Here is a 53,571-nt window from a genome sequence, read left to right as displayed (position 1 = left end):
CTCGATCGACAGGGTCTTCGTCGTCTCGATGACGACGCGGCCTTCCAGCCCCACACGCGCGGCGTCGTCGCTCTCGACGACTCGCACGGGGAGCCCGTTGAGTTCGTGTCGCGGCAGCGTTTCGGGTGTCAGTGCCATTGTGTGTGGATACGTTATTCGGCGTCCGCTTCGTCCTCGAGGTCGCCTTCCTCGCGCTGGATCGTCTTGATCCGGGCGATGGTACGACCCAGCTCGCCGATGCGGCCCGGATTCTCCGGGGCGCCACCGGCGGCGAGGACGGACTTCTGGTTCAGCAGTTCCGTCTCGAGTTCCTCGAGTTCTTCCTGCCGTTCGGCAGGGGTCATGTCGCGGATCTCTTCGACGTGGAGGATCGCCATCAGGCGTCACCTCCCTCGTCCGCGTCGTCCGCGTCGTCCGCGTCGGCTTCCATCTCCTCGACGAGCTCCTCGGCTTCCGCTTCGACGTCGTCCTCGAGCTCCTCGAGTTCTTCCTCGACGTCCTCGTCGCCGCCGGGGACCTCGACTTCTTCGAACTCCTCGTCGGCGTCGGACTCGACCTCTTCCTCGATGACCTCCTCGACGACGTCCTCGTCGAGGTCGGCCTCGGCCTCGGTCTCGACGGCCTCGTCGGCCGCGGCCTCGGCACCGCTGTCGGCGGCGTCGGCCTCCTCCGGTTCACCCTCGAGGAGTTCCGCGACACCGCCTTCCTCGTTGACTTCGACGGCGTCCGGAACGACCTCCTCCGGGTCCATGTCCTCGTTGACCGCGAAGTCGTCGGGCAGCTCCGCACCCGGCGGGATGATCTTGACGTCGACACCGATGGTGCCGAGCTTCATGACCGCGACGCCTTGCCCGTGGTCGACGACCTCCTCGGCGGGCTCGCCGTTGTGCTTGATGTAGCCGCGGTTGAACTTCTCGACGCGCGAACGCGCGCCGGTGACCTTCCCCGAGAGGACGATCTCCGCACCGAGCGCGCCGGCTTCCATGATCCGGTCGATCGTCGTGTGACCGGCTTTCCGGAAGTACCAGCCGCGCTCGAGCGCGTTGGCCAGTCGGTCCGCGACGATGCGCGCGTTGAGGTCGGGTTCCTCGACCTCTTGTACGTCGATCTGAGGGTCCTCGAGGTTGAACTTCTCCTCGAGGGCCGTCGTGACCTTTCGGATGTTCTCGCCGCCTTTGCCGATGACCATCCCGGGCTTCTCGGCCTTGAGGACGATCTGGGTTCCCATCGGCGTCTTGGCGACGTCCATACCACCGTAGCCCGCGCGGCCGAGCTCTTCCTGGAAGAACTCGTCGATCTGGGACCGCTGAAGGCCGTTCTCGATGAATTGGTGTTCGTCAGCCATTAGCTATCGTCCTCCGCTGTTTCGTCGACTTCTTCGACGACGATCTCGACGTCGACCTGCGGCGTGTTCCACGAGGACGCACGTCCCATCGCGCGGGGCTTGCGACCGACGGACTCGCCGACCTTGTGGGCGGCGACGTGGACGATCTCCATCGACTCGCCGTCGAAGCCCTGGTGATCCGCGTTGGCCTCGACGTTCTCGAGCAGGTCGAGAAACTCCTTGGAGACCTTCTCCGGGTACTTGCCGGCGTCCCAGCCGTCGATGTCGGATCGATGTCCGGCACCGGTGTTGTGGGACTTGAACGGCACCGACTGTACCTCGTCGATCACGTCCTGGAGATACGCCCGGGCCTCGCCGACGGTTCGACCCTTGATCTCGCGTGCGACCTCCTTGCTGTGCTTGTTGCTCATATGACGCTCCCGAAGCATGGCTTTCGCCGTGGCGTCGGGGTCGGCGTCGACTGAGTAGTTGATTCCCATACGTGGATCACTTCAGTGGGACGAACTTCGACGATCGGGTCGCGCCGATACCGGCCTGTCCGTGCTCGACGGAGGTCCGCGTTAGCTGGAACTCGCCGAGATAGTGGCCGATCATTTCGGGTTCGACGCGGACGCGCTCGAACGACTGTCCGTTGTAGACCTCGAAGGTCAGTCCGACGAACTCGGGCAGGATCGGCATATCCCGCAGGTGCGTCCGGATCGGGTCGTTCGCCGTCTCCTCTTCGCCCTTCTCGCTGGCCTCCTCGCGAAGCTTCTCCTTCTCGACGGAGAGGCCGCGTTCGATACTTCGCCGCTGTCGAGCGGGTAGCAGTTCCACAACCTCGTCGAGCTCCATCTCCTGCAGCTCCTCGAGCGTGTAGCCGCGGTAGGTGAACTCACCTTCGCGGCCGGTTCGGTACTCCTGACTCATTTGTTGCCACCTCGACCGGTGCGTCGGGACGAGATGTCACCGACCTTCCGTCCCGGCGGGGCGTCCCGCGAGACGGACTTGGGTTTGCCGGGGTGCTGTCGGCCGCCGCCACCGAACGGGTGGTCGACGGCGTTCATCGCGACACCGCGGACGCGGGGCCACTTGGTGCCCCGAGCTTTCATCTTGTGATACTTGTTCCCGGCCTTGACCATCGGCTTCTCCGTGCGCCCGCCGCCGGCGACGACGCCGATGGTGGCGCGACACTGCGGATCGAGGCGCTTGACCTCGCCGCTGGGAAGCTGAATGACCGCCGCGTTGCGGTCGTGGGTGATCAGGTCCGCGTTGGTCCCCGAGGCGCGAGCGAATCGACCGCCGTCGCCCTGGTTCGCCTCGACGTTACAGACCGGCACCCCTTCGGGAATCTCCGCGAGGGGGAGCGTGTTACCGGGCTTGATCTCGGCACTCACGCCGACCTGCAGCTCCTCGCCGACGGAGATGCCTTCGGGCGCGAGGATCAGTCGCTGATCGCCGTCCTCGAACTCGACGGCGGCGATCGGCGCCGATCGGGCCGGGTCGTGTTCGATGTCCACGACCGTCCCGCGGACGAGATCGTCGTCTTCCTCGTTCTTGTGATCGAGCTTCGCCTTGTACCGGTGGGAGGGGGCGCGGAACGTGGAGCTCCCGCGACCGCGTCGTTGTCCCTGAATGCGTCGTCCCATTCTCAGAACACCCCGATTCGCGAAGCGACTTCCTGTGCGTCGTCCTCCTCGTCCAGGCGGACGATCGCTTTCTTTTTCCCCTTCATCGTTACCTGCGTGTTGATGTTCCGGACCGAGATCTCGAACCGCTTCTCGATCTCGTCGCGGATCTCCGGCTTGGTCGCGTCCGGGTTGACGACGAACTGGAGCTTGTTCTCGAAGTCCATGTCGTTCATCGCCTTCTCGGTTACGAGCGGGTGTTCGATGACCGAGCTCATCGGTCGGCCACCTCCTCGAGTGCGCTCTCGGTCCAGACGGTCAGCCGTCCGGGCTGTGCGCCGGGCGCGAGATCCTCCGCGTTGACCTCCGCTGCGGTGGTCACGTCGGCACCCGCGAGGTTCCGGGCCGCTCGCGACGGGCCGGTCTCGCTCGAGGTGACGAAGAGGATCGACGTCGGCGTCTTGTACTTGCGGCCGCGGGCTTTCCCCTGCCCGGAGCGGACGCTGCGACCCTCGTCGGCGCGTTCGATGTCGTCCGCGAGGCCGGCTGCCTCGAGGAAGTCGACGACCTCGGCGGTCTTCTGGAGGTCCTCGAACTCGTCGTCGACGACGACGGGGATCTCGACGTCTTCGTCGAACTCGTGGCCGCGCTCGGCGACGAGTTCGGCGTCGGTCGTCGCAGCGATGGCGCTGCGGACGGCCAGTTTCTTTGCTTTCGTGTTGATCGATTCGGACTGGTCCTTCTCGGCTTTCGGCGGGTGGGCCTTGCGTCCTTTGACGGCCTGGGGAACGCGTCGTGCGCGACCCTCCTGTCGTGGAACGTGGGCCATCCCGCGGCCGCTGCCGAACGATTCGGCCGGCGTTCGGAGGCCGGCGAACTCGTCGGAGCCGTAGTCCTGTTTTCGGTTTGCCTGTGCGGCGCGCACGGCGCGGCCGATCAAGTCCGGGCGGTACTGGGTCTCGAAGACCGCCGGGAGCTCGACCGTGCCCGCGTCCGAGCCGTCCAGGTTTCGTACTGTTGCGTCCATGTGTTATCCCTGGTTGGATGCGGTGGAGACGTAGCGAACCTCGGGATCGAGGCGCGGCTGGTCTCCGGGTCGGATCGCCGGGCGGAAGCGTACGAGACGCTGCTGCGGCCCGGGGAGCGAGCCCTTGATCAGCGCGTGCGGCCCGTCGACTTCGCCGTAGTTGACGAAGCCGCCGTCGACCGTCGCGTCAGCGCCGTCGCCGATGTCGACGAGGCGCTTGTTCAGTTCCGTCCGCTGGTGGTAGCCGGTCTGCCCCTGCTGGGGGACCGTCGAGCGGACGCGGGACGGGTTCCACGGGCCGAGGTTGCCGATGCGGCGACGCCAGCCCTGCCGGGCGTGTTTGCCCTTGCGTTTCTGGACGCCCCATCGCTTGACGGGGCCCTGCGTCCCTTTCCCTTTCGTGACGCCGCTCGCGTCGACGTACTCGCCGGCGCGGAACACGTCGTTCATGACGTGCTCGCCGCCGTCCTCGATCGCCTCGAGGGCGAAGTCGACGCGGTCGTCGACGGAGCCGCCGCCGACGCGCGTTTCCATCACGTCCGGTTTCTTCTTCGGCACCGAGGGAACGTCCCCCGGGACCGTGTGGGTGATGACGCGGACGTCGTCGACGCGTCCCTCCTCGTGGAGGGCACGGAGCTCGTCCGTGGCGGCGTCGGTGTCGTAGTCGTCACCGGGAAGGTCGAGAACGCGATCGAGTTCGGGAACGAACTCGTCGGTCCAGACCTCGGTTATCGGCTTCATACCGTACGGCGTGTCTTCGTATGCTCGCAGTGCGACGGCGCGCATCGGCGGCGTCTCCACGATCGTCACGGGGACGGTCTGTTCCATCCCCTCGGTCGGCGAGTTCGCTTGGTCGTCGACCATGACGACGTGGGTCATGCCGGCCTTGTAGCCCGCGAAGCCCTGGAGCGTCGGCTGTCCGTCGTCGTCCGGCCACGAGTTGAAGCGTGGGACCTCGCTGGTCGCACGCTTTCGTGGGCCGAACCCGAGTGAGCCTTTGCGTGGTGTATTTGCTTGTGGCATTCTATCACTCTCTCAGTGAGAGGGGCGCGAGGGTGGCGAACAGAGCCTCCTCCGTCCGCACGACCTCGCTTCCCTGATCCGGAACCGTGTTTAGCCAGAGGTCGAACCCCGGATCGGCAGTGGGTTCGACTCCGTTATCGGCCGCGTCACCCTGTCCGGACGACGCTTCGATGGCCGATTCCTCGATTCCGAGGATAGCCGGCAGCCCTCTCTCGGGCGCGCCGAAGGCGACGGTCATCCCGTCGCGCTGGACGCGTCCGGCCAGCGTCTCGAGCCGCCCGACGGTGAGTTCTTCACCGAATCGGGAGGCCGCGATACGGACGCCGGCGTCCTCACGGCCGAGCGCTGCCTGCAGGTCCGTCTGCTCGATCGAGAGCCCCGGAAGGGGAACGTTTTCGAGCTTCGCCCGGACCGGTCGTCGCGAAGAGATCCTGACGGTCACGCGCTCCCCCTCCTCGACCGCCATTTTCGGCGGTACGTTGAGGGAGATCGGGTGTTGCAGTCCGCAATTGACCCGGACGCGCCCTTCAGGTCCGACCTCGGTCACGATTCCTTGTCTTGACGACCCCGAACCGGTAGATTCGGAGCCGGTCTGTGACATGGCGCGGAGCGGCGGCAAGACGCCCGCGTACTCCAGTTCGTCCCGCATCCCCCAGACCTCGTTGCGGAGATAGGGGGGCGTTGCGGCGTACCGCAGTACGGTGCTTACGAACCCGCCGTCGAATCGCCCTGTTTCGCCCTCCCGATCGGGGTAGACGATCAGGCGATCGGCCCGGAAGATCGTCGCCGCGCGGGCGACGTATCCGAGTTTGCGAGTTGCCTCGCGTTTGTCCTCGGCTTCCCGGGTGAGCGACGACGGGACGAGTACGCTGACGGTCATGCCGAGACGCTTCGGCGCCGCGTCACTAGACTGTAGCGATGTATTGCGGAGAGGGTCTTAAAAGAATAGCGGATTCGATTCCGGCTGTCAACGCCTCACAACCCCGAATTCGTGCCGAACGGACACACACTCTCGTTCGGTAACTGGTCCCGATCGTCACGCGGCCGGATGCGGATTATGTTGCCGGTTCCGGCGCATCGTCCTCGAGAATCACCGTGCCGCAGCGTGCCGATGTCGAATCGATTCGCAACCCTTATACATCCCTCCGGCAGTAGGTATGAGTGCAGCCGGGCGCTGGTAGTGTAGTGGTATCACGTGACCTTGCCATGGTCACAACCTGGGTTCAAATCCCAGCCAGCGCACTTCTACGGCGAACAATTCCCGCGAGCACCGCGTGGCGTGTGCTCGTCATCCGTGAGCCGCCAAGTCTTGCTGGATTCGAACGAGACGAGCTCGGCCCGGGAAGTGAGCCGAGCGAACGACCCGGAACGTCTCGGCGTTGTTCGAATCCCAGCTATCGCATTTCTGCCACGAGCAACTCCGTGAGCGACGGAACTCGCTCTGAATTCGAATTAGGCGGTTCTGCGACCGATGAGAACAGGTACTCGGGCATGGTTCGACACCCAGCCGCGCACTTCTCCGGCGAGCGTCTCGTGTCGTGTGTTCACTATCCGCGAATCGCCCGTTTCCGCGGGCCGTGCGTTTGCTCGAGGTCCGCGATACCGTGAGTCGGACGGTCGCGGCAAACTGTCGGCGAGATTTTCGTTCCGAAGTTCGTCATTTATAAGTATACGTGACGATTTCGTTCAGGTGGACGCGAGGTCAACGCCGGCGTCACGGTGTCGCAAGCGCGTTGGTAGTGTAGTGGTATCACGTGACCTTGCCATGGTCACAACCTGGGTTCAAATCCCAGCCAACGCACTTCTACGGCGAACGATTCCCGCGGGCACCGCTAGCGTGTGCTCGCCATCCGTGAGCCGTGAAGTCGTCCTGGATTCGAACGAGACGAGTCGCAGCTCGGGACGTGAGCCGAGCGAACGACCCGGAACGTCCCGGCGTTGTTCGAATTCCAGCCACCGCATTTTGCCGAACACGATACCTCGAGCGTTGCGTAGCATCACGAGAACTCGTGTCCAGAGAACTCGTTCCGAATTCGAGAGAACTGCGGTGCTGCGAGCACAGCGACGGAGAACTCGAGAGCGGGTCGGTGGCAGCCGCCGTCATCTCGGACACACGGAGGCGTTGTACGTACAGTGCCGACTACTGTGAAACGGCCGTCCGAACGGTTCCGCTCACCGAAACGGATCGTAATTTCGTGGTATCGCCCAGAGACGCTCGAGATCGGAATCGATCACCGGTCCGTCGGGGCTCGTCTCGAGCGGAGCCTCCGCCGAGTCCGCCCACACGCGACACCAGTCGACGACGGTCTCCCCCGTCCGGACTCGAGGAGTGTCGACAGCGGCTGAAAACCGGATACCGTCTATGCTCGGTCACGACCTGCGTCCGACCCGTTCGTTCCGCCGACGCGATATCCCGGCAGACGCCCCCGTCACACGGCCGCTGAGGCGGACGGCTCCAACTGGTTCGGAGCGACTCGAAAACGGTGTTTCTCGCTCGTCGCAGAACGCAGTACGCAGTACGACACGGCGAGGCAGCCTAGTCGATGGCCACGACGTCCGGTCCGTCCTCGGAGTCGCCGTCCCCGTCGGCGAGGTCCTCGAGGGCGAGTTGCAGGTTCCACTTGTTGGCTTTCCAGACGGCGTCGAACGCGACTCCGAGGACGGGGATTGAGCCGATCACGGTGTCGACGCCGATGTTCGCGAGCATCCTGACCAGCGTCGACCGGGAGACGCCCATGCGAGCGGACTCGGCGACGAGGTACAGGGAGACGACCGCCGCGACGGAGTCGCCGGCTCCCGGAAGGACCCCGATGATCGGATCGACACCGATCTTGAAATCCGTTCCCGGGACACGAATCCCCTCGTCGAGGGTGCGCGCGACGAGGTGCATGCGCTCGACCGCTGCCTCGTCGGCGGCGGCGGGCAACTTTCCCTCGAGCGCCTCGAGTTCCGACGCGATATCGTCGACTGAATCAGTAACCATACAGGTCGATTCGATGCGGACGTGGATAAGCCCGCGGGCGGCCGTGGCAAGCGGTCCGACGAACCGCCGCTCGCGGTTAAGAGACCGGATTCGATCGATAGCAACAGCTCGTTACCGACGAAACAGTTCGATTGTCGTGAGTCTCCCGCGGTGTGACGCCGCAAGAATAGAAGTGAACGGCCGTAAACAATTTATTCATCACAGTTTCAACATCTCTTATTAATGCTCGATACTATTTCATACATAGAGACTATTGTCAGTGACGAGTGGCTTTTATACTGTGAGTAACTACGGTCTAATACGTGATTGAGCGATCAGATAGAGCAATGCAGACGGAACTTTCACCGGCAGACGGCACGGACAACCTCCAGTACGATCAAACGAACGACCGGTACGTGTTTCACCACGATACCGACGGGACCGCGACGATCACCACGACGATCGTCCACGCCCTCGCGTCGATCGCCGACACCGACGTTTCGCAGGGGGAGTTCTCCCTGTACGATAGCGTCGACCCCGACGCGCTCGACCGGATCTTCAGCAAGAAGGCGGACGGCTCCGATCGCACGGGCGGTCACATCGCCTTTACCGCCCTGGAACACGAGGTGTACGTCTACGCGAACGGCGACGTCATCATCTACCCGCCTGCGGAGACGCCGGGCACGCCGACGCGCTGACCCCGGTCGGATGCCGGCCTTCGCAGCCGCCACTGATCGTTTTTCACACGACGGAACCACACTACTCGGCCAGCGACGCAGCCGTTGGAACCGGCAGACTGCGGCGCGAGCGCGCCGCGTCGGCCGCGTCAGCCGTGGCGGATGCCCCTCCCCCCCGAATTTAGGGCCCCCCAGACCGTTCACGACCCCATGACGGTAGTCGCGCTACTGAGCGTCGCACCGGTGATCGAAGACAGCATGGCCAGCGAGGTCGCGAAAGCGGTCGACGCGCTCGAGGCGTACGATGTCACCTACGAGACGAACCCGATGGGGACGGTGATCGAAGCCGAGACGACGGACGAGCTGTTCGCGGCCGCGCAGGCGGCCCACGACGCCGTCGACGGCGATCGCATCAGTACGGTGCTGAAGATCGACGACAAGCGGACCCGCGACGTCGACGCGTCGGAGAAGGTCGACGCCGTCGAGGAGCACCTCGGCCGTCCCGCCACAAACCGAGCGGAGTGAGCGCCGCGAGCGGGCCGAGAATCGACGTCGAAGCGTCCGAGCGTCGCGACGAATATCGTCGCCGATCGTCAGCCGTCGGTCGGGCGCCAACGGACAAACGGTTTTACCCCAGAGGCTGAATCCCGGTGCATGGAAAGTCTCAATCGGATGGCGATCGAGCTGGTCGACGAGGCCCTCGATTACGCCGAGGAGTTGAACATCGGCGGTTACGACCTCGAGAACGAATCGACGGTACTCGACTTCGGACTCGAGTTCGAGGGAGGGATCGAAGCCGGACTGCTGCTGACCGAGATTCAGACGGCGGGGATGGCGACGCCGAGCTACGAGCTGGGCGAACTCGGCGACGCGTCGCTCCCGTACGTTGAGCTCTCGACCGACCAGCCGGCGCTCTCGCTGCTGTGCTCCCAGAAGGCCGGCTGGGAGCTAACCACCGCGGACTTCGAGGGGCTGGGCAGCGGTCCCGCTCGCGCGCTGGTAGCCGAAGAGGAGGAGTTTCGCCGCGTCGGGTACACCGACGCGTTCGATCTGACGGCGCTGGCCGTCGAGACCGCGGACGATCCGACCGTCGCCGCGGCCGACCAGGTCGCCGAACTCGCCGAAGTCGAGCCGAGTAGCGTCTTCCTGCTGGCCTATCGGACCGCCAGCATCGTCGGGAGCATTACGAACGCCGCCCGGGCCGCCGAACTCGCGACGTTCAGGCTCGCCGAACTGGGCTACGATCCCCTCGACATCGTCTCGGCGACCGGTCGCGCGCCGGTCGCACCCGTCGCGGGCGACGAGCGGACGGCCATCGCGCGGACGAACGACGCGATCGCGTACGGCGGGCGAACGCACCTCACCGTCCGCGAGGACGCCGATATTTTCGACTCCGTACCGTCGACCGCGGCGGCGGACCACGGCCGGCCGTTCGGCGCGGTCTTCGACGACCTCGACTGGGAGTTCGCGGAGGTTCCGTCCGACCTCTTCGCGCCCGCGGCGGTGACGATCGACGTCGTCGGCGGACCGACGTACGTGCACGGCGAGACGGACGAGGACCTGCTCGTCGACTCCTTCGGTCTGTAGCCGTGGTTCACGCGGGGCGTGACCGCCCGCGAACCTCACACTCGGTCCGACGGGCCGGCGGCCCCGTCCGACCCTGAGCGAGACGAATCAGAACGGTTCGACCGGCTCCGCGAGCGGATCGGCGTGTTCGAAACCGAGCGGTGAGCCGACAATACCGATCCCGCTGCTGCTACTACCGATACTAGCCGTGCGTGCGGCCCGAGAAACGGATTCCGAGAGCGTGTCGTCCGAATCGAACGGTCCGACCGCTACTCGTCGAACAGGCGGCCGGGGTTCCAGTCGCCGTCGAACGCCTCGTGCGTGAACGGCCTGGCGTCTTCGCCCGCGTAGCTGGCGACGAGCTGGCCGTCGCCCTCGAGATGGTACTTGTAGGTCGTCAGTCCCTCGAGCCCGACGGGACCGCGGGCGTGAATCTTGCCCGTGCTGATGCCGACCTCGGCACCGAGACCGAACCGGTAGCCGTCGGCGAACCGGGTCGAGGCGTTGTGGAAGACGCTCGCGGAGTCGATGCCGCGCATGAAGGCGCTCGCCCGGTCGGCGTCCTCGGTCACGATCGATTCGGTGTGCTTCGAGCCGTGGGTCGTGACGTGATCGATCGCGGTCTCGAGCGAGTCGACGATCCGGATCGAGACGATCAGATCGCCGTACTCGGTGTCCCAGTCGGCGTCGGTCACCGCGTCGACGTCGACGATCTCGCGGGTAGCCTCGTCGCCGCGGATCTCGACGCCGGCGGTCTCGTAGCGGTCCGCGATCGCCGGCAAGAACTCTTCGGCGACGTCCTCGTGGACCAGCAGCGTCTCGACGGCGTTGCAGACCGCCGGGTACTGGACCTTGGCGTCGTAGGCGATCTCCTCGGCCATCGAGAGGTCCGCTTCGTCGTCGACGTAGACGTGACAGATCCCCTCCGTATGACCGAGGACGGGGATGCTGGTGTTGTCTTGGATGTAACGCACGAACTCGGAGCTCCCCCGCGGCATCAGGAGATCGATCGCGTCGTCCATCTCGAGGAGGGCGTCGACGTCCTCACGCGCCTCGACGTGCTGAGCCCAGCCGTCGGGCATCCCGGCGTCCGCCGCGGCCTCCTCGATGATCTCGAACAGGACTCGGTTGGAGTGGAGCGCCTCGCTGCCGCCTTTGAGGATCACGGCGTTCCCCGACTTCAGGCCGAGCGCGGCGATCTGGACGAGCGCGTCGGGTCGCGATTCGAAGACCGTTCCGACGACGCCGATCGGGACGGCGACCTTGTACAGCTCGAGATCGTCGTCGAGTTCCCGTGCCGAGAGCGTCTTTCCGAGCGGGTCGTCCTGTTCGGCGACGCTGCGGACCATCTCGGCGATGTCCTCGATCTTCGACTGGGAGAGCTGCAGCCGATCGACGAGCGCCTGCGTGTACTCGCCCGCCTCGAGCAGCCGTTCGCCCTCGGTGACGTCTTTCTCGTTTTCCGCGAGGATCTCGTCGGTCCGCGCTTCGATCGCGTCGGCGATCTCGCGCAGCGCCGCGTTCCGGTCCTCGTCGGAGCGGTTCGCGAGCGCGAGGGCTGCGGTCTGTGCCTCGTCGACGTCGCGTTCGATGTCGGTTTCAGTCATCGCTCACACCGTTGATGGGGACGAATATGGTCCCCACGGGCTTGGCAGTAGCGATCTTCGCGAGCACGTCGGGCTCGGTCGACTTCGCGATGACGGCCGGAATCCCGTGTTCGCTGACGTCGCGCGCGCCCTCGACTTTCGTCTGGATCCCGCCGAACCCGTCGGTCGTGCTCTCGGAGATGATGTCCTGAACCGTATCGTAGTTGCGTCCGACGGCCTCGATGCGCTCGGCGTCGGTGTTCTCTTTCGGGTTCCCGGTGTAGACGCCGCCGACGTCGGTCAGCGTGACCAGCAGGTCCGCGTCGACGCCCATCGTCGCTGCGGCCGAGAGCATGTCGTTGTCGCCGATCCGGAGCTCCTCGGTCGCGACCGCGTCGTTCTCGTTGATGATCGGCACGACGCCCCAGTCCAGCAGCGTCTCGACCGTGTTCCGGAAGTTCGTGAACCGTTCGGGGTTCTCGAGGTCGTGCTGAGTCAGGAGGAGCTGGGCTACCGTCCGGTCGTATCGCGCGAAGCTCTCGGTGTAGCGGTGCATGAGGGTGCTCTGGCCGACGGTCGAGAGGGCTTGCGTCTCCTCGAGGGTCTCGCTGCCCTGTGCGATCCGTCCCATCCCGGCTCCGACTGCGCCCGAGGAGACGAGGATCACGTCCTTGCCCCGCGAGAGGAGGTCCTCGATGTCGTCGACGAGCTTGTCGAGTTTCCCGTCGTCCAGATTCGACTCCGCGTCGGTCAGGGAGTTCGTCCCCGCCTTGACGATCACGCGGTCCGCGTCGGCGGCGAGCTGCCTCGCCTCGGCGACGGCCGCTTCCTCGAGCCCCTTACTCATCGTTGAATTCGGCCGCGAGTTCCGCCGACCGTTCCTCGGCCGCCTTCACCGCCTCCCTGACCTCGGCGTCGGCGTCGCTCTCCCAGAGGACTTCCATCCCTTCGATCGTCGTCCCGTTGGGCGAGCAGACCGCGTCGATCAACTCGTCGACGCTCCGGTCCGATCGGAGAACGGTCTCGGCCGCCCCCTTGAACGTCTGGGCGGCCAGCGTTTCGGCGTCGCCGGGCTCGAGACCGCCCTCGACGCCCGCGTCTGCCATGGCCTGAATGAGATAGAAGACGAAGGCCGGCCCGCTTCCGTTGACCGCGGTCGCGATGTCCATCTTCTCCTCGTCGACCTCGGCGAACTCGCCGGCGTCGTCGAGCAGCGCTCGGACCTCGTCGGTGATGCCGTCGGTAGTCACGGCCGCGGCCATGTCGCCCGTCTCGGCGGCAAGGTTCGGCATGATCCGGACGACGTTCGCGTCGGTCCGCGCTTCGACGTAGTCGGTAGAGACGCCCGCAGCGATAGTGAGCAGCGTCTGCTCGGGCGAGAGATCGAGATCCTCGAGGACCGCGCCGACGATGTCCGGTTTCACCGCGACGATGACAACATCGGCGTCGGACGCGTCAGAGACGTCCGACGTCGTGCGGTCGACGTAGTCGGCGACCCCCTCGAGTGCGTCGGGATCGAGGTCGCACGCGACTATCGTATGGTTCCCGGACTGCCAGAGGCCCTTGATCAGGGCGCTCCCCATGTTTCCACAACCGATAACGCTCGTCTGTACCATCTTGTCTAGGGTGAGGAACCGAGGGAGACATACCAACTTTGGTTTCGATTCCCCAGTCACACCGGGTGGAATCCGAGAAGCACCGAGGAGATCGTCTCGACGATCTCCTCCCAGATCGAAATTCCCGTCAGGATCTCCAACACGGTATCGAGCCCGAAAAAGACGAAGAGTCCCGCGCCGGCGAGGTGGGCCAGTCTGGCGTCGAAGCGGTGAGAGAACCGGTGGAAGAAGTAGGCGTTGGCCGCGCTCACGGGAACGATCGCGAGCATCTCGCCGACCCAGATTGCGGGGTGGGCCCCGTACTGCACCGCGAGACCGATCGTGACGAGCTGTGTTTTATCACCGAACTCTCCGACGGCCATCAGGGCGAAGATCGGAACGAACCCGCGGAGGTACGGCGGTATGTCGCGGCCGAGAATCGAGACGTCGATCGCGTCGGCCGTCGTCCCACCGCCATTGGCCACCGCCGATTGCTCGCTCGTTTCGGGGGCCGACCTGACGAGCAACGCCGCAAAGAGGAGGAACAACCCCGCCGTGATCGCGTCGAGGTAGACGGGCGGTAACACGCCCTGAATCGCCGCTCCGAAGAGGATCTCGAGGGCCGTCCAGCCGGCAAAGGCACTCGCCGCGGCGGCGACCACGATCCGGGGATCGTATCGTGTCGCCAGCCCCGCGATGATGAACTGCACCTTCTCGCCGGGGAGCACCGACAGCTGCAGAACGAACGCGGTGACGAGGATCTCGAGCCAGCCGGTCATGCGTGAGAGGAGTTGCAGGGATACTGTCGCACGGCGAGATCACCGGTCACGTCGGTTTAGTCGCGTCTAATGTATATGTGTTACCGTCTAAGAGAGGCGTGTCGTGAGCCAAACCGCAGACGTGTGACGACGAGCAGGTCGAAGACGGCCGGTCAGTCAAGTCGGCTTCCGGTTCGGAATCGCGTTCCTGGCCACCAGTCACTCCATCGGGGAGACGTCGGTCACCGTCCCGACGCCCTTGCTGCGACCCTCGCGGAAGACGAACTTCTGCCCCTCCTCGACGAGGTACGGACGGAACTTGAACCGGACAGTCGTCTCGCCCGTGTCGCCCGGTAGTAGGCGGCCGTTCTCGGGGTAGAAAGCCGCAGCTTCCCCGATCGTCTCGAGGTGGACGACGGGTTCGTAGCCCTCGCCGATCCGGGTAGGGTGGTTGAGCACCATGACTTCGGCTTCGAACTCCCGGACGGGTTCGGGGTCGGAATCCCGCGGGAGCAGGACCATCCCGCGCTCGATCGCGCTCTCCTTGATGCCCTTGAGCGCGATGCCGACGATCCGGCCCGCCTGCGCCTTGTCGACCCGGTGGTAGTGCATCTCGATCGAGCGAACCTCGACCTCCTGGAAGCGGCCGTCCGACATCGGCCCGATGAGGAGTTCGTCGCCGGCCTCGACCTCGCCCGACATGACCGTTCCCGAGGCGACCGCACCGACGCCCGTGACCGAATAGCTGCGGTCGACGTACATCCGGAATTCGCCGGTGTCACGGGACGTCTTCGGGAGGCGGTCGAACAGTTCGTCCAGCGTCTCGAGGCCGTCCATCGTGATCGCGCTGGTTTCGACGATGGGGACGACCCGCTCGCTGATCTCCTCGACGGCGGCGTCGACGCCGTGGCGACTGACCCGAAGCGGCGACTTGCCGACCTCGCGGAGGAGCCGTTCGACCTCGCGCTCGACGTCCTCGATGCGGTCCTCGTCGACGGTATCGGTCTTGGTGATCGCGACGATCGTCGGGAGGTCGGTGGCGAGAAGGACACCGAGGTGTTCTCGCGTCGTCCGCGTCGGGCCGTCGTCGGCGGCGACGACCAGCAGCCCGTAGTCGAGTTTCTGCCCGACGAGGCCGCGGATCGTCGTCCGGAGCCACGGCTCGTGGCCGACGGTGTCGACGAACGAGACGAGCCGGTCGGCCTCCTGAACGACGTCCGCGCGGTCGGCCTTGCGGTTGGGGTTCCGGACCCGGACCGGTCCCGCCTCGTCGAAGCCGTAGACGGCGTAGGACAGGTCGGCGGAGAGCCCCCGTTCGACCTCGTGGGGCTGTACGTCGAGGAACGCGCGAGTCGCACCGTCCCCGTCGTCGGGTTTTCCCGTCACCAGCGAGCCGACGAGCGTGCTCTTGCCGTGGTCGACGTGACCCGCCGTCCCGACGACGACGTGTTCGTCGTCCGTCTCGAGGACGCCGCCCTCGCGAACCTGTGCGACCCCCACGAGTCCGTCGTTGATTCCCCATGTCTGGACGTCCTCGATGTGGGCGTCGGCCTCCTCGGCGAGCAAGGAGAGGACGTCCATCGTCTCGGAGAAGGTGTCGGGGTCGACGCCGGCGAGTCCGCCGTCGTCGGTGACGCCGACGACGTACGTCGCCTCGCCGTCGCCCGAGAGCAATCGATGTCGAAGTTGCGCGGCCAGGCTCTCGCGCCGTCCACCCTCGAGGTGGACGTCTCGTGACAGTCGCTCCTTGAATTCGACGTTGCCACCGTCCTGTTCGCCACGGTCCAGGGCTCGCTCGAGGAGAGCCCGGTCACGGCTCATATTCCCTGTTAGTCGAGCACATGGCAAAAGCCTTCCCGTGTATTGCCACTGTATGGCACAGTATGCCCACCGAGCGGGAGAAACCGACGCCGGTAGCCCCGACAGTCGGGTGACCGTTTCGCCGGCGCGCAGCGGACTCGGCGCGGCCGTGACGGCCGGGACGGACCGTCGAATCGAAATCGGGCGGCGCGAACGACGGCCGCGGCGGCCCCGGACGAACGTGCCGGGCTCGCTTTCAAGCCCCTCGAGCCCGTTCCTCGAGATATGAGCGTCAGTGGCCTCTGTCAGATCTGTGAGTCCCGTCCCGCCACGGAACGGTGTTCCAACTGCGGCACGCTCGCGTGCGAGGTCCACTTCGAGGACAGCATGGACTTGTGTACCGACTGCGCCTCCCAGGCCCGGCCCGGACCCGGGAACGACGACGTGGAGATCAACCGGTTTTAAAAACGAGCGGCGCTGTATCCCCTCCCTGCTCGCGCCTTCGGCGCTCGCTGAGGAAGGGGGCTTAGCGCCTCAATTCAGCTAACCGGTCGCCGAACGCCAGCGCACCGACGTTGTGACCGCCACCCGCTGCCTGCTGGCGAGTCGCTCGGCGTCGGCGAGGGTCCCGATCGGCAGGACACTACTCGCGGTACCGGTTCAACCGCTTCTTCAGTCGCTTCGCGGCCTGCCCGCTTGCGCTTGCGAACTCCTCGCCGTCGTCGTCTCGCGGCTCCGCCGCTCGACTGTCCGAGGCGCTTCGCGCCTCGCTATCTTCTCCGGCGAAAATAATGCCGCGCGAGGAGTTGACCAGCCCGACGCCGTCGGCCAGTCCGTACTCGACGGCCGCCTCCGCGTCGCCGCCCTGGGCCCCGATACCGGGGACGAGGAAGGGGAGATCCGGAACCTGCTCGCGCAGCGCCTCGAGTTCTTCGGGCTGGGTCGCGCCGACGACGAGCCCGACGTTGTCGTTCTCGTTCCAGAGATCTGCCAGCGCCGCCACGCGCTCGTAGACCGGTTCCCCGGTCTCGAGTTCGAGATCCTGGATGTCCGCCCCGCCCGGGTTCGAGGTCCGACAGAGGACGAAGACGCCGGCTTCCTCGTTCGACAGGAACGGTTGCAGCGAATCCCGACCCATGTAGGGGTTGACCGTGATCGCGTCGACGGTCTCGAGCAACTGCGCGTACTGTCGGGTCGTGTTCCCGATGTCGGCGCGTTTCGCGTCCAGCAGGACGGGGACGCCCTTGCCGTGGGCGTAGGCGATCGTCTCCTCGAGTGCGCGCCAGCCGTCGGGGTCCTCGTAGAAGGCCGCGTTGGGCTTGTAGATCGCGGCGTGTTCGTGGGTCGCGTCGATGATGCGGCGGTTGAACGCCCAGCGGGGAAGGTCGTACTCCCGAAGGTGGTCGGGAATGCGCGACGGGTCGGGGTCGAGACCGACCGAGACGACGCTGTCGACCGTTCGGATGCGGTCGTGCAAGCGGTCGAAGAAGTTCATGACGGGTGTGGCCGCGCGACGGTCGAAAAGGTTGCTATCCGTCCGGCCGAGCGGGGCGTCGGGTGGCCGACGTGTGCCACGGTACACCTATCCGTTCCAAATATTTTAGACATCAGCTACTTCGTTCATATACCAGTCGGTTACTGTATGAGAATTCGACAGACCACGGCGTCGTTCTCGCGTCGTCTCCGCGAACGGGTCCGATCGACGCTGCTGAACGAACCGGAGTCGGCGAGTTCCCGACCGACCCGCGGCGACGGTCGGGGAGACGGAGACGGCATCTCCGACTCGTTCGGGAATCTGTTCCACTGCTCGCGCTGTAGCGACGTCTACATCGCGACCGAGAAGCGCGTCTGTCCGGAGTGCGACGAGGAGGTCGAACAGGTCCGGTCGACGCTGGCGTGCAACGCGCCCTGACGTCCTCACTGCTCGCGCTGTAACGACGCCCGCGGCGACCGCCCCGCCCGTCTCAGGTCTCGATCACTTCGACGAGGTTCCCCTCGGGGTCGCGGAGAAACATGATCGTCGTCCCGCTTTCCGTCGTTCGCGGTTCGCTGATCGTCGGGACGTCGTCGGGGAGTGCCTCGGAGAACGTCTCGAGATCGTCGACCGAGAGGCCGACGTGTGACGCGCCCGACTGATTGAGCCCCGCTGCGGGGGACCCGCCCGCTTCGGGATCGTACTCGACGAGTTCGAGTCGGATGCCGTCGGCCTCGAGGTGGACGAAGTCGGCGCTCGCGTCCGCGACGCCGACGGCGTCGGCGAAGGCCTCCCCGCCGACGCTGAACCGATCCGCGACCGGGAGATCGAGGACGTCCCGGTAGAACGCGAGCGTCTCCTCGAGGTCGCTGACGGTGATGCCGACGTGGTGTGCGCTGCAGTCTGCCATGGTGTAGTTCGGACGAGCGCGGGCGCAAAACCCTTCCGCCTCCGCCGCGCACGCGGCCTCGTTTCGCACCGTCCCGGCGACGCCGGTCGAACGGCTGGACTGCCGGCGCGTCCCTCACCGACGGTCGGTCGTCACGACTCGGGCGAGTCCCGAGCGCGTGCGTCCGCGAAGCGATCGACGTTGAGGGAGTACACGTGCTGTCTGGCGTCCGAAAAGGAGATCTGCGAGTCGACGAGCGCGTGGTCCTCGAGTTGGTTGAGCGCGTAGCGGACCGTCCGAGCGGGGAGCATCGTCTCCTCGGCGAGACGGGACTGCGTGAGGGAGCCTTCGTGTGCGAGAACCGTCAGCACGAGTTTGGCGCTCGGCGGGACGTCATCGACGGCGTCCGGAGCTGTGTTCGACGTCAGAACGACCTGATCGCTCATACATCGCTCTCTCACCACCCACTGGCTTCAATGATACCCTGCAACGTCTCGGTCCCGCACGACAGCTATCCGGTACCTGCCGATCCCCCTCGAGTCGTGGGCGGTTCGCGCACACGGATACTTTGACACTGCGCGGTGTACGGGCACCGCCATGTCCGACGACTCGACCGACCAGCGCGAGTACGACGTCGTCGTGATCGGCGGCGGACCCGCGGGACTGTCGGCGGGATTGTACACCACCCGACTCGGTCACTCCACGGCCGTCGTCGAGCGCGGCGGCGGCCGCGCGGCGATGATGCGGGACGTCCACAACCTCGTCGGCGTCACCGACGCGACCAGCGGGAACGAATTCCTCGAGACCGGCCGCGAGCAGCTCGAGGCCGACGGCTGCGACGTGATCCGGGATTTCGTCACCTCGGCCGGCGAGACGGGGGACGGACGGGTTCGCGTCTGCGGCACCGACGCGGAGTACGTCGCTGACTGCGTCGTCATCGCGACGGGCTTCGACGACGTTCATCCCCGACCGCCGCTCCCGCGGACCGGACGCGGGCTCCACTACTGCCTCCACTGCGACGCGTACGTGTTCGTCGACGAGTCGGTCTACGTGATGGGCCACAGCGACAGCGCGGCCCACGTCGCCGCGATCATGCTGAACGTCACCGACGACGTCGACCTGCTGCTCCGCGGGGACGACCCGGCTTGGAACGACGAGACCGCGTCCATGCTCGAGGACCACCCGATCGACGTGATTCGCGAGGACGTTACCGGCGTCCGGAACGGCGCGGACGGCTGGCTCGAGGCGCTCGAGTTCGCCGACGGCTCGGTGCGGGAGTACAGAGGCGGGTTCGCGATGTACGGCTCGGAGTACCACAACGGGCTGGCGGCCGATCTGGGCTGCGAGATCAACGCGGACGGAACGATCGCCGTCGACGACCACGGCCGGACGAGCGTCGACGGCGTCTTCGCGGTCGGCGACGTGACGCCGGGACACAACCAGGTCTCCATCGCGCTCGGCGAAGGCGCGAAGGCCGGCATCGCGATCCACTGGGAGTTGCGGGAGTTCCCGCGAGACGTCGCCGAGACGGAGTCGGCCGGTCCCGTCCGGGACGCGGAAGTGCCCGCGATTCCGGACGAGTTGCTCGAGCAGGCCGTCGAGTTTCACACCTACGAGTAGTCGACCCGGACGCACCGCCGACGAACTCAGCCGCCCAGCAGGTCGGACGCGAGGCCGGGAAAGATCGACTGCGCGAAGTGCACCGCGAGGACGACGACGATGGGGCCGAGGAACAGCCCGTACCAGCCGAATGCGAGTGTTCCGAGGAAGTAGCCGAGCAGGACGAGGCCCATGTGAACGCCGCTCCGGGCGGACAGGAACGACCGTGCGAAGAAGTCCGGAATCGTGTCGACGACGACGAACGTGAGAGCCAAAAAGGCGATCGGATGCCAGAGCGGCGTCGGCGTCGTCAGCGCGGCCGAAAGGAGAACGAGCCCGTAGGGAACGTAGACGATCTTCATGCCGACGGCCGGGATCAGCGTTCCGATCCCGATGAGCAGGGAGAGCAACACCGGCGTTCCGACGACGGGGCCGGCCGACGCGACGACGTTGAGGCCGTAATACGTGGCTGCAGCCGTCGCAGCCGCGACGGCGATGACCGCGAGGTTGCTGAGAAAGACCGTCTCGAGGTCGTCGTCGACCGCCTCGAGGAACGAGCGGATCTCAGCGTCGTGATCGATACTGTCGTAAAACCACCGTCGTAACTTCTGATCGTCCCGCAGGAGATAGAAGAGGATCGTGAGCATGAGAAAGAACCTGGCGAGAATCGAGACGATCGATCCGGCGATCGTCTGCAGTCGGCCGAGGGCTCCCGGAAGCCCCTGCCGAAGCAGGCCCGAAATCGACCCGCCACCGAGCGCGTCCCGGAGTTCGCCGACGTTGCCCTGTCGGACCGGCTGCAGGTACGGCTCGAGGGCCGACCGAGCCGCCCCGAGATCGCTCGCGGCGAGGAACTGGTCGAGTTCTTGGAGTGCGACGACGACCGCGTACGCGACGACGGCCACCATCGGAAGGATGACGAACAGGATCGTAGCCGTCGCCGTCACGTTCGGGTGGTCGATGACGCGATCGAGTTGGCGATAGAGCGGCCGCGTTGCGTAGTAGACGAAGATCGCGAAGAGCAGCGTTCCGACGTACCTGAAGAGGGCGAGTCCGATCAGCGCCGCGACGAACAGCCCGACGCCGATCCAGACGAAGCGCTTCCCGTCCCGTCCATCGAACACGCCCATACCCCGCCACACGGGCGCAAACGGGAAAAACGCCCGTCACGAGAAGAACACGGTAATCGACGCGTGACCGTCACGTCGGACGATCGAAGTCGGTCACGGAGACCGCGTCAGTGCGAGTCACGACTCGAGCCGATCCGCGAGCTCGTGGACACTCTCGATCGTCAGATCGGGACCCGTCTCGTACGGTCCCCAGAGGGTATCCTGCCGGTTGATCCAGACGCCTTGCATTCCGGCGTTGATTCCACCCGGCACGTCCCACCACCCCGCGGCCACGAAGGCGATTTCCTCGATCGGCGTTCCGATCCGATCGGCGGCGCGGCGGTACAGCTCGGGTTCGGGTTTAAACTGTTCGACCTCGTCGGCGCTGACCGCGTCTTCGATCAGATCGCCGAGCTCGGCGTACTCGATCAACGACTCGAGCATCGCCTCGTTCCCGTTCGAGACGATGTAGCAGTCGTAGCCCGCGTCCCGCAGCCGCTCGAGACCGTCGTGAACGTCGTCGAAGACCGGCAGATCGTGGTACGTCGAGAGGATCTCCTCGCGCTCGCCCTCGTCGACGTCGACACCGCAGGTCTCGAGCGCGTATCGCAGCGCGTGGCGGTTCAGCTCGTAGAACGAGTCGTACTCGTCGACGGCGTTGCCGACCATCGCGTACGACAGCGATCGCTGTCGCCAGAGCGTCGCGACGAGTTCGGGATCGCGTTCGTCGACGTGCTCCGAGAGCGGCTCGGCGACGGCGGAGACGTCCACGAGCGTTCCGTAGGAGTCGAACGCGATCGTCTCGACGGCGTCGGGGTCGAACGGCATGGTCTCGTCTACCCGATCGTCGTCGAAATAGCTTGGCCACCACCGGGGCGGCGTACCGGTGCCCGTCGATCCGGGACCGCTCGCTGGTCAGGAACTGACAGGGTCCCCGTGGAATCCGCAGTATGGACCGAAGCGAGCAGCTAGACGAGCAGGACGCGGCCGGCGAGCGGTCGCTTTTGTGTCGCGGAGTGCTTACTCTTTCCAACGGAATCGCACAGGACCAATTCAACGTCGGCGGGATGGCAGCTCGTTCTGCGCGGAGAGCAGTGTAACGGAACGAACTACTCGCGTCGCGAGGGTCCCTCGAGGGGCGACCGCCCTCGTCACGCAGTTCCGGGGCCTTCGTACCCGACTTCCCGAATGGCCCGGTGGAGGTCATCCGTGACGCCCACGTCGTGATCGACGGACAGATCGAGACTCCGCGGGTTCGCGAGTCACAGCCCGACCGCGACGAGGACGGGTTCCTCGATCCGGACGCCGTCGCCGACTCCTACTGGCGTCTGGTGACCCAGGACCGGTCGGCGTGGACCCTCGAGCTCGACGTCCGACCCCACGTCGAGGAGTTCTGACCGCGTCCGGAGTCGTCCCCCGAGTGCCGGGAGCCGACGCGAGGGGACGACAGCGCTCGTCTCCGCGCACGAGCACTTATTTTCCGAGGGGGTGATGGGCCGGTATGACACGCGTCGCGCTGATCGCTCACGACGAGAAGAAGCCGGAACTCATCGAGTTCGCCCGGACTCACGAGGAGCAACTGCGGGCGTACGACCTGATCGCGACCGGAACGACCGGGCAGCGACTCATGGACGAAACGGATCTCGAGGTCGAGCGCAAGGAGTCGGGGCCGCTCGGCGGCGACCTGATGATCGGCGCGGAGGTCGCGGCGGGGACACTCGACGGGATCGTCTTCCTCCGGGACCCGCTCCGCGCACAGCCCCACGAACCCGACATCTCGGCGCTGCTGCGGATCTGTGACGTTCACGACACGGCGCTCGCGACGAACCTCGCATCCGCGACGTTTCTCATCGAGGGGCTAGCGGAGTGACCGCTCGGTTCCCCGCGACGGTCGCTCTCGTCCGGCCCGGTGTCCCGGCGGGAGGGGAGTCGTTTATACTGTCGGCCTCGTTCCTTCCGATATGACCGTTTACGAGAGCGACCTCCCCGGCGTCGGGAAGAAATTCGAGGTCGAACTCGACGACGACTCGAGACTCGTCATCGTGACCCACAACACGGGAAAACGGGAGGTGTACCTGAAGGCGGACCCGGACGCCGACGGCGACAAACTGTTCGAGGTCTCGGACCGCCTCGCACGGAAGATCGGCACGATTCTGGAGGGGGCCTACTTCCAGCCCGTCCAGGCCGATCAGGTCGAGACGGTGCTCGCCGACGACACGTACCTCGAGTGGTACGGCGTCGCCGAGGGTGCCGATATCGCCGGCAAGAGCCTCGCCGAGGCGAACGTCCGCAACCGGACCGGTGTCTCCATCGTCGCCATCCAGCGGGGCGACGAGTTGATCTCGCCGCCGACCCCGGAGACGGTCCTCGAGGTCGGCGATACGCTGGTCGTCGTCGGCGACCGGGACGACTGCGCGCAGTTCGAGCGGTTGCTCGGTGAGGACTTCGAAGAGTGATCGGGACGGCCACCCACTCGGAGGTGACCGCCAGTGGCGACTGAAACGGCGCTCGTCGACGTCGGGGTCCTCTTCACCGCGGTCGCGCTCGCCGGCGTCCTCTCGAGTCGGATCGACCAGTCGGTGATCCCGTTTTACATCGTCACCGGGGTAGTGCTCGGATCGAACGTGCTGGGCGAACTTCCCGCGCTCGCCGGCAGCGAGGTCGGAATCGGCGGCGTCGCCGTCACCGTTCCCGAGGTGACGATCGGCGGCGTCGACCTGCTGGCGGCCCTCGGCGGACTCGCGCTCGGCGAAACCGACTTCATCGTCGTCGGCGCGGAGATCGGGATCGTGCTCCTCCTGTTCTTCCTCGGTCTCGAGTTCAACCTCGATCGACTGCTCGCGAGCAGGGACCGTATCGGCAAGGCGGGGAGCGTCGATCTGGGCATCAACTTCGGCATCGGGCTGGTCCTTGGCTACCTGCTCTTCGGGAGCGTCCTCGCGGCGTTTCTCACCGCCGGGATCGTCTACATCTCCTCGAGTGCCATCATCACGAAGTCGCTCATCGACCTCGGCTGGATCGCCAACGCCGAGTCCGAACCGATGCTGGGGACGCTCGTCTACGAGGATCTGTTCATCGCCGTCTACCTGGCGATCGCGTCCGCGCTCGTCCTCGGCGGGGGCGACGCGGGCGAGGCGGCGGGCCAGATCGCGATCGCGATCGGCGTCATCGCCGCGTTGCTCGCGCTCGTCACCGTCGGGACCGACTTCTTCCAGCGCTTCCTCGACGTCGACACCAACGAGTTCCTCGTCGTCCGCGCGCTCGGCGTCACGATCCTCGTCGCCGGGATCGCGCTCGCGCTGGGGGTCAGCGAGGCCGTCGCCGCGTTCTTCGTCGGCATGGCGTTTTCCTCGACCGACCACGTCCACGACCTCGAACGACTGCTCGAGCCGCTCCGGGACGCCTTCGCGGCGATCTTCTTCGTCTGGATCGGGCTCGTCACCGATCCCGGGCTGTTCACGCTCTCGATTCTCGGGATGATCGTCGCCGCCGTGATCGTGACGACGCCGACGAAGATCGTCAGCGGCTACCTCGGCGGGCGAATCTACGGCCTCGACGATCGACGATCGCTCCGGGTCGGGTTCGGGATGGCCACACGCGGCGAGTTCTCGCTGATCATCGCGAGCCTCGCGCTCTCCGGTGCCGGCGGCGGCATCGCGACGGAGACGGCCCGGACGATCTACGCCTTCACCGTCGGCTACGTCCTCGTCATGAGCATCCTCGGGACCTCGCTCATGCAGTACTCCGACCGGATCGAGCCCGCGGCCGTCTCGCTGCTCGAGCGCAGACGCGCTGGGGCCGCCCGGCCGAGCGAGGACTGACCCGGTCGCTGCCGGTGTCGGGCGTCGCCCGCCGGTCGGAAGGGATAGCTTCAACCGGCTCGAGTTCCCTCACACACCTATGCCACAGGCGGTCGTCTTCGACCTCGATTACACGCTCGCCGTTCCCCGACGGGATCGAGCGACCATTCTGGACGAAGCCACGACCGCGACCGATGCGCCGTCGCTCACTCGCGACGCGTATCTCGAGGCCCATCGTCGGAATCTCACCACCGAGACGCGCGAGCCGATCTTCGCGGACCTGCTCGAGGGCACCGGAACCGACGCCGATCCGGCCGCCGTTGCGACGGCCTACCGAGAGACGATCTCCGCGTCCCTCGAGCCGCTGCCTGGCGTCGAATCCATGCTCGCGGCCCTGCGGGACGAGTACCGCGTCGGCCTGCTCACGAACGGCCCCGTCCGCGCCCAGCGCGACAAACTCGAGACGCTGGGCTGGGAGGACGCCTTCGACGCCGCGCTCGTGACGGGCGAGCTCGAGGCCGGCAAGCCCGATCCGCGAGCCTTCGAGGCGATCACCGGCGAACTGGGCGTCGACCCCGCCGACGCGGTCTACGTGGGTGACGAGATCGAGGCCGACGTTCGGGGCGCGACCAAGGCCGGGATGCGAGCGATCCAGGTGCTGCTCGCAGACGGTCCCGGTCCCGATCAGCGTGCGATCGCTCACGTCGAGCAGCGCGAGATCGCGGCAACGCTTCCGGAAATCGTCGCGACGCTCGAGTGAACCGGCTGCCCTGTGATCTCCGCTTCGACTGGCGAGTCGCTGCGCTCTCCGCAGAATCGTTCAGGACGGGGGACGGACGTCTCACTCGAAATTCGTCAACCGGCGTGCGGTGGCGCGCGCTGCGCCGCGGTTCAGTAGCATTCACAGCGGCCCAGTGCGCGCCACCGCTCGAGGAATCGTCGCTGAAGAGAGATCCGTCCTACGCGTCGGGTTCCTCGAGCCGACGACTCACGGCCTGTAACACGTCCGTCGCCCGTTTCACCTCGGCACCGCTCTCGACGAAGACGAGCGTTTTCGGTGGCCGCGTCGCCTTCGGTCGTACTCGGAGATCGACGTCCGCGGCCGCGTCGGCCGCCGCGTCCTGCCCGGCCTCGAACTCGAGGTGGGCCCTGTCGTCGTGAACGAACGCGCGGGCGATCCGCTCGTCGCGGCGGGTGACGTCGTAGGCGCGAGCGCCGTCGGCCGTCGGTTCGACGTCTCGATCGGCGTTCGTCACGCCGAAATCCGCGAGTTCGCCGTCTTCGCGGCCGTCGATCTCGCTCGAGAGAAGTTCGGCGATCCGGCGACCGTCGGTGATCCGCTCTTCGACCATACCCGTCGGTCGGGGCGGCGGACCTAACCGTCTTCGGTGTCGAGTACGGCCTCGCGGGCGATCGGAACCAGCTCGTCGACGTCGATACCCTGCCGGCGGGCGTAGACCACCGCGGCGGCTTCGATGGTCAGGCCGAGCTCCTGCTGGAGCGTGTTGATCGCGCCGACCGCCTCGTGTTTCTCCGCTCCCTCGGCGACCAGCGAGTCGAGGACGCGTTCGAACGCCGATCGCTCCCGCAGGAGGTCCTCGTCGGGGACGAACTCCTCCGGCACCGTCACCGCCGAGGGGTCGAACGTGACCGCGAGGCCGTCGTCGGTCCGCTCGAGCAGGCCGTCCCCCGTTGCGACGTCGATCAGCCGCGTCGCCTGATCGGGGGAGAACCAGTCCCGATCGAGCGAGAGGGCGACGACGAACTCGTTTTCCTTGAGACGGCGGGTCCCGTTCTGGATGAACGGGGCGGCGACCGCGACGCGAAGGCTCATCGGGGACGACTTCCTCGAGGGGTGAGAAAACGATGGCGGTTCAGCGCGAACGGCGACGGCGCTCGAGAGCAGTGCGAGGCGAACGGGCGGTGCGAGGGAGACGGCAGTGCGCGCCGATCAGTCGGAGGCGCGGCCGCCGCCGTTCCGGTCGGCGCGGGACGGCGGCGGGAACTCGGCCGCACTGGGATCGGGCGTCTCGGGGAGGACACAGCGGTCGAGTTCGCGGTTGACGTGGCGGTACTGGTCCGGCGCGTTCGCCAGCGGGTGAGCGGGGTTCTCGTCGCTGTCGATCCGGGCGGCCCGTACCTCGTCGAAGCCGCTGAGTCGGGCCCGAATCCCGCGCCAGTGGTTCCGCGTCGCGGACGGGACGGAGACGGGGCGGGGCGACTTCCCGTCGGGATGGCGCGTCGCGAGGATGGCACTGTTGACATTACTGGCGAGCGCGTCGTGGTCGATGAGGACCCCGACCGAGGCGTCCCGCGGCGCTCGAGCGGCGAGGACGTCCAGTCCGAGATGAAGGGCTCGATACTCCGCGACGTTGTTGTCCGGCGGCGCGTCCGGTGTCGCGACGCGTGCGACGCGGGTGCCGTCGCGCGTTTCGATGACGGCGCCCAGTCCGCCGCCCGGTCCCCGGAAGGACCCGTCGGTCGCGACGTAGAAGTCTCGATGATGGGTCCGCGGGGGGTGGGCGATGTGTGGCGTGGGCGACTCGTCGAACAGGTCTCGCAGTGCGGGCCGGCCGTGAGCGGCCATACACGTAGTATGCGGTGTAGGTTTCTTAAAGTTATGCCAGTATTCGGTCCCTGCGAGCGCGGGGTGGGGGTCTCGACGGCCGACGAATGGAGCGGTGGAATCAACCCGGTATTGCACAGAAAGCAACTCTGGGGAACAGTATTGATCATTTGCGGAGTCAATCACCAGTACTTATAAATAATGTCGCTGTATTCCAAGGGAGTATGCAGGGTGCTGACACGACACGGCTCGACCGACGAACCCTCCTGAAGATGACGGGTGCCGCCGGGACGACGGGTCTGGCGGCCATCGGCGGCTGCCTGAGCGATCCGAGCAGTGACGGGGAGACCGACGAAATCACGATCACGCTCTCGCAGTTTCCGGACACCATCGATCCGCTCGATCACATCACCGGGGACTACTTCGACGTGTACGATCACATCTACGAGCCGCTGTTCGACTTCGAACCCGGCGAGGGGATCTTCCCCCGCGTCGTCGAGGACTGGGAGGCCCAGGGCGACGGTACGACCGAACTCTCCCTCCGGGACGGCGTCGTCTTCCACAACGGCGACGATCTCACCGCGGAGGACGTCGCCTGGACGATCAATCGGACCGTCGACCCGGATATGGGGGTTCCCAGCCCCATCGGAACCTACGGACTGGGCTCGATCGAAGGCGCGAGCGCAGTCGACGAGACGACGGTCTCGGTCGAGTACGCCGCCGCGCCCGGGCTCGCGGAGTTCGAGTTCGGAAACTACGCCAGAGCGATCGACAAGGAGTGGGCGATCGAGAATCACGACGCCGACACCGACGCGATCTCCGGTTCCGATCCCGAGAATTTCAACGGAACGGGACCGTACGAGGTCGTCGAATTCACGTCCGGCGAGGAGATCGTCCTCGAGCGGTTCGACGACTACTGGGGCGACGAGCCGCCGTTCGAGCGCGTAACGTTCAACGCGGACGGCGAATCCAGCGGACGGGTGAACGCGCTCAAGGCGAGGGAGACAGACCTCACGATCAACATTCTCCCGGAAGACGTCGAGACGATCCAGAACGCCGACGACGTCGAGATCAGGCAGGTGACGAGCTTCCGGAACATCTTCTGCCCGATGAAGAACACGGTCGAACCGTTCGACAGTCAGGCGTTCCGGCAAGCGATGAACTACGCCGTCGACAACGCGGGGATCGTCGACACGACCCTCAACGGGTTCGGCGAACCGCGCGGCCAGCCCGTCGCGCCCGGGATCAACGGGTTCAACGACGACGTCGAACCGTACGAACAGGACGTCGGGATGGCCGAGGGACTCGTCGAAGAGAGCGGGTACGGCGGCGTGGAGATCGAACTGACCGCGCCACAGGGTCGGTACCTCAACGACGCCGACGTCGCCGAGACCGTCGCCGACCAGATCGACCAGCTCGAGAACGTCAGCTGCGAGGCGAACATCGTCGACTTCGGGATCGTCTCCGACGCGAATCAGGCGGGGGTCGATCCCGATAGCTTCGAGATTCCCTTCTACATGATCGGGTGGGGAACCATCACCGGCGACACCGACTACGGCGTCCAGGGCTTCTTTACGATCCCCGATAATCCGAACCGGACGTTCGATGACGAAGAGCTCAGCGACGCGATCCTGGAGAGTCAACAGATCGAAGACCCGGACGAACGCCGACAGCAACTCGAGGCGGTCAATCGGATGGCCCACGAGAAAGCCCCGTTCGTGTACCTCCACACCCAGCAGAGTATCTACGGGGTCAAGGAGGACATCAAGTGGGAGCCCCGTCCGGACGAGACCGTTTACATCTGGGGAATGGAGACGTAGGCGGGATCGGTGAACCACAAGAGCGCAATCAGATATTTCAGGTCCCATGAGATGGTCATATGACGCTGGGTAAGTTCCTCGTAAAGCGGGCACTCCAGGGAGTCGTCGTTATCTGGGGGGTCGTCACGATCATGTTCGGCCTTCGGGCGGTGTCGCCCGGCGACCCGGCGAGCCTGATGCTCGCGGAGGGTGCGAGCCAGGAACTCATCGAGCAGGTCAGAGAGGAGGAAGGGTTGAACGAGCCGATATACGTCCAGTACGTCGACTACGTCCAGGGAATGGTCACCGGCGATTTCGGCTACTCCTGGCAGTCGAACCGGGAGGTCGAGGCGATGGTCATCGAACGCATTCCCGCGACGGTCGAACTCGCGGTCGCCGCGACGATCGTCGCGATCGTCATCGCGATTCCGCTCGGCGTGATCTCGGCGACGCGGCGGAACCAGCCGTCCGACTACGGGGCGACGCTGTTCTCGTTGCTCGGGATCTCGACGCCGAACTTCTGGCTCGGGCTCATGCTAGTCCTGGTGTTCGGCGTATGGTTCGGGGTTCCGTACCCGACACTGGGCCTGTCCTCGTTCTCGCTGGCTGGAATCAACGTACCCTCCCCGAGCTTCGGCTTCTATGATTTCCCGACCGGTCGTCGGCCGGTCGGCTTCGGCGAGGCCGTCATGACGCTCGTCCGATACGGCTCGGTCTACGACCTGCTCGTCTGGCTGAAATACATCACGCTGCCGGCGATCACGCTCGGCACGTACTTTACGGCGCTGATCACCCGTCTCACCCGGAGCGGCATGGTCGACGAACTCGGCAAGCCCTACGTGACGGCGAGCCAGGCGAAGGGATTGCCCGCGGTGCTCGTGCGGTACAAACACGTGCTGCGGAACACGATGATCCCGATCATCACCGTCCTCGGTCTGCAGATGGGGACCCTGATGGGCGGTGCGGTCATCACGGAGACGGTGTTCAACTGGCCGGGGCTCGGCCTCCGGCTAATCGACGCGCTGGACGCGCGAGACTGGCCGCTCATGCAGGGGATCGTCGTGTTCATCGCCGTCGCGTTCGTGACGATCAACGTCGTCGTCGACGGCCTCTACGCCTATCTTGATCCACAGGTGAGAAACGAATGATCTCGGAGAGAGTGCGATCGAACCTCAAACGGACGTTCGCCGAGAGCTACCTCCCGAAGCTCGGACTCGTGCTGTTGGCGGCGATGGTGTTCATGGCGGTGTTCGCGCCGCTTCTGGCCACGCACGATCCGACGCGGACGGGATACTACGACGAGAACGGAGCCGAATATCCGCCGCTCGGTACCGAGTACACGACCAAGATGGGCGACGGCGGCGAGATTGTCGACGTGACCGTCGAGTCGACGAGCGAGCACATCCTCGGGACGAACAACGTCGGGCAGGACGTCTACTCCCGGTTCCTCTACGGAGCCCGCGTCTCGTTGCTCGTCGGGATGCTCGGAACGAGCATGGCGTTGCTGATCGGCGTCCCCATCGGACTCGTCTCCGGCTACTACGGCGGCCGAGTCGACGACGTGCTGATGCGCATCGCGGACACCATGCTCGCGTTCCCGGCGCTCGTGCTCGCGCTGGCCTTGATCGGCGTGTTCGGGGAATCTCCGATCCAGGTCCCCGATCCGATCGTGATGGCCGGGCTCGCCGACGGCATGCCCGAGACGATACCGATCCCGGGGACCGTCACCATCGTCGTCGGGCTGGTCACCTGGGTGTGGTTCGCGCGCGTCGCTCGCGGCGAAGCGCTGTCGATCCGCAACGAGGAGTACGTCAAGGCGGCGCGGAGCTTCGGCGCGAGCGACGCGACGATACTGCTCAAACACGTGCTCCCGAACAGCCTCACGCCGATCATCGTCCTCGCGACGATCCAGATCGCGGTCATCATTCTGCTCGAGGCCTCGTTGGCGTTCCTCGGGTTCTCCGGGACGACGCTCTCGTGGGGCTTCGAGATCGAGCGCGGACAGGACGTTCTCAGGAAGCGGCCGTGGATCTCGATGGCCCCGGGCGTCGGGATCGTCCTGACCGTGATCGCCGTCAACCTCTTGGGAGACTGGTTCCGCGACGCACTCGACCCGAACATCGAAGGTGAAGGCAGATGACAGACGAGATACTTCGAGTAACCGATCTTTCGACCCGGTTTTTCACGCAGGAGGGACAGGTAAACGCGGTCTCGGAACTCGACCTCCGGATCGAACGCGGCGAGGTCTTCGGGATCGTCGGCGAGAGCGGCAGCGGGAAAAGCGTCACCGCCCGTTCGATAATCGATCTGATCGAATCGCCGGGAGAGATCACCGACGGCGAGATTCGGTACCGGAATGCCGACCTCGCGGCGACGATCGCGGAGGATCACCCGACCGCGGTCGACGGGGAGTTCGTGAAGCTGCTCGAGCTCCCCGAGGGCGTCAGGGAATCGCTCCGTGGGACGTCGTTCAGCATGATCTTTCAGGACCCCGAGAGCAGCTTCAACCCGACGCTCACGGTCGGCGAACAGCTCGCCGAAGCCGTCGAGGTCCAGCGGCGTGCCAGCGCCCGCCCGCGCTCGACGCGTTCCCGGACCGAATCCGCGGAGTACTCGCTGGGATCGCTGTTGCTCTCGACGGTGCTCCCCTCCAGAACGTACGTCAGCGAGGAGAGCCGCGACCGGGCCGTCGAACTGCTCGAGCTGGTCGGTATCCCCGACCCCGTCGAGCGGGCCGACGAGTACCCCCACGAGTACTCCGGCGGCATGCTCCAGCGGGCGATGATCGCGCAGGCGCTGGCCGGCGAACCGGACGTGCTGATCGCCGACGAGCCGACGACGGCGCTGGACGTGACCATTCAGGCCCAGATCCTCGACCTGCTCGACGACCTCCAGCGGGAGACCGGGATGACGATCCTGCTGATCACGCACAACCTCGGCGTCGTCGCGCGCATGTGCGACCGCGTCGGCGTGATGTACGCCGGCGAGATCGTCGAACGGGGGACGCTCGAGGACGTGTTCGACGATCACGTCCACCCCTACACCCGCGGACTCCTGGGGTCGGTACCCGATCTCGAGGACGCGAGCGGTCGCCTCGAACCGATCCCGGGGAACGTTCCCAGCCTGCTGGACCGCGAGATGGACGACCGGTGTCAGTTCGCCGACCGGTGTCCGAAGGCTATGGACGACTGCCTCGAGCATCCCCCCGAGTATCCGGCCGACGGAACCGACCACCACCGGGCCCGCTGTGTCCTCGCCGAGACGGTGTACGACGACGCGCGGGCGCTACCGGCGGGCTATTTCGACGGGACCGAACGGCCCGCCGGGGACGAACACGTCGGGCCGGTCGATCCCGAGTCGGACCCGTCCGACGAACGGCCGCGTTCGGCCGCCGAGACAACTGGCACCGGAGGTGACCGCCGATGAGCACCGACGACCCGCTCGTCCGCGTCGACGACCTGCGGAAGTACTTCTGGGAGAACGACTCGATGCTCGACCGGCTGCTGGGCGACGAGCCGGTCCCCGTTCGCGCCGTCGACGGCGTCAGCTTCGACATCCACGCGGGGGAGACGCTCGGGCTGGTCGGCGAGTCCGGTTGCGGAAAGTCGACCGCGGGGGAGACGCTGCTGCGACTGCAGGAGCCGACGGACGGCGACGTCGAGTTCGACGGCGACGGCGTCTACGACCTCGGCGGCGACGACCTCGACGAGTTTCGCAGAACCGCACAGATCGTCTTCCAGGACCCGTTCTCGAGTCTCGATCCGCGCATGACGATCGGCGAGATCGTGCGCCAACCGCTCGACATTCACGACGTCGGGTCGCCGGCGGAGCGACGGGAGCGCGTCCGGGGGCTGCTCGAGCGCGTCGGCCTCTCGGCCGACCAGCTCGACCGCTACCCCCACGAGTTCTCGGGCGGGCAGCGCCAGCGGATCGGGATCGCGCGTTCGTTGGCCCTAGAGCCCGAATTCGTCGTCCTCGACGAGCCGACATCGGCGCTGGACGTCTCGGTGCAGGCGCAGGTGCTGAACCTCCTCGACGAACTCCAGACGGAACTCGATCTCACCTATCTGCTGATCAGCCACGACCTCTCGGTGATACGACACGTCTGTGACCGCGTCGCCGTCATGTATCTCGGCGAAATCGTCGAGATCGGCTCCGTGGAGGCGCTGTTCGACGAGCCGAAACACCCCTACACGCGGGCGCTGCTGGAGAGCGTTCCGCGCGCGTCGACCGACGAACGAGAGCGCGACCGGGAGACGCTCGCCGGGGACGTTCCGTCGCCGCGGGATCCGCCGAGCGGTTGCCGGTTTCGGACCCGGTGTCCGGTGGTGATCCCGCCCGACGACGTCGAGATCGAGCAGGATCGCTACCGCGAACTCATGACGCTTCGCGAACGGATCGAACGTCGCGACGTCTCCCTCGAGTCGGTCGGCGAAGAGGATCGGTTCGAGACCGGCGATGGCGGCGTCCCGGAGGCGGACGTTCCGGCGTTCGTCGCGGCGCTGAAAGACCGGTTACTCGACGTCGAACTGCCGGCGCGACACGACGCGGTCGTCGAGGAGGCGCTCGCCGAACTGGCCGCGGCGAACTGGGATGCGGCGGCCGAACGGTTGCGAGCGGAGTACGGGAGCGTCTGCGAGCAGGATCGACCCGGGCTCGGCAACGGCGGCCATCCGGTGGCCTGTCACCGCGACGACGAGGCAAGCGAGTCGGCGGTCGCGCCGGACCCGCGGCAGTGATCGGCACACGTCTTCGATCGGAACAGTCCATAGAGCGTGTATGAACGGCGAATTCGGCCAAATTATGCCGTTTTGGGAACGGAGGCGGCCCGTCTCGAAACGCCGCTCGAATCGACCGGAGCGAGGACCCAATCTGTATTGGCAGCAGGTGTAATATCACCGGGTGCTTGGACGATGTATGAACCAGACGAACGCCAGCCGGATGGAAGCTGCCTGTTCCCTTCTCGCTGAGTCCGAACGGCGGTTCCTGCTCTATCAGTTAGCCGGCAACCGGACCGCGAACATCGAGGACCTCGTCTCGCAGGTCGCAGTCTGGGAGCTCGACGCCCGCCCGAATGCGATCGACAAGGAGGTCAGACAGCGGGTGTACGTCTCGTTAGTCCACAACCACCTGCCGCGACTCGCGGACTACGACATCATCGAGTACGACCTGCGGAGCGGCGACATCGTACTCGCGGAGGGGTTCGAAGACATCAGACCCCTGCTCGAGCAGTTCAGACAGACCGAGGAGGAACCCGAGATTCGCGAACGACCGCCGCTCTGAGGCGTCCGGGCGGACCCCGGAACCGCGAGCCGGCCGACTGACGTTTCTGCGTCTCTTCCAGTGGCGACCGACGGGCCGGATCGCCGCCCGCCGTCGACACGGTTTTTTGCGATTCGTCGTCCCCAGTCGCTCGCCGCACCGTTTCGAATCGAAATGCATAGGAACGCCCTACCGAGAGAGCGACTGTGAGCCGGTATCGAAATCTCGCACTCTTCCTGACGCTCGCAACGCTGTGGGGATCGGCCTTCGTCGCGATCAGCGCCGGCCTCGCGTACATTCCGCCGGTCCTGTTCGCGGCGCTGCGCTACGATATCGCCGGGCTCCTGATGCTCGGGTACGCGGTGTACGCGGTCGATAACTGGCTGCCGCGCGGACGGGCCGAGTGGGCGCAGGTCGCCGTCGGTGCCGTCCTCTTAATCGCGGCCTACCACGCGTTCCTGTTCGTCGGCCAACAGAACACGACGGCGGCGGCGGCCGCGATTCTGGTGAGTCTCTCGCCGGTCCTGAGCACGGGGTTCGCGCGGCTGTTGGTCCCCTCCGACGCGCTCTCGCCGGTCGGCCTCGTCGGCGTGTTCGTCGGCCTCGTCGGCGTCGGCGTCATCGTCCAGCCCGACCCGGCGAACCTGCTGGCCACCGACGCCGTGGCGAAGGGGCTCGTCTTCTGTGCCGCGGCCGCGTTCGCGCTCGGCAGCGTCCTCACCCGCCGAATCGACGCCTCGCTCCCGATCGAGACGATGGAAGCCTGGTCGATGCTCGGCGGCGCACTCGTGATGCACCTCGTGAGCCTCGCGATCGGCGAACCGTTCGAGCCGGCCGCCTGGACCGCCCCAGAGGCCGTCGGCGCGCTCGCCTACCTCTCGCTTGGCGCGAGCGCCGTCGGCTTCCTCATCTACTTCGATCTGCTCGAGCGGCTGGGAGCGGTCGAGATCAACATGGTGTCGTACGTCGCGCCGATCGTCACCGCGATCGTCGGCTGGATCTATCTCCGCGAAGTCGTCGACGCGGCGACGCTGGCCGGGTTCGTCCTCATCGCGGTCGGGTTCCTCCTCGTGAAGCGGCGAGCGATCCGCCAGGAGTTCAGCCACGTCCGCTCGCGGGGCTCGAGCGACTGAGCCTCAGCGCCGGTGGGCGTGGCCGACGTACAGGGCGAGGAGGTTCCCGACGAGCAGGGTGAGAAACAGTGCGCCATCGAACGACGACGACAGTCCGGTCGCGAGCAGGGGGAGGTAGAGAATCGGCATCGCGATCGCCGCCCAGAACCCGACGGCGCGGATCGGGGTGGCGAGTCCCGGCGCGGCGCGCTCGAGCGCGCCGTGGTCGTCGTCGCGGCGGTCACTCGGCGGACTCGAATCGGCGGACCCGCGGTCGGGGAGGGAAGGAGGACGCGCCATGGATTCACTGGGAGTCCGTACGTCCGCCGCGGCGACGCAAATACCGGCCCGACCGTTTCGACCGATTACGGCGGATTCAGCGGAATCGAACCGACTGAACCTTCGATTTACCGGGAAAACGGCTGGTTGCGTCGCGAGCCGCGAGCGCCGCGGTCGGTAATCGAACCGACGAGAACCGACGCGGGGCGATCCCTCGAGCGCGTTTCGCGAGGCCCGTCGGTTGGTACGTGACCCGCTCGCCGTCGTCGAACGCGAGTTCGTCGTCGTCACAGCGCCACCAGCCGACGAGCGGGTCGGGTGCGTCCGGCAGTTCGATTCGCGCGTTCGAGTTCACCGGAAACGTGGTACTTATCCGGCGTTCTCCCCTACCGCGTTCCGATGACCGACGGGGACGTCGCGGCGTTTACGCACCTCGGACCGACGGTTCGCGGGGCGCTCTCGGAACGCGGGTTCTCGCAGCCGACGGCACCGCAGCGACTGGCGATCCCGCCGCTGTCGGCCGGCGAGAACACGCTCGTGATCGCGCCAACCGGGAGCGGCAAGACCGAGACGGCGATGTTGCCCGTCTTCGACCACCTGGTCGCCGACGGGGGTGAGCCGAGCACAGCGAGGCGATCCTCGTCGGAGGGGCCCTCCGACGGTGGCCCGCCGGAGGGATTCGGCGCGCTCTACGTGACCCCGCTGCGGGCGCTCAACCGCGACATGCGCGAGCGCCTCGAGTGGTGGGGCGACTATCTGGACCTCGAGGTCGACGTTCGCCACGGCGACACGACCCAGTACCAGCGGGGAAAACAGGCCGAAGATCCCCCGGACGTCCTGATCACGACGCCCGAGACCGTACAGGCGATGCTCACCGGCGAGCGGTTGCGCGAGGCGCTCGCCGACGTCTCCCACGTCGTGATCGACGAGGTCCACGAACTGGCCGCGTCGAAACGGGGTGCGCAACTGGCGATCGGCCTCGAGCGGCTCCGCGACCTGGCCGGGCCGTTCCAGCGGATCGGTCTCTCCGCGACCGTCGGCGACCCGGGGGAGGTGGGGCAGTTCCTCACGGGCGGCCGCCCCTGCGAGATCCGGGAGATCGACGTCGGGAGCAACGTCGACGTGACGGTCCGCGAGCCCGAGATTACGGCCGAGGACGAGCGGCTGGCCGGCGAACTCATGACCGAAGCCGACACGGCCAGCCACGTCCGCGTCGTTCGGGAGCTCGTCGCGGACCACGAGTCGACGCTGATCTTCGTCAACACGCGCCAGACGGCCGAGGCGCTCGGCTCGCGCTTCAAGGAGCTCGACCTGCCCATCGGCGTCCACCACGGCTCGCTCTCGAAGGAGGCGCGGATCGACGTCGAGGACCGGTTCAAGGCCGGCGAGATAGACGGGCTGCTGTGTACGTCCTCGATGGAACTCGGGATCGACGTGGGACAGGTCGACAACGTCGTCCAGTACAAGAGCCCCCGACAGGTCACCCGGCTCCTCCAGCGGATCGGACGCGCGGGCCACCGCCAGGACGAGGTCTCGAGCGGGACCATCGTGACGACCAGACCGGACGACACGTTCGAGGCGATGGCGATCGCCCGTCGGGCCCGCGACGGCGAGGTGGAGCCGGCGGCGATCCACGAGGGCAGTCTGGACGTGGTCGCGAATCAGCTGCCGGCGATCGTCCAGAGCCGGGGCGACACGCCCGTCGACGAGGCCATCGAGACGGTCACGCGGTCGTATCCGTTTCGCAACGTCCCGGCGGCGACCGTCCGCGAGATCGCCTCGGAACTCCACCGCAACCGCATCCTCTGGTTCGACGAGGCCGAGGACCGTATCGAGACCACCGGCGGCACCTGGCAGTACGTTTACGCCAACCTGTCGATGATCCCCGACGAGGAGACCTACGAGGTCCACGACATCGCCTCGGGGGGCCAGATCGGGACGCTAGACGAGCGGTTCGTCGTCAACTTCGCCCAGCCGGGCGAGGTGTTCATCCAGCGCGGCGAGATGTGGCGGATCGCCGAGATCGACGACGAGGAGGCCCGGGTCAAGGTCAGCCCGATCGAGGACCCGGCCGGCGAGGTGCCGTCGTGGATCGGGCAGGAGATCCCCGTTCCCGCCGCGGTCGCGGGGGAGGTCGGCGAGATTCGCGCCGTCGCCGAACCCCAACTCGAAACGGGGGCCGACGCGGCCGCGGTCGGCCGCGAACTCGCGGGCCGCTATCCGGCCGACGAGTACACGCTGACCGAGGCCTGTGCGCAACTCGAGGAGCAGGTCGACGCCGACGCGCCGATGCCGACGGCGGACCGGCTCGTCCTCGAGCGACAGGGGCGGACGATCGTGCTCAACGCACCCTTCGGCCACACGGCCAACGAGACGCTCGGGCGGCTCCTCTCCGCGCTGCTGGGGCAACGTGTGGGGTCGTCCGTCGGCCTCGAGACCGATCCCTATCGGATCGAACTCGAGGTTCCGAACTCGATCGCGACGAGCGACGTGATCGAGGTGCTCGAGGGGACCGATCCCGACCACGTCGAGGCGATCGTCGAACTCGGACTCAAGCGTTCGGACGCGCTGGCCTTCCGCCTCGCCCAGGTCTCGGCGAAGTTCGGCGCGCTCAAGCGCTGGCAGAACACGGGATCGGGGCGCATCTCGAACGACCGGTTGCTGTCGGCGCTCGAGGACACGCCGATGTACGAGGAGGCGATCCGGGAGGTGTTCCACGAGGACCTCGACGTCGACCGCGCGAGTGCGGTCCTCGCGGGGCTCCAGTCTGGCGAGCTCGAGCTGGTGACCCACCGCGGTCGCACGCCGGTCGGACTGGGCGGTCGCTCGTCGGGAGGCAAGGAACTGCTCGCGCCCGAAAACGCCGACGCGAGCGTCATCGAGACGGTCCGGGAGCGGATACGGGACGACCGCGTCATCCTGCTCTGTACGCACTGCGAGGAGTGGACGGTGAAGACGAAAGTCAAGCGGGTGCCCGACCGGCCCGAGTGTCCGGAGTGCGGATCGACCCGGATCGCGTCGCTGAACCCGTGGGCCGACGAGGTCGTCCAGGCCGTCCGGGCCGAGGAGAAAGACGACGAGCAACGGCGGATGACCGAACGCGCGTTCCGGGCCGCGAGTCTCGTCCAGAGCCACGGCAAACAGGCCGTGATCGCGATGGCCGCCAGAGGCGTCGGCCCGCACAACGCCGCCCAGATCATCAACAAGCTCCGCGAGGACGAAGACGAGTTCTACCGGGATATCCTCTCGAAGGAACGGGAGTACGCCCGGACGCAGTCGTTCTGGGACTGATCGAGCGGACGGGGCCGAGCGGACGAACGGGCTGTGGGCGATTTCGGTCCGGGACGACGGGATCGGCGTCGATCCCGACGACGCCAATCGGATATTCGGCGTGTTCCGCCGCCTGCACAGCCGCGAAGAGGACGACGGCACGGGGATCGGCCTCGCGCTCTGCCGCCGCATCGTCGAGCGCCACGGCGGCCGGATCTGGGTCGACCCCGCACCCGGGGAGGGGTCGACGGTCACCGTCGCGGTCCCGGCCGACGGCTCGCAGTAGCGGACCGACTGCTCGAGCGGTGGACGAGACCGTCGGTCAGTAGACGAACGATTCGTCGAGATCCGCTGGCGTGATCACCTCGAGTTCGCCGGCGGACTCGAGCTCGCCGAGGTGGCCGACCGCCTCCTCGAGGGTCCCCTCGGAGTCGTCGTCGAGTTCGCCGAAGGCGAGCGCCGTGATGCCGCCCATCTCGGCGGTGAGGTCGAGCACCGAACGCGCCTCGCCGGCGCCGGGACTGGTGACGCGCGAACAGAGGTGGGGATTCATCGCGATTCCCTGAGACGGGTAGCGGCCGGCGAACGCGAGGTCGTGGTTCGCTGCGGCCTGCTCGAGGGATGCCCCGTCGTACCGGTTGAGCGGGTAGGAGAAGTACCGGGCACCCGATTCGAACCCGTTGTCCTCGAGCCACGCTCTCGCGTCGCTGATCTCGGACTCGGGATCGCGGCCCGCCGACAGGTTGGTCAAGTCCGCCCCGTGGGCCGAGTGGCTGCCGATCGTCCAGCCGGCGTCGGCCAGTTCAGTCACCTGGTCGCGGACGAGGTGGTCGCCCTCGTCGCCGTCGTCCTCGCGAATCAGGTCCGTCGCGAGGAACGACGTCGCGGGATAGTCGTGTTCCTCGAGGATCGGCAGTGCGCGCGTGTAGTCCGTCTCGTATCCGCCGTCGAACTGGAGCAACACCTTCCCGACGTCCGGCGCGGAGGCGAATCGAAGATCGTCGACCCACACCGACCCTTTGTCGTCGTCGCCCGTCCAGCGGATGAGGTGGATTTCGTTGACCGCACTGAGGTCGGGGTCGCCGTCGAGACTGGCGACGCCAAAATTACACTGGACGAGCGGCGCTCCGGCGTGGACCCGCTGGCGAAAATCGATCCGGTCGCCGGCCTCGTCGATCAACTGAACGACGAAATCGGCCTCCTCCTCCGTCGCCACCGCGAGTCCGGGTCGCGTGCCCGAGAGATCGCGCGGCTCCGATAGCTCCCGAACGAGCCGCACCTGGTCGTCTCCCGCACCCGATTCGAGCCGGGCGGACTGGGACCCGGTATACGATCGGTCCGTCTCCGGCGAGAGAGCGCCGATCCGTGCCTCCCAGGCGTCGAGATCTTCGAAGTCGTCGAACGGTTCGAGTTCGGACGCCGCCGCTGACGGCGTCCCGTCGCCGTCCTCGTCTTCGCTGCCGTCGTTCGTCTCGTTGTCGTCTTCCGCCTCTTCGGTACTCGAGCAGCCCGCGAGGGCGACCGCCGCGGCCGCGCCGAGATACGTTCGTCGCTTCATGAGTGGCGGCCGTTTGGGATACAACGAGAGCCATTGTTATTCTCAGTTACCAATGACATCTTTCGATCTGTAGCGCCAGGAAAACTCGATACGGGCGGCCTATCCGCGGCGAAAACGATCGTCGTCGTGACGGGGACGTCGCCCCATCGAACGCCGCATTCCGTCTCCGAGCGATCGATTGCGCGACCGCTGGGACCGGAATTCGACTCCTATCCGGCTTCGTAAGTGCGGCATATTCCCCGACGCATCCGCGCTCGCCCGGGTCGCGACCGTTCGATCCGTAACGGCCATAGGATTCGGCCCCGTCGTTCTGCCCATGAACTTCGCTCCGGGGGCCTGGAAGTACGCGCTCCTTCCGCTGCTCGCCGCCCCGTTCGCACTCCTCATCAGCGTTACGGCGAGCCTCGTCGCCCTCGCGGCCGGAGCGGGAACGCTCGCGTTCTTTCGCGATCCCGATCGGACGCCGCCGCCGACCGGCGTCGTCTCCCCGGCCGACGGGAACGTCTCCGTGCTCCGCGAGGAAGGCGATCGAGTCCGGCTGGGAATCTTCATGAACGTCTGGCACGTCCACGTCGTTCGATCCCCCTTCGCCGGCCGCGTCACCGACGTCGAACACGTCTCCGGGGCGAACCGACCCGCCTTCTCCAAGGAATCCGACCGGAACGAGCGCGTCCACGTCCGCCTCGAGACCGACTCGCCGACTCTCCCGTCGGACGACGACGGGACGGCGACCGTCGCGGACGCCGGCGAGGAACCGGTCGGAACGGACGGTGACGGAAGCGACACGGCCGAGAGCCCGACCGATCGCTCCGACGAGCCGGCCGCCGACGCCGAGGTGACGCTGATCGCCGGCGCGTTCGCCCGCCGCATCCACCCCTACGCCGAACGGGGCGACGACCTCGAGCGCGGCGAGCGCATCGGCCACATCGCCTTCGGCAGCCGCGTCGATCTGCTCTTTCCGCCGGCGGTCGACCTCGAGGACGTCGCCGTCGAGCCGGGTGACTCGATGACCGCCGGCGAGACCGTCGTCCTCGAGTCGCCCGGCTCGTTCGCCGGCGAGTTCGACCTCGTGACCGACGACTAATCCGAGCCCGGTCCCGACGATCGGCTCACTCCTCGGAGTCGTCGCTCTCGCCGTCGGACGCCGCGTCGGTGTCGACGTCCGCGTCGACGAGGTCCTCGGCGACGTCTTCGTCGACGGTCATCTCACCCGGCTCCGCCGGTTCGTCCTGAACGTCGGCTTCGCTTCGCTCGACGATCTCCTCGGCGGAGCGGTCGTCGTCGGTGTAGTCGGCGTTCGCTTCCGTTTCGTCGATTACGTCGGTTCCGCCTGTGCCCGCCTCCGGCTCGTCGCCTTCGCTCTCGCTCTCGTCCGCGTCCGGCTCCGCGGACGATTCGACGTCGGTGTCCGCCTCGGACGACTCGCTTCTGGGGCCTTCGATGGAAATTGTGGTGATATCGTCGGGAACGGTGCTACCGGCCCGGTTCCGTATCGTGTCGATCGCGCCATCCTCCGGAACGGCGTCCGCGGCTCGGTTCTGAATGCCGTCGGGAACGACGTCTTCCACGTCGGCCCGTACCTCGTCGACGGACTGGACCGGCACGTCGTCCCGCGGTCCGAAGACTCGCAGTACGGCGTAGGTGAACACGAGCAGACCGACCGCAGTGAGGAGGTGTTTGGCGAAACGCCTCCCGGACGACGCGTCGGCCGGCGGTCCCGTTTCGGACGCGGCGGTCGATCGCTCGCGAGCGGGTGTTCGAAATCGCATCACGATTCGTACGGACGCGGTCGGCAAGTGGGTTCGGGGTGCGAAAGCCGGCACCGACCGCCGACCGTACCGGAGTCGGCCCCCGGCGATCAGACCTCGAGGTGTTCGATACGGGCGTAGCGGCCGGCTCGCCAGCCGGACACGAGCGCGACGAGCGTCCCGACGACGAGCGCGAGCGCGAAGCCGCCGGCGTAGATCCCGGTCGTCGTCCGGAGGAGCCGTTCGAATCCGAGCACCGACGCCGAGAACCGGTTCAGCCCCATCACGGCGAGCGGCGTCGCCGCGATGCCGACGAGTCCGCCAAGCAGCCCGATGACGAGCCCCTGTGCACCGATCGTGCCGGCGAGGAGCCGACGGGAGAGCCCGATCGCCCGGAGCGCAGCGAGCTGTTCGCGCTGCTGGTGGGCCACGAGCGCGAACAGGTTCGCCGTCAGGACGACGCCGCCGACGACGGCGAGTCCGACCAGCGTCGCACCGCTGGCCAGGACGATCGTCCGCTCTTCGATCATCGAGGAGACCTGTTCGTCGCTGGTCCGCACGTCGTACTCTGGATACTCCCGATCGAGATCGTCCGCGACGGCGGCCCGGTCGGCGTCGTCGGTCACGTCGGCGGTGACGAACGTCGCCCGGTCGGTCCCCGACGTCCCGGCGACGGCCTGCAGATCGCCGAGCGGCACCGTCATCGCCGGCGACCCCAGATACTGCGAGTAGTAGTCGGAGATCCCGACGACGGTGAACTCGTACTCCCCTGCCGTCTGCCGGCTGGTCCCGACGTGGACCGTGTCGCCGACCGAGACGTTCAGCTCGTCGGCGACGCGCGGATCGAGGACGATCTCGCCGACCTCCGGCTCCTCGGGAGGGGGGCTGGTAGCGGTCTCCTCGTCGACCTCGAACCCGCGCCCCGCGTGGAAATCGAACCCGTCGTGTGTCTCCTGGACGCCGACCGCGGGCCGGCGTTGCAGATCCGACTCGTTCGAGCCGAGATAGACGTCGTACATCGCGATCGGGGAGGCGCTCTGTACGTCGTCGCGCGCGGTCAGCTCGGCCGCCATCCCGTGAGCGCCGACGATCGGGTTTTCGGTCCCGCTCGCGGCCGGGTCGACCGGATCGCTCGAGATCCAGATGTCCCGGTTGGCGTTGTCCAGCCCCTCTTCGCCCTTCTCGACGACGCCGACGCCGAGGCTCGCGAGCACCGTCACCGAGAGCACGGCGAGCGTGACCGCGAGCACGGTGAGCGCGCTCCGGCCGGGCGACCGGCGCAGTTGGGCGGCGGCCAGTCCGAGCACGGCGCGCGTTCGGACCACCGCCTTCGCGAGCGTCATCGACCCACCTCCTCGAGGACGGACGTTCGCGCGGCGACGGCCAGCGGGTACGGCACGGCGACCAGTCCCGAGAGGAGGGCGACCGCGATCGCGTACGGAACGAACAGCGGGTGGAAGTGAGCGACCGCGCCAGGTGCGACGGTCGCCCCCGCCACGGCGTTGACGGCGACGATCCCCGCCAGCCCGAGACCGGTTCCGACGATCGATCCGACCACGGTCGTGATCCCGGTCGAGACCGCGACGACGGCGAGCCGGCTGGCGGTAGGGAAGCCGACCGACTCGAGGACGGCGAGGGTGCGACGGTCCTCGTCGACGGTCATCCCCATGGTCGTCGCGACGAACGACGCACAGATCGTCACGCCGACCAGCAGCGCGATCACGCTCGTCGCGAACGCCAGGCCGTCCTCGAACAGCACCGACGGGTCGGTGCTACCGGCGACTTCGACCGCTGCGGTCGGGTACGCGTCGGTCGCGGCCGACTGCGCCGCCGTCGAGTCGCCCCAGATCAGTATCCGATCGGCGAGTTCGCCGTCGTCGGCACCCGAGAGCGACTGCAGCTCGCTCAGGTGAACGAGTGCGACCGGCGCACCGCCGGCAGCCGCCCGCTCGTCCGCGACGGCCGCCACCGTCACCGAGGGACCGGCCCCGCTCGTCCGTTCGAGCCCCCGCATCGAGACGGTCACCTCGTCACCCGCCCCGACGTCGAGCCGATCGGCCGTCGTTCGCGAGAGAACGATCTCCCCCTCGCGCGGCCCATCGTACGAGCCGTTCGCGTAGTGTCGATCGCCCGGGTCGAGCTCCCCCGTCGACAGGCCCGCCACGGTCCGCGGCTCGTCGTCCGGGACGACGCCGACGAGACGGACGGTCCGCGGCTCCCCGTCCGCCGACTCGAGGCGCGCCGTCTCGACTAACGCCGGTGACGCGTGCTCGACGCCGTCCTGCGAGCGGATCGACGCGGCCCGCCCGTTCGTCGCGCCGAGCCGCGGTCCCTCGACGCCGTCGACCGACGACAGCGTCCCGCTGTCCTCGGGCGTAATTCGGACGGCGGCGTCGTCCTCGCTCGTCGCACCGCCGTCGGCCAGCGCCATCGCGATGCCCGTCACGACGACCAGCAGCGCGATCGTCAGCGCGACGGCGGCGATGGTCGACGCGATTCGGCCCATCGTCGTTCGCGTCGCTCGCTGCCACCATCTGGCCGCCGTCAGCCCGACGATCCCGGTCCATCGCGACCGACGCCGCGGACCGCCATCCGCTGGCCCCCCGTCGCGCCTATCGGACATCCTCCACCCGTCCGTCACACAGTGTGACGACCCGATCCGCGACGTCGAGCGTGGCCTCGTCGTGGGAAGCCACCAGCACCGCCCGATCGCGGCCGACGTCGGTCAACAACTCGAGGACGTCCGCCCCGGTCGCCGTGTCGAGCTCCCCCGTCGGCTCGTCGGCGACGACGACGTCCGGGTCCGTCGACAGCGCCCGCGCGATCGCGACGCGCTGTCGCTCGCCGCCGCTGAGTTCGCCGGGAAGGTGCGTCGTGCGGTCGCCGAGACCGACGGCCTCGAGCAGCGCGGTCGCGCGTTCCCGGCGATCGGCTCGAGGGACGCCCGCCTGGACGAGCGGCAACGCGACGTTCGCGCGAGCGGAGAGCGACGGCAAGAGATGGAACCGCTGGAACACGATCCCGATGTGGCGTCGCCGCACCCGCGTTCGCTCCGCGTCGGACAGCGCCGCGAGGTCGGTATCGCGAAGCTCGACGCGGCCCTCCGTCGGGACCAGGAGTCCCGCGACCGCGTGGAGCACCGTCGACTTCCCGCTCCCGCTGGGACCCTCGAGCCCGACGACCGTCTCCGCCGGCACCTCGAGTGAGACGTCGCGGAGCGCGGTTACCGCCCGCTCGTCGCTCGAGCGGAACCGTCCACCGGTCGACCCGTACTGGTGGCTGACGCCCTCGAGACGAACGGCCGCCGTCGACTCGCGTTCGCCCTCGCTATCACTCGCCGACGATCGCGAATCCTGAAGTGATCGATTGAACATCCTCAGCGGTCTCACTGGCAGCGGACGGTCCACCGACTCATTGTTTCGACCCGGTTACCCCTGTCAGACGGCTGCTACTCGGGTTCCCGTGGCTGCAATCGTATCGAAGCCGCCGCCGAGCGACGCGTTCAGCACCGCTCCGTCCGTCGAGACCGTTCGAGCGCTCGAACCGCGTTCGGCCGGGTAGGGACGCGTTGTGCGTCGATCCGGCGCTGAAACGGACCCGTACAGGTTGGTTGCCGATCACGTTTCGGGTACGCCGAGATCCCAGCCGTAGATTCGACACGAAAACGTTTATCAGATGTTAGAGTCACGACAGATATAACTCGATGAATTTCGTGACGCCGCCTGCACTCGAGCCGGGGGATCGCGTCGCCGTCATCGCGCCATCGAGCGGCGGTGCGCGGAACGCACCACACGTCTTCGAACTCGCCCTCGAGCGACTGCACACGGCGTTCGACCTCGAGCCCGTCGTCTATCCGACGGCCCGTCAGAGCGACGACTTCCTCTCGGCTCACCCGCGAGCGCGAGCGGCGGATATCCACGCCGCGTTCCGCGATCCGGATATCAGCGGCGTGTTCGCGACGATCGGCGGCGCGGACCAGCTCCGCGTCTTGCGGCATCTCGACCCCACCGTCCTCCGCGAGCATCCGACCCGATTCTACGGAATGAGCGACAACACGAATCTGTCGCTCCTGCTCTGGAACGCCGGCATCGTCTCCTACAGCGGGGCACAGCTCATGAACGAGCTCGCGGTTCCCGGGGAGCTCCCAGCGTACACCGAATGCTACTGCCGACGAGCGTTCTTCGACGAGTCCCTGGGCGAACTCGAGCCGGCGGCGGAGTGGACCGACGAACCGAGCACCTGGTGGACGAACCCCGACGAGCTCCGGACGCCGCCCGCGTACGAGCCGAATCCGGGCTGGGACTGGCGAGGCGGCGACGGGCGCGTCACGGGCCGCGTGTGGGGCGGCTGCCGCGCGATCGTGGAGTGGCACCTCGCGACCGACCGCTACCTGCCCGCTCCCGGCGCGTTGGACGGCGCGATCCTCGCGCTCGAGACCGCCGAAGAGCTGCCGAGCCCGACGGACGTCGCCGGAACGCTCATGTGTCTCGGCGAGCGCGGGCTGCTCGAGCGTTTCGCCGCCGTGGTGGTCGGTCGCGCTCCCGGGCGGAGCTTCCTCGAAGAGCCGCCGCGAGAGGAGCGAGCGCAGTACCGCAGCCGGGTTCGGGACGCGATCACCGAGCAGGTCGAACGATACAATCCCGCGGCCCCGATCGTTCTCGGACTCGATTGGGGACACACAACGCCCATCGCTCCGCTCCCGATCGGCGCTCCGTTGACGGTCGACACGGCCGCCGAGTCGCTGACGGTCGACGGATAGGGTGGGAAGCGCGTTCTGGAACGGCCAACCGCGGACGCCCCGTCGCGTATCCGCGTCGCTCACCGAACGTAGTTCCAAGACGTCGATCGGCCCGATCTGAACGGGCCTCCGTGGAATACAACCGACCGTTCCGATCTTCGATCACGAAAACGGGCCGGTTCACCAGCCGCACGTCCTCTCGGTTCACCGACGATCGTCTGACGCGCGTCAGTAGACGAAGCTCTGGTTTTATATATGAGAATCTGGCAGCGGTGGACGTGAAAAACGCGCAACCAATCAGCCTCGAAATTGTCGCTGAGATCGCCGAACGCGAAGACGTCCCACCGACGGAGCTCCAGCCACCGATCCACTCCGCTATCGATACGGACGCACTCGACTCGCTCTATCGGTCGAGTGCTCCCGAGAAGGGGCCGTCTACGGTCACGTTCGTCTACAACGGCTATACGGTGGTCGTCGATCGGACGGGCGACGTGGCTGTCAAAGATCGTGCCTCGGCCTCGGACCAGCATAAAACGACCGCGTGACCCGACCCGAGCGACGGAACCGAATTTCGATCGGTTCGATCCGTCGACGTTCTCAGCGCCAATAGATCTCGACTGACACTGTCCGAGGAGAGACGGCCATTTTCGCCGCTGACCCGAGCTCGCTTCTGAATCGAAACTGTCTCTCGGACCTTGTCGCCCTTCCCGCGCCAGACGCGGCGCACCGTCCCAGAGTCAGTATCGCCGATGTCCTCCGGCGCACCGTCGTGGGCTTCGTGTGAGCGGAGTCCGCACCGCGCGCCGAGTGCGAGCGCGATCCGCTGCTGGGTACCGTCGACAACCTCGGGCAGCCGTTCGACGTCGTTCCGGCCGAGCCAGATCGTCGTGTCGCCGCAGTTCTCGTGCTATTTCGGAGTCACGGCATCCGGGACCTGCACCCCGACAAGAACCGCCGGCGATCTCGTCTTTCGATGGTGCTCGAGGGCGAGTTCGGGCCGATTCCGTCCGACTCTGGAGTATTCTCGGACACAGAGCTTCCGGTAACTACGTCTACGAATCAATCATCGGGTACCAAAAGTTGATAACCTCCAGTTGATTGTCTGCACTTACTAGATACGGATTTGACACGATTATTGAAACCCCTGGCGAGGGATACTGGCATGATAGGTGGCGTAACCGTCGGTCTCGCGTACGGTCTCACCCATTCGGGAGCAGTAATCTTAGGACTGGCTGGTCTTGGCATCCTCTGTATTGCGGTGGGTGGTGGCACTACTGGACAAGGTGGTACTTCTGGATTAGCTACTGCGGGTAGGATCGGGCACGATGAGAGTAGTGAGGTAAGAATGATGACCGAACATATGGAATCCTGGCCGGGGGTATCCTCCGACATTCCAGTTCGGATGCGTCTCCTCTTCTATGGGCTTGGACTCCTTTTCTGGAGCCTCACAGTTCTTGGACTGTTTTCGTCGCGCCTCCATTGACCCCGCGCTCGACGTTCTCTATCCTACCGTTCAATTCACGCTCTGTATTCAGCACGCCGGTCTTGATAGACAATGGCCAAATTGTGACCCGCACCGTTACATCGTTACCCTGTACTTATCGCGTCCTCGAGGACGGAATTCTCGGACACAGTCCTTCCAGTAACTACGTCTGCATATTTATCGAGAATCGCGTAGGCGTAGATACACTCCACTGAAGAGGAAAATTGTTGCCACTAGCAATAGACCACCGCTCAGCACGTCTCGAAGGACTCCGGAAACTCCGGGATTTTCCACAATTCCGAAGGTGCCTTGAAATACTACCGACTGAATTACCAAAGCCAGCCCTCCAATCGATATCAGTAGCCGTGAATTCCTTACATTTTGTCCGAGCCTCATACTCATGGAATAGGTAATAAAATGTAAAATATTTACAATATCTCTCTGTCCGGTTAGCTCCCTGTGCTTACCGCTGGTTCACGATCTCCTGTCCGACTCTCCATCGATTGTCGGACAGCGAAAAACGCCGATACTTAGGTATGATCGAATCCGAGATCGTCAGGGCGACGTGTGAAATTACCTCTGAGATCTTTCCGTGACGAGATACGCTTTAGTGCAGAAGCCCCTTGTAAATATAGTCCATCTCCGTGTTGAACTTCCTCTGCTGTGTTTGCCAGAGCAGCCTGTATTTGAGTTGGAAGTACGGCTTCATCATGAGCCTTCAGGAATGCCGTTATTTCAGCGACAACAGCAGTAACGACCGGTACAGCGAAACTTGTACCCTCTGTAATATCAGGTTCCCCGTCTAAATTTCGCAACGGGAATGTTCCAGGGGCTAACACGTCGATCTCACTCGGTTCGTGGTCGACGTTTCCTCCCCACTCCGTTATTGCCAAATTCCCGCCACAGTTTTCTGTGGGTGAACACCCGAGTCCAGTACAAAGTGGAGATATCACCTCACTTGGATCTCCTGTGTGAATCCAGCCGGCAAACGGTGGAAGCATCCTCGTATTCGGACCGACAGTCGTTGAGGTGTGTTCTTCTTCAGCAGTGGCAGTACACACTGGGAACATACCACCCACGCTAATAACCTCATTAAGTAGGGCGGGGCAACAGACACCCTCATCATTCTCCGCTTCGTCGCTTTCGTCTGCATTTCCGGCAGCTGCAACAACTGTGATGCCATCGTCGATAGCACGTTTGGCCGCTTCGCGAACCTTACACGGTTCATTTGGCATATCGCATGAGACCCCATCATGGGAGTGGTCATAGCCGAGTGAGAGATTGATTATATCTGTGTCATGAGTTTGATGGGCTCTCCCAATCGCTTTGAGGAGGTCACGCTGAAGGACAGTACCTGTTTCGCGAACTGCTCTATAGAAATTGAACTCTACATTCCTCGAAAAGGCGTATAAAATATTGGAAACTGTTGTTCCATGTCCGGTTGTGTCGTCGAGACCAGGGCGACCGACGAAATCCTCCGTTCTATCTGAATCAATGTGTTCCTCAAATTCCTCCGGCAAGTTATAAACGGAGTCGATGATTGCAACTGAAGCATTCACTTCGAGACCCGAAAAAGAAGGAATTTCGCACAGATCTATATAATTACTACAGACGGATCGACGCATTTCCTCGATATCGCTAAACGCTAACGGGAGCGAAAATCCGTACCACCTCGAGTCCCATACTCTTTCTCGATCTCGACTGATTCGACAACATCGAGATTACAGAGGGACTCGAGATCCGATTCGTCGATGGACACAGCCAGTGACTCGTATGGAAGTTCTTCCTCTACTTCTCCACCGACGGTAGAAATTTGCTCAACAGCAATTGAAGTCTCACCAGTCACACCAACAATAAGCGTGACTGTCTCGCCCACCGTCGGTGATTCTAACCGCTCCTCGACGGTGGATGCTAATTGAGCGCTCACATCTGTCGTATAGGTGGCATCCTTAATTAATTGTCGGGGCATACTTTTGCCCCGATTTAACACTCTTATAGCGAGTGGCTTGACTTGCACAGTGTCCTCGATCCGCACTTTCACCCCTACAGAACATGATGAATGGGGGATCTAAGTGCGGTAATTTCTCTCTGTTAGCAGTGTATTGTCCTCGAGGACCGGCTTCGCGGACACCACTACCAGAGGACAAGAAAGTGAGCATATACTATTGTCAGATTTTGGAGGAGGATCCGAGTTCGTGAATCCATTTTACGATAGAATTCCCCTGCACCGTATCGCTTGTAGAGCATATTAAGTAGAGATCCAACTAGCATCGTTGAGACAAAAATCACGAGTGACACAATGAGGTTGTCATCGCGTATGTGGTCTCCGAACTAACCCCGAGTCGTTTCCTCACGGTCACGCCTGCTATCGATCTCGCTAGCGGCGTCCTGACCCTTGCGCTTCTCATCTTGGGTCGTACTCCTATTTGGCAACACATCCTCAGCAGATGGTCATAGGAATTTGCTCCGTCTACTATCGTACAGCTCTGGTTGATAGAGCTACTCTATTGAACGTTCAGAGTGCCTTGTCGAGGTTGTGAGTGAGACAGCCGACAACGAGTTCACGGAACTGCTTCCACCAAAGTCGTGAGCGGACGGTGCTGATGAAGTGTGTATCGTCGTTTCGAGAACTTCGAAGAGTAGCGAGTGACAGCTCGACGAGCCAAGTGAAATGCCTGCTCAACAAACCGGAGTAACCGCGACTTTGGGAGGGCTTGCATCCGGTCAAACTACCGAACGGACTTGTAACTCTCTGAGGATTTCAACAGAGCCAGTATAGTCAAAGACGGACAGCAACGTTCAACCCGCACACTGTTGCGCTTCGTCCGGTCGCAGATGTCTTGGACGGCCTCGTTGACCGACTGTGTTGAGGCCGGCTGTTTGCGCTACCAGCTAAAAGCTCAGTGTTTATTTTCTCACGTTACATCTCCCCCTTCGTCGTCACTGAGACGGAACTCTCGAGGTCGAAACTGACGGCTCGAGTGCTGAGAGTCTCGGCGATCTCCTGACGTTGCTCGCAAGTGAGGTCATCTCGCTCAAGGACGCGCCGAGCTGCGGAGACCAGCGCGTCTACATCGTTGCATGCGAACGCGATCGCGTTCGATCGGTTGCAGTCGTAGAAGCGGGAAGCTTTCTGGATGGCGTTGAAGCGCCACTCGTTACCGTCGTCGGTCCGGATGCGTACCGATCCGGGAGTCTCGTTGTGAGACATGGCCGTGAACACAACCCGCCTATCCTAGTTTTTTCGGTTCACTCAAACGGTAACAGTTTATAAAGAGAGGTTCAGGTCTGTCGTAATCGGCGCGGCTACCGGCGCGATCTTATGGGGGATGAGCCGAATATGAACACGACTGGTACGCGGTTCGTGTTCATATTGCGGAAACCGTTCTTCGTGACGCGCAACTCCGAGCAGTTGAGCCGAAAGGGTGCTTCATTATCTTCTATTCACTTGGAGATTGGCTAAACGCCGCAATAACTACGTGTGCAGGTACAACAGATCAACTACCAAACTAAACCTACGTCCATTTTGGTGACATCTGTCAGTCGTTAGCGGGAGTAGCACCAGTCATATCGTTTCCCTTGTTGGGTGTGTTACCGCGTACGCGAGGCAGACCAACCGCAATAGCGTAGAGTAGGACAACGGCAACGCCAGCCCCGATGAAGATAAATGAGAGAGTCTCCGCAAGGAAAGTAACCGATACGGGGATGCCCAAGCTATTCCATAACGTTTCGATGGAGTAGACGATATGAGCGGCAAGGAACCACACGCCTGCTGGAAGCGCTACTTTCACGTTCTCCCGCAGGACCCCTTCAAGGCCATCAGGCTGAGGAGTTGGCTGGTGTGTCCGTGCCAACGTGACACCGCGCACAATAGTGTAGAGAAGTGCCATTATGACGCCAGCGCGGAGCAAACCGTTGGCGATGGAGTGAGTAACAATCGAAGAGAGAACAACCCAGAACAGTAAGATGATTGCGACAGGCGTACTCTCTTGGAGTAGATCGCGGGTATCAAATGGGGAAGTCATAGTCTCTATACCCGCATATCATGTATGTATTTTTTGATGTTGGAATTTGTGTTATGGGCATCAGTTTGACGATTCGGGATTTACGTGCTCTGTACTTATCGCTCGATCATAGTCTACTCTCTTCCCCCCTAAGCGGACTCGACAAGAATCGTTATCGAAGTACCAGCCTTTTCTACTGGTGGAGCGGCACGGTTGTACTGTCTTGAATCGGCCGGCCTGACTTTTCGCTAGCGCGGCGCGCGCTCTGCGCGCCGCGCAATTGCCCCGCCCCCTTAGGGCACCTACCGTAGGGGTACCCGGCAACCCCGACACCCGCGTCAACCGCTGAAACGGACAAAAACGTCAGCACTCACTGCTATTTCGCCGGTTCTATTGTCCCCTCGAGTCGGTGAAACTGGCCCAGATTTCGCCGACTGTTGCCGTTAACACCTTGGTGGAAGTGATACTCCGCTCGAAAAGTGGCTGGTCCGATCGGGAATGTAATTCACACTGGTAGGAAGCCAGAAAACAGAGGATAGAACGCGCGTGCTGCAGCTATTCGGCGACGCGAACCGGACCGACGACGGCCTACCGCAGCGGTGGCGGCAGCTCGTCGACGCGGACTCTCACGTCGCGATCGTCGATCCGCTCCTGGTCGCGAAGACTGGCCACGTCGTGAATCGACGCGCTCAGTCGCTCGAGGTATTCGAAGCCGATCTCGGTCTCGGTGTGCGTACTCTCGTCGGTTTCCTCGTCACCTGCGGCCGTCTGGCCGTCGTCGTTCTCCTGTTGTTCCTCACGGCGTTCACGGCGTTCCTCGGCCCGCTCAGCCACCTCCTCCGGCGTGTCCTTCGGACGGACTTCGCGGAGGATCTCACGGGCCCGCTCGAGGACGACGCGGGAGACGAAGAACACCATCACGGGGTTGCCCTCGC

Annotated in this window: 57 protein-coding genes, 2 tRNA genes and 3 pseudogenes (1 of these 62 only partly in view); 25 read left to right on the top strand and 37 right to left on the bottom strand. The window is 65.3% G+C overall.

Features of this window, described 5'->3' with window-relative positions; genetic code table 11:
- The 10 genes in view from BMX07_RS23275 to BMX07_RS23230 are tightly spaced (at most 14 nt apart) and all read right to left on the bottom strand, a layout consistent with a single transcriptional unit that may run on beyond the window.
- Positions 1-138, bottom strand: the start of a protein-coding gene (locus BMX07_RS23275; RefSeq protein WP_090623569.1) for a ribonuclease P protein component 1. It extends 327 nt beyond the left edge of the window; the window shows 138 of its 465 coding nt (coding positions 1-138); its start codon is at positions 136-138; its stop codon lies off the left edge, out of view.
- Positions 139-152: 14 nt separating this feature from the next.
- Positions 153-377, bottom strand: a complete 225-nt coding sequence (rpmC, locus tag BMX07_RS23270) for a 50S ribosomal protein L29 (protein ID WP_090623565.1) — start codon at positions 375-377, stop codon at positions 153-155.
- Positions 377-1,345 carry a 30S ribosomal protein S3 gene (locus BMX07_RS23265; RefSeq protein ID WP_090623560.1) on the bottom strand — a complete coding sequence of 323 codons (969 nt, stop codon included), beginning with the start codon at positions 1,343-1,345 and terminating at the stop codon, positions 377-379. The genes rpmC and BMX07_RS23265 overlap by 1 nt, the downstream gene beginning before the upstream one ends.
- Positions 1,345-1,824 carry a 50S ribosomal protein L22 gene (locus tag BMX07_RS23260; RefSeq protein WP_090623556.1) on the bottom strand — a complete coding sequence of 160 codons (480 nt, stop codon included), beginning with the start codon at positions 1,822-1,824 and terminating at the stop codon, positions 1,345-1,347. The genes BMX07_RS23265 and BMX07_RS23260 overlap by 1 nt, the downstream gene beginning before the upstream one ends.
- 7 nt (positions 1,825-1,831) lie before the next feature.
- Positions 1,832-2,254 carry a 30S ribosomal protein S19 gene (locus BMX07_RS23255; RefSeq protein WP_090623552.1) on the bottom strand — a complete coding sequence of 141 codons (423 nt, stop codon included), beginning with the start codon at positions 2,252-2,254 and terminating at the stop codon, positions 1,832-1,834.
- The gene (locus tag BMX07_RS23250; protein ID WP_090623546.1) at positions 2,251-2,973 is read right to left on the bottom strand and encodes a 50S ribosomal protein L2; all 723 of its coding nucleotides are present in this window, start codon (positions 2,971-2,973) and stop codon (positions 2,251-2,253) included. Before BMX07_RS23250 ends, BMX07_RS23255 begins: the two co-directional genes overlap by 4 nt.
- Before the next feature lie 2 nt (positions 2,974-2,975).
- Positions 2,976-3,230: a 50S ribosomal protein L23 gene (locus tag BMX07_RS23245; RefSeq protein WP_090623536.1), complete on the bottom strand. Its 255-nt coding sequence runs from the start codon at positions 3,228-3,230 to the stop codon at positions 2,976-2,978.
- The gene (gene rpl4p / locus BMX07_RS23240) at positions 3,227-3,979 is read right to left on the bottom strand and encodes a 50S ribosomal protein L4 (protein ID WP_090623533.1); all 753 of its coding nucleotides are present in this window, start codon (positions 3,977-3,979) and stop codon (positions 3,227-3,229) included. The genes BMX07_RS23245 and rpl4p overlap by 4 nt, the downstream gene beginning before the upstream one ends.
- Before the next feature lie 3 nt (positions 3,980-3,982).
- Complete coding sequence (locus BMX07_RS23235; protein WP_090623529.1) at positions 3,983-5,002, bottom strand: 50S ribosomal protein L3; 1,020 nt, start codon at positions 5,000-5,002, stop codon at positions 3,983-3,985.
- Between the two features lie 4 nt (positions 5,003-5,006).
- Positions 5,007-5,882: a putative RNA uridine N3 methyltransferase gene (locus BMX07_RS23230; RefSeq protein ID WP_090623525.1), complete on the bottom strand. Its 876-nt coding sequence runs from the start codon at positions 5,880-5,882 to the stop codon at positions 5,007-5,009.
- A gap of 291 nt (positions 5,883-6,173) precedes the next feature.
- Between BMX07_RS23230 and BMX07_RS23225 the strand changes: the two genes are divergently transcribed.
- Positions 6,174-6,244 (top strand) — tRNA-Gly (locus BMX07_RS23225).
- Positions 6,245-6,732: 488 nt separating this feature from the next.
- Positions 6,733-6,803 (top strand) — tRNA-Gly (locus BMX07_RS23220).
- 735 nt (positions 6,804-7,538) lie between these two features.
- Here BMX07_RS23220 and BMX07_RS23215 read toward each other — a convergent pair.
- Positions 7,539-7,985 carry a DUF4112 domain-containing protein gene (locus tag BMX07_RS23215; protein WP_090623522.1) on the bottom strand — a complete coding sequence of 149 codons (447 nt, stop codon included), beginning with the start codon at positions 7,983-7,985 and terminating at the stop codon, positions 7,539-7,541.
- A gap of 326 nt (positions 7,986-8,311) precedes the next feature.
- Here BMX07_RS23215 and BMX07_RS23210 point away from each other — a divergent pair, with 326 nt between their 5' ends.
- The 3 genes from BMX07_RS23210 (at position 8,312) to mch (ending at position 10,228) form a co-directional block, all read left to right on the top strand.
- Positions 8,312-8,662: a HalOD1 output domain-containing protein gene (locus BMX07_RS23210; protein WP_090623518.1), complete on the top strand. Its 351-nt coding sequence runs from the start codon at positions 8,312-8,314 to the stop codon at positions 8,660-8,662.
- Positions 8,663-8,851: 189 nt separating this feature from the next.
- Entirely contained in the window at positions 8,852-9,166 is a 315-nt protein-coding gene (locus tag BMX07_RS23205) for an MTH1187 family thiamine-binding protein (RefSeq protein WP_090623513.1), read from the top strand.
- A 129-nt stretch (positions 9,167-9,295) separates the two neighbouring features.
- The gene (mch, locus tag BMX07_RS23200) at positions 9,296-10,228 is read left to right on the top strand and encodes a methenyltetrahydromethanopterin cyclohydrolase (protein ID WP_090623509.1); all 933 of its coding nucleotides are present in this window, start codon (positions 9,296-9,298) and stop codon (positions 10,226-10,228) included.
- Positions 10,229-10,476: 248 nt separating this feature from the next.
- Here the strand turns inward: mch and BMX07_RS23195 are convergent, their stop codons facing one another.
- From BMX07_RS23195 to BMX07_RS23175, 5 genes are all read right to left on the bottom strand, one after another.
- Positions 10,477-11,814, bottom strand: coding sequence for a glutamate-5-semialdehyde dehydrogenase (locus BMX07_RS23195; RefSeq protein ID WP_090623506.1), 1,338 nt, complete (start codon positions 11,812-11,814; stop codon positions 10,477-10,479).
- A complete protein-coding gene (proB, locus tag BMX07_RS23190; protein WP_090623502.1) occupies positions 11,807-12,640 on the bottom strand; it encodes a glutamate 5-kinase in 834 nt (277 codons plus the stop codon). Before proB ends, BMX07_RS23195 begins: the two co-directional genes overlap by 8 nt.
- On the bottom strand, positions 12,633-13,409 hold the full coding sequence (gene proC / locus BMX07_RS23185) for a pyrroline-5-carboxylate reductase (RefSeq protein ID WP_090623497.1): 777 nt from the start codon (positions 13,407-13,409) through the stop codon (positions 12,633-12,635). The genes proB and proC overlap by 8 nt, the downstream gene beginning before the upstream one ends.
- Before the next feature lie 56 nt (positions 13,410-13,465).
- Positions 13,466-14,167 (bottom strand): TMEM165/GDT1 family protein, encoded by a 702-nt coding sequence (locus BMX07_RS23180; protein WP_090623493.1) that lies wholly within the window; start codon positions 14,165-14,167, stop codon positions 13,466-13,468.
- Between the two features lie 198 nt (positions 14,168-14,365).
- Positions 14,366-15,967: a GTPBP1 family GTP-binding protein gene (locus BMX07_RS23175; protein ID WP_090623488.1), complete on the bottom strand. Its 1,602-nt coding sequence runs from the start codon at positions 15,965-15,967 to the stop codon at positions 14,366-14,368.
- A gap of 264 nt (positions 15,968-16,231) precedes the next feature.
- Here BMX07_RS23175 and BMX07_RS23170 point away from each other — a divergent pair, with 264 nt between their 5' ends.
- A complete protein-coding gene (locus BMX07_RS23170) occupies positions 16,232-16,411 on the top strand; it encodes a hypothetical protein (protein ID WP_090623485.1) in 180 nt (59 codons plus the stop codon).
- A gap of 178 nt (positions 16,412-16,589) precedes the next feature.
- Here BMX07_RS23170 and pyrF read toward each other — a convergent pair whose 3' ends face one another.
- The gene (pyrF, locus tag BMX07_RS23165; RefSeq protein WP_090623481.1) at positions 16,590-17,441 is read right to left on the bottom strand and encodes an orotidine-5'-phosphate decarboxylase; all 852 of its coding nucleotides are present in this window, start codon (positions 17,439-17,441) and stop codon (positions 16,590-16,592) included.
- 147 nt (positions 17,442-17,588) lie between these two features.
- Here pyrF and BMX07_RS23160 point away from each other — a divergent pair, with 147 nt between their 5' ends.
- On the top strand, positions 17,589-17,858 hold the full coding sequence (locus tag BMX07_RS23160) for a hypothetical protein (protein WP_090623476.1): 270 nt from the start codon (positions 17,589-17,591) through the stop codon (positions 17,856-17,858).
- Between the two features lie 52 nt (positions 17,859-17,910).
- On the opposite strand, the gene BMX07_RS23155 is transcribed toward BMX07_RS23160, so the two are convergent.
- Together BMX07_RS23155 and BMX07_RS23150 are read right to left on the bottom strand one after the other, a co-directional pair.
- Positions 17,911-18,330, bottom strand: a complete 420-nt coding sequence (locus BMX07_RS23155; protein WP_090623471.1) for a VOC family protein — start codon at positions 18,328-18,330, stop codon at positions 17,911-17,913.
- 131 nt (positions 18,331-18,461) lie between these two features.
- Positions 18,462-18,755 (bottom strand): MarR family transcriptional regulator, encoded by a 294-nt coding sequence (locus BMX07_RS23150; RefSeq protein WP_090623468.1) that lies wholly within the window; start codon positions 18,753-18,755, stop codon positions 18,462-18,464.
- Positions 18,756-18,906: 151 nt separating this feature from the next.
- Here BMX07_RS23150 and BMX07_RS23145 point away from each other — a divergent pair, with 151 nt between their 5' ends.
- Positions 18,907-19,929 carry an NAD(P)/FAD-dependent oxidoreductase gene (locus tag BMX07_RS23145; protein WP_090623465.1) on the top strand — a complete coding sequence of 341 codons (1,023 nt, stop codon included), beginning with the start codon at positions 18,907-18,909 and terminating at the stop codon, positions 19,927-19,929.
- A 26-nt stretch (positions 19,930-19,955) separates the two neighbouring features.
- Here the strand turns inward: BMX07_RS23145 and BMX07_RS23140 are convergent, their stop codons facing one another.
- Together BMX07_RS23140 and BMX07_RS23135 are read right to left on the bottom strand one after the other, a co-directional pair.
- Complete coding sequence (locus tag BMX07_RS23140) at positions 19,956-21,038, bottom strand: AI-2E family transporter (protein WP_090623461.1); 1,083 nt, start codon at positions 21,036-21,038, stop codon at positions 19,956-19,958.
- A 117-nt stretch (positions 21,039-21,155) separates the two neighbouring features.
- Entirely contained in the window at positions 21,156-21,845 is a 690-nt protein-coding gene (locus BMX07_RS23135) for a haloacid dehalogenase type II (RefSeq protein ID WP_090623457.1), read from the bottom strand.
- Positions 21,846-22,216: 371 nt separating this feature from the next.
- Between BMX07_RS23135 and BMX07_RS23130 the strand changes: the two are divergent.
- The 5 genes and pseudogenes from BMX07_RS23130 to BMX07_RS23110 form a co-directional block, all read left to right on the top strand.
- A pseudogene (locus BMX07_RS23130) lies at positions 22,217-22,414 on the top strand (short-chain dehydrogenase); the annotation flags it as partial.
- A gap of 104 nt (positions 22,415-22,518) precedes the next feature.
- The gene (locus BMX07_RS23125) at positions 22,519-22,887 is read left to right on the top strand and encodes a methylglyoxal synthase (RefSeq protein ID WP_090623454.1); all 369 of its coding nucleotides are present in this window, start codon (positions 22,519-22,521) and stop codon (positions 22,885-22,887) included.
- 91 nt (positions 22,888-22,978) lie between these two features.
- Entirely contained in the window at positions 22,979-23,473 is a 495-nt protein-coding gene (locus tag BMX07_RS23120; protein WP_090623451.1) for a cation:proton antiporter regulatory subunit, read from the top strand.
- 33 nt (positions 23,474-23,506) lie between these two features.
- Positions 23,507-24,838 carry a cation:proton antiporter gene (locus BMX07_RS23115; RefSeq protein WP_090623447.1) on the top strand — a complete coding sequence of 444 codons (1,332 nt, stop codon included), beginning with the start codon at positions 23,507-23,509 and terminating at the stop codon, positions 24,836-24,838.
- A 79-nt stretch (positions 24,839-24,917) separates the two neighbouring features.
- A complete protein-coding gene (locus BMX07_RS23110; RefSeq protein ID WP_090623443.1) occupies positions 24,918-25,577 on the top strand; it encodes an HAD family hydrolase in 660 nt (219 codons plus the stop codon).
- A gap of 199 nt (positions 25,578-25,776) precedes the next feature.
- On the opposite strand, the gene BMX07_RS23105 is transcribed toward BMX07_RS23110, so the two are convergent.
- The 3 genes from BMX07_RS23105 to BMX07_RS23095 form a co-directional block, all read right to left on the bottom strand.
- Positions 25,777-26,169 (bottom strand): DUF7993 family protein, encoded by a 393-nt coding sequence (locus BMX07_RS23105; RefSeq protein ID WP_090623439.1) that lies wholly within the window; start codon positions 26,167-26,169, stop codon positions 25,777-25,779.
- A 23-nt stretch (positions 26,170-26,192) separates the two neighbouring features.
- Positions 26,193-26,651 carry a DUF2240 family protein gene (locus BMX07_RS23100; protein WP_090623435.1) on the bottom strand — a complete coding sequence of 153 codons (459 nt, stop codon included), beginning with the start codon at positions 26,649-26,651 and terminating at the stop codon, positions 26,193-26,195.
- Between the two features lie 117 nt (positions 26,652-26,768).
- Positions 26,769-27,404, bottom strand: a complete 636-nt coding sequence (locus tag BMX07_RS23095) for a ribonuclease H family protein (protein ID WP_090623431.1) — start codon at positions 27,402-27,404, stop codon at positions 26,769-26,771.
- Between the two features lie 203 nt (positions 27,405-27,607).
- Here BMX07_RS23095 and BMX07_RS23090 point away from each other — a divergent pair, with 203 nt between their 5' ends.
- The 7 genes from BMX07_RS23090 (at position 27,608) to BMX07_RS23060 (ending at position 35,577) form a co-directional block, all read left to right on the top strand.
- The gene (locus BMX07_RS23090) at positions 27,608-29,203 is read left to right on the top strand and encodes an ABC transporter substrate-binding protein (protein WP_090623427.1); all 1,596 of its coding nucleotides are present in this window, start codon (positions 27,608-27,610) and stop codon (positions 29,201-29,203) included.
- A 59-nt stretch (positions 29,204-29,262) separates the two neighbouring features.
- Positions 29,263-30,330, top strand: coding sequence for an ABC transporter permease (locus BMX07_RS23085; protein ID WP_090623423.1), 1,068 nt, complete (start codon positions 29,263-29,265; stop codon positions 30,328-30,330).
- Positions 30,327-31,322: an ABC transporter permease gene (locus tag BMX07_RS23080; protein ID WP_090623418.1), complete on the top strand. Its 996-nt coding sequence runs from the start codon at positions 30,327-30,329 to the stop codon at positions 31,320-31,322. Before BMX07_RS23085 ends, BMX07_RS23080 begins: the two co-directional genes overlap by 4 nt.
- A complete protein-coding gene (locus BMX07_RS23075; RefSeq protein WP_090623413.1) occupies positions 31,319-32,608 on the top strand; it encodes an ABC transporter ATP-binding protein in 1,290 nt (429 codons plus the stop codon). Before BMX07_RS23080 ends, BMX07_RS23075 begins: the two co-directional genes overlap by 4 nt.
- On the top strand, positions 32,605-33,921 hold the full coding sequence (locus tag BMX07_RS23070; protein ID WP_090623409.1) for an ABC transporter ATP-binding protein: 1,317 nt from the start codon (positions 32,605-32,607) through the stop codon (positions 33,919-33,921). The genes BMX07_RS23075 and BMX07_RS23070 overlap by 4 nt, the downstream gene beginning before the upstream one ends.
- Before the next feature lie 178 nt (positions 33,922-34,099).
- Complete coding sequence (locus BMX07_RS23065; RefSeq protein WP_090623405.1) at positions 34,100-34,465, top strand: DUF7344 domain-containing protein; 366 nt, start codon at positions 34,100-34,102, stop codon at positions 34,463-34,465.
- Between the two features lie 185 nt (positions 34,466-34,650).
- Positions 34,651-35,577 (top strand): DMT family transporter, encoded by a 927-nt coding sequence (locus tag BMX07_RS23060; protein WP_090623402.1) that lies wholly within the window; start codon positions 34,651-34,653, stop codon positions 35,575-35,577.
- 3 nt (positions 35,578-35,580) lie between these two features.
- Here the strand turns inward: BMX07_RS23060 and BMX07_RS23055 are convergent, their stop codons facing one another.
- Both BMX07_RS23055 and BMX07_RS23050 read right to left on the bottom strand, forming a co-directional pair.
- The gene (locus BMX07_RS23055; protein ID WP_090623399.1) at positions 35,581-35,856 is read right to left on the bottom strand and encodes a DUF8028 family protein; all 276 of its coding nucleotides are present in this window, start codon (positions 35,854-35,856) and stop codon (positions 35,581-35,583) included.
- A gap of 76 nt (positions 35,857-35,932) precedes the next feature.
- Positions 35,933-36,190 (bottom strand): hypothetical protein, encoded by a 258-nt coding sequence (locus tag BMX07_RS23050; protein ID WP_090623396.1) that lies wholly within the window; start codon positions 36,188-36,190, stop codon positions 35,933-35,935.
- A gap of 44 nt (positions 36,191-36,234) precedes the next feature.
- Here BMX07_RS23050 and BMX07_RS23045 point away from each other — a divergent pair, with 44 nt between their 5' ends.
- Together BMX07_RS23045 and BMX07_RS23040 are read left to right on the top strand one after the other, a co-directional pair.
- Complete coding sequence (locus tag BMX07_RS23045; protein WP_090623393.1) at positions 36,235-39,126, top strand: DEAD/DEAH box helicase; 2,892 nt, start codon at positions 36,235-36,237, stop codon at positions 39,124-39,126.
- Positions 39,074-39,391: a sensor histidine kinase gene (locus BMX07_RS23040; protein WP_090623389.1), complete on the top strand. Its 318-nt coding sequence runs from the start codon at positions 39,074-39,076 to the stop codon at positions 39,389-39,391. The genes BMX07_RS23045 and BMX07_RS23040 overlap by 53 nt, the downstream gene beginning before the upstream one ends.
- A 36-nt stretch (positions 39,392-39,427) precedes the next feature.
- Here the strand turns inward: BMX07_RS23040 and BMX07_RS23035 are convergent, their stop codons facing one another.
- Positions 39,428-40,663: a polysaccharide deacetylase family protein gene (locus tag BMX07_RS23035; protein WP_090623386.1), complete on the bottom strand. Its 1,236-nt coding sequence runs from the start codon at positions 40,661-40,663 to the stop codon at positions 39,428-39,430.
- A gap of 316 nt (positions 40,664-40,979) precedes the next feature.
- Between BMX07_RS23035 and BMX07_RS23030 the strand changes: the two genes are divergently transcribed.
- Positions 40,980-41,747: a protein sorting system archaetidylserine decarboxylase gene (locus BMX07_RS23030; protein ID WP_090623383.1), complete on the top strand. Its 768-nt coding sequence runs from the start codon at positions 40,980-40,982 to the stop codon at positions 41,745-41,747.
- Between the two features lie 25 nt (positions 41,748-41,772).
- Here BMX07_RS23030 and BMX07_RS23025 read toward each other — a convergent pair whose 3' ends face one another.
- From BMX07_RS23025 to BMX07_RS23010, 4 genes are all read right to left on the bottom strand, one after another.
- Complete coding sequence (locus BMX07_RS23025) at positions 41,773-42,432, bottom strand: hypothetical protein (protein WP_090623379.1); 660 nt, start codon at positions 42,430-42,432, stop codon at positions 41,773-41,775.
- Between the two features lie 89 nt (positions 42,433-42,521).
- Positions 42,522-43,754, bottom strand: coding sequence for an ABC transporter permease (locus BMX07_RS23020; RefSeq protein WP_090623375.1), 1,233 nt, complete (start codon positions 43,752-43,754; stop codon positions 42,522-42,524).
- A complete protein-coding gene (locus BMX07_RS23015) occupies positions 43,751-45,034 on the bottom strand; it encodes an ABC transporter permease (RefSeq protein ID WP_090623371.1) in 1,284 nt (427 codons plus the stop codon). The genes BMX07_RS23020 and BMX07_RS23015 overlap by 4 nt, the downstream gene beginning before the upstream one ends.
- On the bottom strand, positions 45,024-45,785 hold the full coding sequence (locus tag BMX07_RS23010) for an ABC transporter ATP-binding protein (RefSeq protein ID WP_090623367.1): 762 nt from the start codon (positions 45,783-45,785) through the stop codon (positions 45,024-45,026). Before BMX07_RS23010 ends, BMX07_RS23015 begins: the two co-directional genes overlap by 11 nt.
- A 329-nt stretch (positions 45,786-46,114) precedes the next feature.
- Here BMX07_RS23010 and BMX07_RS23005 point away from each other — a divergent pair, with 329 nt between their 5' ends.
- A complete protein-coding gene (locus BMX07_RS23005; RefSeq protein WP_090623364.1) occupies positions 46,115-47,170 on the top strand; it encodes a S66 family peptidase in 1,056 nt (351 codons plus the stop codon).
- A 257-nt stretch (positions 47,171-47,427) separates the two neighbouring features.
- On the top strand, positions 47,428-47,694 hold the full coding sequence (locus BMX07_RS23000; protein WP_245742208.1) for a HalOD1 output domain-containing protein: 267 nt from the start codon (positions 47,428-47,430) through the stop codon (positions 47,692-47,694).
- 1,468 nt (positions 47,695-49,162) lie between these two features.
- Here the strand turns inward: BMX07_RS23000 and BMX07_RS22985 are convergent.
- The 6 genes and pseudogenes from BMX07_RS22985 to BMX07_RS22970 form a co-directional block, all read right to left on the bottom strand.
- Complete coding sequence (locus BMX07_RS22985; RefSeq protein ID WP_175480254.1) at positions 49,163-50,191, bottom strand: S8 family serine peptidase; 1,029 nt, start codon at positions 50,189-50,191, stop codon at positions 49,163-49,165.
- 86 nt (positions 50,192-50,277) lie between these two features.
- A complete protein-coding gene (locus tag BMX07_RS24050; protein WP_139210992.1) occupies positions 50,278-50,559 on the bottom strand; it encodes a hypothetical protein in 282 nt (93 codons plus the stop codon).
- A 652-nt stretch (positions 50,560-51,211) separates the two neighbouring features.
- Positions 51,212-51,352, bottom strand: a pseudogene (locus tag BMX07_RS24045) (IS5/IS1182 family transposase); the annotation flags it as partial.
- Positions 51,353-51,552: 200 nt separating this feature from the next.
- Positions 51,553-51,843: a DUF7692 domain-containing protein gene (locus BMX07_RS22980; RefSeq protein ID WP_090623353.1), complete on the bottom strand. Its 291-nt coding sequence runs from the start codon at positions 51,841-51,843 to the stop codon at positions 51,553-51,555.
- Between the two features lie 328 nt (positions 51,844-52,171).
- The gene (locus BMX07_RS22975) at positions 52,172-52,657 is read right to left on the bottom strand and encodes a hypothetical protein (protein ID WP_090623347.1); all 486 of its coding nucleotides are present in this window, start codon (positions 52,655-52,657) and stop codon (positions 52,172-52,174) included.
- A gap of 567 nt (positions 52,658-53,224) precedes the next feature.
- A pseudogene (locus BMX07_RS22970) lies at positions 53,225-53,571 on the bottom strand (transcriptional regulator); the annotation flags it as partial.

This window comes from Natrinema salaciae (genome assembly GCF_900110865.1).
GTDB lineage: Archaea > Halobacteriota > Halobacteria > Halobacteriales > Natrialbaceae > Natrinema > Natrinema salaciae.
This window is presented reverse-complemented; position numbering and strand designations above follow the sequence as displayed.

Coding starts and splice junctions, on each gene's coding strand:
- rpmC (WP_090623565.1), bottom strand. CDS start 377: ATGGCGATCCTCCACGTCGAAGAGATCCGCGACATGACCCCTGCCGAA.
- BMX07_RS23265 (WP_090623560.1), bottom strand. CDS start 1,345: ATGGCTGACGAACACCAATTCATCGAGAACGGCCTTCAGCGGTCCCAG.
- BMX07_RS23260 (WP_090623556.1), bottom strand. CDS start 1,824: ATGGGAATCAACTACTCAGTCGACGCCGACCCCGACGCCACGGCGAAA.
- BMX07_RS23255 (WP_090623552.1), bottom strand. CDS start 2,254: ATGAGTCAGGAGTACCGAACCGGCCGCGAAGGTGAGTTCACCTACCGC.
- BMX07_RS23250 (WP_090623546.1), bottom strand. CDS start 2,973: ATGGGACGACGCATTCAGGGACAACGACGCGGTCGCGGGAGCTCCACG.
- BMX07_RS23245 (WP_090623536.1), bottom strand. CDS start 3,230: ATGAGCTCGGTCATCGAACACCCGCTCGTAACCGAGAAGGCGATGAAC.
- rpl4p (WP_090623533.1), bottom strand. CDS start 3,979: ATGGACGCAACAGTACGAAACCTGGACGGCTCGGACGCGGGCACGGTC.
- BMX07_RS23235 (WP_090623529.1), bottom strand. CDS start 5,002: ATGCCACAAGCAAATACACCACGCAAAGGCTCACTCGGGTTCGGCCCA.
- BMX07_RS23230 (WP_090623525.1), bottom strand. CDS start 5,882: ATGACCGTCAGCGTACTCGTCCCGTCGTCGCTCACCCGGGAAGCCGAG.
- BMX07_RS23215 (WP_090623522.1), bottom strand. CDS start 7,985: ATGGTTACTGATTCAGTCGACGATATCGCGTCGGAACTCGAGGCGCTC.
- BMX07_RS23210 (WP_090623518.1), top strand. CDS start 8,312: ATGCAGACGGAACTTTCACCGGCAGACGGCACGGACAACCTCCAGTAC.
- BMX07_RS23205 (WP_090623513.1), top strand. CDS start 8,852: ATGACGGTAGTCGCGCTACTGAGCGTCGCACCGGTGATCGAAGACAGC.
- mch (WP_090623509.1), top strand. CDS start 9,296: ATGGAAAGTCTCAATCGGATGGCGATCGAGCTGGTCGACGAGGCCCTC.
- BMX07_RS23195 (WP_090623506.1), bottom strand. CDS start 11,814: ATGACTGAAACCGACATCGAACGCGACGTCGACGAGGCACAGACCGCA.
- proB (WP_090623502.1), bottom strand. CDS start 12,640: ATGAGTAAGGGGCTCGAGGAAGCGGCCGTCGCCGAGGCGAGGCAGCTC.
- proC (WP_090623497.1), bottom strand. CDS start 13,409: ATGGTACAGACGAGCGTTATCGGTTGTGGAAACATGGGGAGCGCCCTG.
- BMX07_RS23180 (WP_090623493.1), bottom strand. CDS start 14,167: ATGACCGGCTGGCTCGAGATCCTCGTCACCGCGTTCGTTCTGCAGCTG.
- BMX07_RS23175 (WP_090623488.1), bottom strand. CDS start 15,967: ATGAGCCGTGACCGGGCTCTCCTCGAGCGAGCCCTGGACCGTGGCGAA.
- BMX07_RS23170 (WP_090623485.1), top strand. CDS start 16,232: ATGAGCGTCAGTGGCCTCTGTCAGATCTGTGAGTCCCGTCCCGCCACG.
- pyrF (WP_090623481.1), bottom strand. CDS start 17,441: ATGAACTTCTTCGACCGCTTGCACGACCGCATCCGAACGGTCGACAGC.
- BMX07_RS23160 (WP_090623476.1), top strand. CDS start 17,589: ATGAGAATTCGACAGACCACGGCGTCGTTCTCGCGTCGTCTCCGCGAA.
- BMX07_RS23155 (WP_090623471.1), bottom strand. CDS start 18,330: ATGGCAGACTGCAGCGCACACCACGTCGGCATCACCGTCAGCGACCTC.
- BMX07_RS23150 (WP_090623468.1), bottom strand. CDS start 18,755: ATGAGCGATCAGGTCGTTCTGACGTCGAACACAGCTCCGGACGCCGTC.
- BMX07_RS23145 (WP_090623465.1), top strand. CDS start 18,907: ATGTCCGACGACTCGACCGACCAGCGCGAGTACGACGTCGTCGTGATC.
- BMX07_RS23140 (WP_090623461.1), bottom strand. CDS start 21,038: ATGGGCGTGTTCGATGGACGGGACGGGAAGCGCTTCGTCTGGATCGGC.
- BMX07_RS23135 (WP_090623457.1), bottom strand. CDS start 21,845: ATGCCGTTCGACCCCGACGCCGTCGAGACGATCGCGTTCGACTCCTAC.
- BMX07_RS23125 (WP_090623454.1), top strand. CDS start 22,519: ATGACACGCGTCGCGCTGATCGCTCACGACGAGAAGAAGCCGGAACTC.
- BMX07_RS23120 (WP_090623451.1), top strand. CDS start 22,979: ATGACCGTTTACGAGAGCGACCTCCCCGGCGTCGGGAAGAAATTCGAG.
- BMX07_RS23110 (WP_090623443.1), top strand. CDS start 24,918: ATGCCACAGGCGGTCGTCTTCGACCTCGATTACACGCTCGCCGTTCCC.
- BMX07_RS23105 (WP_090623439.1), bottom strand. CDS start 26,169: ATGGTCGAAGAGCGGATCACCGACGGTCGCCGGATCGCCGAACTTCTC.
- BMX07_RS23100 (WP_090623435.1), bottom strand. CDS start 26,651: ATGAGCCTTCGCGTCGCGGTCGCCGCCCCGTTCATCCAGAACGGGACC.
- BMX07_RS23095 (WP_090623431.1), bottom strand. CDS start 27,404: ATGGCCGCTCACGGCCGGCCCGCACTGCGAGACCTGTTCGACGAGTCG.
- BMX07_RS23090 (WP_090623427.1), top strand. CDS start 27,608: ATGCAGGGTGCTGACACGACACGGCTCGACCGACGAACCCTCCTGAAG.
- BMX07_RS23085 (WP_090623423.1), top strand. CDS start 29,263: ATGACGCTGGGTAAGTTCCTCGTAAAGCGGGCACTCCAGGGAGTCGTC.
- BMX07_RS23080 (WP_090623418.1), top strand. CDS start 30,327: ATGATCTCGGAGAGAGTGCGATCGAACCTCAAACGGACGTTCGCCGAG.
- BMX07_RS23075 (WP_090623413.1), top strand. CDS start 31,319: ATGACAGACGAGATACTTCGAGTAACCGATCTTTCGACCCGGTTTTTC.
- BMX07_RS23070 (WP_090623409.1), top strand. CDS start 32,605: ATGAGCACCGACGACCCGCTCGTCCGCGTCGACGACCTGCGGAAGTAC.
- BMX07_RS23065 (WP_090623405.1), top strand. CDS start 34,100: ATGAACCAGACGAACGCCAGCCGGATGGAAGCTGCCTGTTCCCTTCTC.
- BMX07_RS23055 (WP_090623399.1), bottom strand. CDS start 35,856: ATGGCGCGTCCTCCTTCCCTCCCCGACCGCGGGTCCGCCGATTCGAGT.
- BMX07_RS23045 (WP_090623393.1), top strand. CDS start 36,235: ATGACCGACGGGGACGTCGCGGCGTTTACGCACCTCGGACCGACGGTT.
- BMX07_RS23035 (WP_090623386.1), bottom strand. CDS start 40,663: ATGAAGCGACGAACGTATCTCGGCGCGGCCGCGGCGGTCGCCCTCGCG.
- BMX07_RS23030 (WP_090623383.1), top strand. CDS start 40,980: ATGAACTTCGCTCCGGGGGCCTGGAAGTACGCGCTCCTTCCGCTGCTC.
- BMX07_RS23025 (WP_090623379.1), bottom strand. CDS start 42,432: ATGCGATTTCGAACACCCGCTCGCGAGCGATCGACCGCCGCGTCCGAA.
- BMX07_RS23020 (WP_090623375.1), bottom strand. CDS start 43,754: ATGACGCTCGCGAAGGCGGTGGTCCGAACGCGCGCCGTGCTCGGACTG.
- BMX07_RS23015 (WP_090623371.1), bottom strand. CDS start 45,034: ATGTCCGATAGGCGCGACGGGGGGCCAGCGGATGGCGGTCCGCGGCGT.
- BMX07_RS23010 (WP_090623367.1), bottom strand. CDS start 45,785: ATGTTCAATCGATCACTTCAGGATTCGCGATCGTCGGCGAGTGATAGC.
- BMX07_RS23005 (WP_090623364.1), top strand. CDS start 46,115: ATGAATTTCGTGACGCCGCCTGCACTCGAGCCGGGGGATCGCGTCGCC.
- BMX07_RS22980 (WP_090623353.1), bottom strand. CDS start 51,843: ATGTCTCACAACGAGACTCCCGGATCGGTACGCATCCGGACCGACGAC.
- BMX07_RS22975 (WP_090623347.1), bottom strand. CDS start 52,657: ATGACTTCCCCATTTGATACCCGCGATCTACTCCAAGAGAGTACGCCT.